Source organism: Klebsiella oxytoca (genome assembly GCF_009707385.1).
GTDB lineage: Bacteria > Pseudomonadota > Gammaproteobacteria > Enterobacterales > Enterobacteriaceae > Klebsiella > Klebsiella oxytoca_C.
In genome coordinates this window covers 1,380,083-1,436,837 of the sequence record NZ_CP046115.1, presented here as the reverse complement: position 1 = coordinate 1,436,837, position 56,755 = coordinate 1,380,083, and the positions used below count along the sequence as shown (strand labels likewise).

Below are 56,755 nucleotides of genomic sequence, written 5' to 3'. Positions count from 1 at the left end.
GGGCCAGATAAAACGGGCTGCTTGTCAGCGCATTAAGAGTTTGTGAGGAATAAAATGGCGACGCGATGTACTGGCATTAAAGAAATGTGCAAACTGACTGGCAAGAGTAAGCCGACTCTTTTGAGAATGTATGTGAGAGGGAGGAATTTCCGGCTCCAGAGCGCACACCCAGCGGGATTCTTCCTGGTTGGAGCGAAAGGGTTTACGAGGATTGGGTAGCGAAAGCAAAAAACTTAATACTTGACCCATTCAGGTCGCGTTTTTTTGTGTACTCAGGAGTAACTATTTGATTTTAATGGTACGCCCTACAGGGTTCGAACCTGTGACCTACGGCTTAGAAGGCCGTTGCTCTATCCAGCTGAGCTAAGGGCGCATTGAGAAGCGGGGACTTCATGATATGCAATCGCCGGAATTATACGGTCCACGCCTGATGAGTCAATGTATTTTGCCGCGAAACCGCAGTTGTCGGCGTAACCTGACGGGTTATGCGGCAAAAACCGTATAAAGTTTATCCAACCTTCTGTTTCTGCACGTTAACTTTTCTTCAGTCGCTATGCTCTTTTTTGCTCATCCCGCCGTACGACTAAACCCGTTTTTCAGCCACCGCGACGCCAAAGAAAGATAAAATCTTAAACGAAGACTGACAGCGGGGCTGGCTTCTGACAAAATATCGCCATCCCCCTTTCGTAAAGATACAGATGGAATCCTCTCTCTGATGGCAGCAAAAATTATTGACGGTAAAACGATTGCGCAGCAGGTACGCTCTGAGGTTGCGGAAAAAGTGAAGGCTCGCGTTGCAGCCGGATTTCGTGCTCCAGGGTTAGCCGTCGTGCTGGTCGGCAGCAACCCGGCATCGCAGATTTATGTCGGCAGCAAGCGCAAAGCGTGTGAAGAGGTAGGCTTCGTCTCCCGCTCGTACGATCTCCCGGAAACCACCAGCGAAGCAGAGCTGCTGGAACTTATCGATACGTTGAATGCCGATAGCGCCATTGATGGTATTCTGGTCCAGCTACCGCTGCCGGCGGGCATTGATAATGTCAAAGTCCTTGAACGCATTTCGCCGGACAAAGACGTAGACGGTTTCCACCCGTATAACGTTGGTCGCCTGTGCCAGCGCGCGCCGCGTCTACGCCCGTGCACCCCTCGCGGCATCGTCACCCTGCTCGAGCGTTACAACATTGATACCTACGGCCTGAACGCGGTGGTCATTGGCGCATCCAACATCGTCGGACGTCCGATGAGCATGGAGCTGCTGCTGGCAGGCTGCACCACCACCGTCACCCACCGTTTTACTAAAAACCTGCGTCATCACGTCGAAAACGCCGACCTGCTGATCGTCGCGGTGGGCAAACCGGGCTTTATTCCGGGCGAGTGGATTAAAGAAGGCGCCATCGTCATTGATGTCGGCATTAATCGCCTGGAAAACGGCAAAGTGGTTGGCGATGTGGTTTATGAAGACGCCGCCGCGCGCGCGTCTTATATCACGCCGGTTCCCGGCGGCGTCGGCCCGATGACCGTTGCTACCCTTATTCAGAACACGCTGCAGGCGTGCGAAGAGTATCACGATATCCAGGAGGCCTGAGATGGCGAATTTTTCTTTAGGCAAACATCCGCACGTTGAACTGTGTGACCTGCTGAAGCTGGAAGGCTGGAGCGAAAGCGGCGCGCAGGCGAAACTCGCCATTGCCGATGGTCTGGTCAAAGTCGACGGCGCGGTAGAAACCCGCAAACGCTGTAAAATCGTCGCTGGTCAAACGGTCAGCTTCGAAGGTCAGAGCGTTACTGTTACCGAGTAAAAGTACAGGCGCCGTCTCCCGGCGCCTGAAATTTCTCCTCGCCCGACAAATAGCATTTCGTTGACCATTATTGTCAGCGCAAGCACGTTAGTCGTTGGCAGAAATGCCGCAATCTTCTGAATCGCCGCCGCATAGTCAACCCGCCAGGTAACCAGCGCCACCTTCCGCATACGCCTTCTCCCCTCAGATGTTTAGCTTCACGCCAGGGCGGTAATCCATCCATTTGCCCAAAATCAGAATCTGAAGGGCGTGCCTTTACATAACGCACAGGGGATAATGCCAATCATTTTTCGGGATCACGTCATATGCCAACTATCATTACCCACGCCGCCGTGCCTTTATGCCTTGGTGCCGGACTGGGGCTTCGTATTATCCCACCGCGTCTGTTATTGACAGGCGTCGCGCTTGCCATGTTGCCGGACGCAGACGTGCTCTCTTTTAAGCTCGGCGTCGCCTACGGTAACGTCTTTGGTCATCGTGGTTTTACCCATTCACTGCTGTTTGCGTTTATTATCCCGCTGCTTTGCGTATTATTGGCGGGACGATGGTTTCGCGTCGGGCTGGTACGCAGCTGGCTATTTCTGACAACCTCTCTGCTGTCGCATAGCCTGCTGGACTCGATTACCACCGGCGGGAAAGGCGTAGGCTGGCTGTGGCCGTGGCTGGACGAGCGCTTCTTTGCGCCCTGGCAGATGATTAAAGTCGCCCCCTTTGCTTTATCGCGATACGCAACGCCATACGGCTATCAGGTCATTATTTCGGAGCTACAGTGGGTCTGGCTGCCAGGAGTCGTAATGGGTCTATGCCTCTGGATCTACAGAAGCACTGTACAGAATACAAAGGATTGAATATGCGTAGATTTATACTTACCGCCACGCTGGCGCTGTTCACATTTTCTCCCATCTCTTATGGCGACGAATTATCCGCCAGCGGCTGGTATGCCGCCTCTTCTGCGGCCGTCAGTATCGGCAGCTCTGCGCTGGTCAGCGGGATTATCCTCTCCCCTGTGCTTCTCCCGGTTTCACTGGTTATGACTTCAGTCGAAAAAGATAAAAAGAAGAACACGGCGTTGCTGAAGGCGCAGGATGCCGGCAAAAAAGAGGTGCAGCTGAAGCTCCCGCTAAAAGCCGCTGAAGATGGCAATCTCAAAGCGGGCGATAAAATCACCCTCGAAAAAGCACCTGAGGGAACGGGAGCTTATCTCAAAAAAGAGGGAAAAGTTCTGGCCCATATGGTTAATCAGGAGGATTCCGCCCTCTCCAGCAACCAGCCTTTATCGGCAAAATGAAACGATTAATACTCGCCTTATGGCTCAGCGTCGTTTCACTGAGCGCTAAAGCTAATAGCACGGACTGCACCATCGATGCCCCCTCGCCAGAAACTATCTCGGCGACGATGCATCAGGCACAGCAGCTCAGGCAGGTATTGAACAGCCAACCAGAATCCGTCGTCGTTCTCGTGCGCCAGGGCCAGGATATGTCCAGCAGAAACTTAACCTGGTCACACGCCGGTTATGCCATGCACCAGCCGGATGATAGCTGGCGGGTTTATCATAATTTAAACACCTGCGGCAGCGCCGAATCATCGCTTTATGTGCAGGGTTTGTATGAATTTCTGGCGGACGATCTGAAAAGCCCGCAGATTGTGATTCTGCGCCCGCGAGCGGGGCTTGTCGCGGCGCTACAGGCGCTTTTAAACAGCCCCATTAAGCTTAATCTGTTCCATAGCCCCCGCTACAATCTGATCGCGTGGCCCTTTTCCGGCCCCTATCAGAACTCAAACGGCTGGCTGCTGGAGGTTTTCGCCCGCGCCAACGATGGCAATATCTGGTCGCGTGACGACGCCCGCCGCTGGCTTGAACTTCAGGATTATCAACCTTCTGTCGTCAGCGCCAGCGCTATCGAACGATTAGGGGCGAAACTGTTTGCTCCCAACGTTTTCACCGACGATCAGCCAAAAAATCTGTTACGAGAGGGCAAGGTTGGGCTCAACAGCGGGGACAGCGTGATTCGTTTTCTTGCCCGCTACAGTCGGGCAATATCCGAGTGTGATCATTTGAATTTAGGTGATGCCGTTTGCGTCTGGCAGCCATAATGAAAGGGCTAGCTCTCCTCGTCTTCATCGGGCTGTCGTGAACCTGCGGCGGCATAGACGCTTAACAGGAAAATAAAAAACGCGCTCGCCAGCGAAGCTGCCAGGGCAACACACCACTTACGGTATTGGCTAGCAATATCACGACAGGCAATGGCGTTCTGCGGCGCATCAGCCATCACTATCACACAGACGGTTTTATCCCGCGGTGGTTCCGTGGCGTAGACCTGGGGAAAGCTTCCCAAATCCAGCGCGGTCAAATCACGAATAACATACGATTTATCGTTGAAACGATAGCGGACGCTGGCGACCCAGCCCGGAGAGACACGTCCGCCGCCGGTACCGTGAACATCAATGATATCGGCAGAAAGATACTGCCCATTGCGTTCAAACTCGCTCACACTCCACAGGCGGTACAAACACCAGATAGCCGACAACAATGCCAGCATGATAAGGCATTTTTTCACAACGACATCCCTGTAATACGCGGCGCCCCGGGCCGCCGCGTCTGATTACTTCCGGCGCCAGGTGGTACCCTGCGGGCCATCTTCCAGCACGATGCCCATCTCGTTGAGACGGTCACGCGCGGCATCCGCCGCCGCCCAGTCTTTCGCTTTACGCGCGTCCAGACGCTGCTGGATCAAGGACTCGATTTCAGCCACTTCTCCGTCGTCCGCCTGCGCGCCGCTTTGCAGGAAAGCGTCCGGCTCCTGCTCCAGCAGGCCCAGTACCGATGAGAGCTTACGCATATGCGCCGCCATCGCGTTGGCTGCCGCAGCGTCTTCGCCCTTCAGGCGGTTAACCTCGCGGGCCATATCGAACAGCACCGAGTAAGCTTCCGGGGTGTTGAAATCATCGTCCATCGCTTCAATAAAGCGCGCCTCAAAAGCCTCGCCACCGGCTGGTTCCGCGGTCTTATCGGTTCCGCGCAGCGCAGTGTACAGACGCTCCAGGGCTGAGCGCGCCTGTTTGAGGTTCTCTTCGCTGTAGTTAAGCTGGCTACGATAGTGGCCAGACATCAGGAAGTAGCGAATGGTCTCCGCGTCATAGAACTTCAGTACGTCGCGTACGGTAAAGAAGTTGCCCAGCGATTTGGACATCTTCTCGCGGTCAACCATCACCATCCCGGAGTGCATCCAGTAATTCACGTACTCGCCGTCGTGGGCACAGGTGGATTGAGCAATTTCGTTTTCATGGTGCGGGAACATCAGATCCGAACCGCCGCCGTGAATATCGAAATGGTTGCCCAGCTGCTTGCAGTTCATGGCTGAACACTCAATGTGCCAGCCCGGACGGCCAGCCCCCCACGGAGACGGCCAGCTTGGCTCCCCCTCTTTCGACATCTTCCACAGCACAAAGTCCATCGGGTTACGCTTCACGTCTACGACATCAACGCGAGCGCCAGCCTGCAGCTGATCGAGATCCTGGCGCGACAGCTGGCCATAATTAGGGTCTGTCGGCACATCAAACATAACGTCGCCGTTGTCGGCAACATACGCGTGGCCTTTGGCGATCAGCTGTTCGGTAATCTCAATGATTTCCGCAATATGGTGAGTGGCTCGCGGCTCCATATCCGGGCGCAGAATGTTCAGCGCGTCGAAATCTTTGTGCATCTCGGCAATCATACGATCCACCAGCGCAACAAAGCTTTCACCGTTTTCATTGGCACGTTTGATGATTTTGTCGTCAATATCGGTGATATTGCGCACGTATTTCAGCTTATAGCCGAGAAAACGCAGGTAGCGAGAAACCACGTCGAAGGAGACGAAGGTACGGCCATGGCCAATATGACAGAGGTCGTAAACGGTAATACCACACACGTACATGCCAACTTCCCCGGCATGGATAGGTTTAAACTCTTCTTTTTGGCGCGTCAGTGTATTAAAAATTTTTAACATCGAAGATTCCGTGTAGACGTGTGTGGATATAAGTCGCGTATTCTAACCTTAATTCAACCCCGAAGCAGCACACATTGCAAGGTGATCCAACCCCGCGGTTATGCTATAACACCCCCCTAATATCTCACCCGACTCCGGGTGCGGGCACCACAATCATCGGAACAGGATGCAAAAATGGTTACTTTCCACACCAATCATGGCGATATCGTAATCAAGACGTTTGACGACAAAGCGCCGGAAACAGTTAAAAACTTCCTGGACTACTGTCGTGAAGGCTTCTACAACAACACTATTTTCCACCGTGTTATCAACGGCTTTATGATACAGGGCGGCGGTTTTGAACCGGGCATGAATCAGAAAACCACCAAGTCGCCAATTCAGAACGAAGCAAACAACGGTCTGAAAAACACCCGCGGTACCCTGGCGATGGCCCGTACTCAGGCGCCTCACTCCGCCACCGCACAGTTCTTCATCAACGTCGCCGATAACGACTTCCTCAACTTTTCCGGCGAAAGCCTGCAGGGTTGGGGCTACTGCGTATTCGCAGAAGTCGTAGAAGGTATGGACGTGGTTGATAAAATTAAAGCGGTATCCACCGGCCGCAGCGGCATGCACCAGGATGTGCCGAAAGAAGATGTTGTGATCAAAAGCGTCACCGTCAGCGAATAATTCGTGGCGACACTTTTTATTGCAGATTTACATCTGCAAACGGAAGAACCGGCGATTACCGCCGGTTTTCTGCGTTTTTTACAGGGTGAAGCCCGCAAGGCGGACGCCCTGTATATCCTCGGCGATCTGTTTGAAGCCTGGATTGGTGATGACGATCCGAACCCGCTGCATCAGCAAATTGCCGCTGCGCTCAAAGCATTAGCCGAATCCGGCGTCCCCTGCTACTTCATCCACGGTAACCGCGATTTTCTCGTCGGTAAGCGCTTTGCCCGCGAAAGCGCGATGACCCTGCTGCCGGAAGAAAAACTTCTCGACCTTTACGGACGCAAGGTGCTGATTATGCACGGCGATACCCTTTGCACCGACGACGCGGGTTACCTGGCGTTTCGCGCGAAGGTTCACACCCCCTGGATCCAGCGCCTGTTTCTGGCCCTGCCGCTGTTTATCCGCCGCCGTATCGCCGCCAAAATGCGTGCCGACAGTAAAGCCGCTAACAGCAGTAAATCGATGGAAATTATGGATGTGAATCCTCAGGCGGTAGTTGACGTCATGGAGAAGCATCGCGTCCAGTGGTTGATTCACGGACACACTCACCGTCCTGCCGTTCATCAACTGGAAGCTAACGGCAAAACCGCTTATCGCGTGGTTCTCGGCGCATGGCATAGCGAAGGCTCCATGGTCAAAGTCACGCCGGAAGAGGTGGAGCTGATTCATTTTCCTTTCTGATGACCTGCAAGCACTATTCTGAAAAACACCTTCCGGCTGCAGAAACACTGTATTTACTCTCTCCTGCCAGGTTAATTTTCCGCCAAATCACTCTCAAGGAATGAGCATGCAAAAATGGAGTCAGTCCCTGATTTGGGGCATGGTTATCGCCGTCATCGGCCCGATTACCGCCAGCTATTTTGGTCTGGTGCTTATCTACTTCGGCTCGCTGTCCATAATGGGGCTAGCGGTTTTATTATGGGGAATCTATTTTTACGCGATTTATCTGCTCTGTACGCGGCCGCATGATGAGCGCTTTGTGCAAATATACATGCTGGTGATGAGCATCCTTATGCTGCCCTGGGGACTGGTGCTGGTTTTCACCTTTTTTGCCAGCGCGACCGCAGCCCATAATCAGCGCGTTTCATCAAATGACGAAGAGACAAAAGACGGCTAACCATGCGCACGCAACCGTTTTCCTTGCCGGGAGTTCATGCTATTCTCTGTGCCCTCTAAAGCAGTGTGAAACACACCCACAGGAGTTTTAAGACGCATGTCTTCCCGCAATAATTCGGCGCGTATCGCCATCGTGATGGGGTCCAAAAGCGACTGGGCTACCATGCAGTTTACCGCAGAAATCCTTGATGCCCTGAACGTTCCGTACCATGTCGAAGTGGTCTCCGCACACCGTACGCCCGATAAACTGTTCAGCTTCGCCGAGAGCGCGGAAGAGAACGGTTTTCAGGTGATTATTGCCGGTGCTGGCGGCGCGGCGCATCTGCCGGGCATGATTGCGGCGAAAACGCTGGTGCCGGTTTTAGGCGTGCCGGTGCAAAGTGCGGCGCTGAGCGGCGTTGACAGCCTCTACTCCATCGTCCAGATGCCGCGCGGTATCCCGGTTGGTACGCTGGCCATCGGTAAAGCCGGTGCCGCCAACGCCGCCCTGCTGGCGGCGCAGATCCTCGCCCAGCACGATGCGGAACTGCACCAGCGCCTCAGCGCCTGGCGACAGGCGCAAACCGATGAAGTGCTGGATAATCCCGATCCGCGGGGTGCGGCATGAAACAGGTTTGCGTTCTCGGTAACGGCCAGCTAGGCCGAATGCTGCGTCAGGCCGGCGAGCCGCTGGGCATAGCGGTCTGGCCGGTCGGTCTGGAAGCCGACCCGCAAGCGGTGCCGGTACAGCAAAGCGTGATCACCGCGGAGATTGAACGCTGGCCGGAAACCGCGCTGACCCGCGAGCTGGCGCGTCATGCCGCTTTCGTCAACCGCGACGTTTTCCCGATTATCGCTGACCGACTGACGCAAAAGCAGCTGTTCGATAAACTGGCACTCGCCACCGCGCCGTGGCAGCTTCTGGCAGATAAAAGCGAGTGGCCAGCGGTATTCGCCCGCCTCGGCGAGCTGGCGATCGTTAAGCGTCGCGTCGGCGGCTACGATGGTCGCGGCCAGTGGCGTTTGCGGGAAAATGAAACCGCGCAGCTGCCGGATGATAACTACGGCGAGTGTATCGTCGAGCAGGGGATTAACTTCTCCGGCGAAGTCTCGCTGGTCGGCGCACGCGCTCAGGATGGCACTACGGTCTTCTATCCGCTAACCCGCAATCTGCATCAGGACGGTATTTTACGCGCCAGCGTCGCTTTTCCGCAGGCCAATGCCCGCCAGCAGGCGCAGGCCGAGCAGATGCTGTCGGCAATTATGAGCGAACTTAACTACGTTGGCGTGATGGCGATGGAGTGCTTCGTTACCGCCGATGGATTGCTAATTAATGAACTGGCGCCGCGCGTGCACAACAGCGGCCACTGGACGCAGAACGGCGCGTCAATTAGCCAGTTTGAGCTGCATCTGCGGGCGATTACCGGCCTGCCGCTACCGCCGCCGGTGGTGAACAGCCCGTCGGTGATGATCAACCTTATCGGTACCGATCTCAACTATGACTGGTTGAAGCTGCCGCTGGTGCATCTGCACTGGTACGACAAAGAGGTGCGTCCGGGGCGTAAAGTCGGGCACCTGAACCTGACCGACAGCGATACCGACCGCCTGAGCGCGACGCTGGAAGCGTTGAAGCCGCTGCTGCCGGCGGAATACACCAGCGGTATCTTCTGGGCGCAGGCGCAGCTGGCGTAATCCTGCTTCCCGCAATCCCGGCTTGCGGCGCGCTGCGCCTTAGCCGGGCTACCAGACCCAATCATTCGCCCCGTAGCCATTCGACCAAATCCGCAAACCGCAAGACCCCGTAGCCCGGGCAAGGCGCTCTGCGCCGCCCCCGGGGAAAAAGCGCACGATATTTCAGAGTCTGCTTCGCCGCTTGATTTCACCTGTGCATCAGGGCTTAATGCAGGTTCCCGCCAGCCCGGCGAGGGTATCATCGATGCGCGACAGTGCGCCAATCCATGCTCGCTTGCCCCGGCGGCGCACGTAACCGCTTACCGCCGCGATTTTCGGTCCCATCGCGCCGTCGTCACGGGCAAAAGGCGCCAGCTCTTCCGGCGTCGCTTCGCGGATCGGTCGCTGCATCGGGGTACCCCAATGTTCATATACCGCATCCGCGTCGGTCAGGATCACCAGACCATCGGCATCAATCTGCTCAGCCAGCAACGCGGCGGCGAGGTCTTTATCAATCACCGCCTCCGCGCCGCGCCCGCATTCCAGCACTGGGATCCCGCCGCCACCGCAGCATATCACCGCGTGCCCCTCGCCCAGCAAGCGCTCAATCGACTCGCTCTCTTCAATCCTTACCGGCGCCGGCGAGGGAACCACCCGGCGCAGGTACTTGCCATCGCGCTTCATCGTCCAGCCGTACTCCGCCTCCAGCTGTACCTGTAGCTCCGGATCGTAAACCGGGCCAATAAACTTCTCCGGGGATGAAAAAGCCGGGTCGTTCGACGCCACCGCAATGCGCGTCATCACCGTCGATACCGGCGGCATCTGTGACTCCTGCGCCAGACGCTGGGCCAGCATATAGCCAATCATGCCCTGGCTCTCCGCCACCAGCACGTCCAGCGGATAAGGTTCAACGTCGCCGTAGGCCAGATTTTGCAGCGCCAGCAGCCCCACCTGCGGCCCGTTGCCGTGCACAATGGCCAACCGATACTTCTGCGCCAGACGCGCCAGCGCGGGAACCGCGCTATCGATATTGCGGTACTGATTTTCTACGGTCAGCGCTTCCCCGCGCTGCAATAAAGCGTTGCCGCCAAGGGCAACAACCAGCGTTTTCATAAAAAGTCCTTAAATAAGATGTTGCGCCAACCAGAATCCCAGAAGCGTGTCGGCGCCGGAGGTGTGCCCCATCGCCAGCAAAGCATCAACGGCGGGTTCAATACGTCGCCTGGTTTGAAGCGCCTGAACAAAATGCATAAGCGGCGAGGCGAAGCGCCCCTCGCTGGCATAGCGTAGATAGTTGACGCTCACCTGCGTCGTGGCGGCGTGCAGATCGCCGGAAGCGCGAAAGAAAGTTTGCCCGCCGTGGCGGGACATTTGCCCCGCACACCACGCCGCCAGCATCATGCCGATCAGCATGTCGTCCAGGCTCGGCGTCAGGCCCGGCCCCTTACCCAGCCACAGCCGCCAGTCGACAGCGCTGCCGGCCAGCGCGGAGGCAAAACAGTGGCGAAGCTGCCGCAGCTCGGAATGCTGTGGCAGCTCGATAGCCTGCGACAGCGGCCCGAATAGCCCGGTCTCCTCTGGGCGATTCACCAGCGCTATCGGCAGATAAGCGCCATCAGGCTGATAACGCAGCCGCAGGGAGCAGCGCCGGCACGGTGGCGACAGCAACAGGTCACCGATCTGAATACCGTTATCGCGCGCTCGCGGTAAAGCCCCCGCCCGCAGCGCCGCATGTAAGCGGATAAAATCGCGATGGCGTAATACCCATCCGCCGGGGCTAATCCCCTGCCCCCGATGATGAAGCGTCAGCAGCGCGCCGCCTTCAACATAGAGATTGATAGTGCGCTGCCAGAGGCCGCCGGTTCGCCAGGGTTGGCGATGATCCGGCGCATCAATGCTGCCTATCAGCGGATGAATCGTCTCCATCGCGCCTCCTCAGTTCACGCCCAGCTCGTCCGCCAGCGCTTCCAGCGCCAGTTCGAAACAGGCCAGCGGCGCTCTGACGGTCCCGGCGCCAATCTGGCCGATCCCCGCCTCTTTGTGAGCGATCCCAGTGTTGATCAGCGGAGTAATGCCGGTTTCAACCACCCGGCGAATATCCAGCCCCAGACAAGCCCCCTGGAAATCCCAGCCCGGAATTTGCAGCTGCATATTGCGCTCAAGGAAGATTTCCGCCATCTCTTCGGAAACGGATTTCGCCGCGTCCATTCCGCCCGCGCCGACAAAACGCGTCACGCCTGGGGCCGCGATCATCGCCGCGCCGCCAATACCGAAGGTTTCGGTAATCGCGCTATCGCCCATATCCGGGTTGGCCTGCTCTTGCGAGAAACCGGTGAAGAACAGCCCCTGCGGCGTATTGACCGGCGCGGTAAACCAGCGCTCGCCCAGCCCGCTGACGCGAATGCCGAACATGTCGCCGTTGCGGGTCATTGCGGTGACGATACTGCCCGCACGGATCTGCGCTCCGGCGTCCATCGCTGATTTACAATAAGCCATCGCCAGGTTGAGGAAGAACTGATCGGTGATGGCAAGAAAATCCATCACTTCGGCGATCTGCTGTTTGTCGTGATTGAGGCGCGCCAGATGCGGCGCCAGCGTGCGCATCAGCAGCGCGGAGGTGGCGATATTACGCTGGTGGAATTCATCGCCCATGGTAATGCCCTGCGCCATCATCGCGGTCAGGTCAATACCGCGCTCCATCTGCTTCAGCGCCGCGCTAAGAACCGGCATCAGCACATCGCGCATCCAGCGCAGGCGCTGCTGCACGTCTTCGCCGTAGGCGCCGAAACGCATCACCTTGCCAATCCCTTCATTCAGGTTGCAATACGCGCGGTTGCCTTCGGCGACGTTCTCCACCACCAGCATCGGCATGTTCGGCGAAGTAATCCCGCCCATAGGCCCTACGGCGTTAACGTGGTGGCAGGGAATAAAGGTAATGTCGCCGCCTTCCAGCATCGCATGGGCCGTTTTTTCATCCGCCGCCCAACCTTCGAACAGGCATGCGCCAATACAGGCCCCTTTCATGGGACCAGTCATCTCCTGCCAGCGCATCGGCGGCCCGGCGTGGAGCAACGTTTTATTCTGATTCAGCGCCGCAATTAAAGAACCCGCCGGCTTCACATCCAGCCAGTGCGGACGTGCATTACGAATTCGTTCTATTACTGCGTCGTTGGCCTGCGCCACTGATGTAAACATAGAGACCTCTTATTGCAAACGTTCTAATAAATGAGCCAGTTTCTTATTTCCCCCAGCGATCGGCGCCCACTGATAGTGAACAACCGGCGTTCCGGCGGACTGTAAATCAAGCGCGAAGCTGCGCAGGCCAGCGTTAATCACCGCCACGCCGTCCAGCAGGCTGGCGCGCGGGGCCAGTTCAGCCATTTGCGGTGGGTTAATCAGCGCTGCCGCCAGTAGAGTGGCTTCCGGGAGGCTGTCGACCACTATAATCCCCGCATCTTCCAGAGCGGCTATCTGGCGGGAACGGCACTGCGGGTCGGTTTCGGTGCCGGTTATCGTGGCGATAATATGCAGCGGATGGCTATCGCCCCTGAGCGCCCAGGCCTGCTGGCATGCCGTCACCAGCGACCCGGCAGGATCGGCGGTTGCGCCGTAGCCAATCACCACATCCAGCAGCAGTACGCCCACCTGAGTTTGTTCGCCCAGTTCGGCAATCAGCTGGTTGCGCAAGGAGGGATCGATCATCGGATGCGGGCGCCCTACGGTGTAAAAATCATCGCCGAGGTCGACGACCTGGTGACCCTGAGCGTTGAGCATCATGCCCTGCGGATGATGTTCATCGGGAGTGATGTTCAGGCGCTCAGCCAGCAGCCCGGCGGATTCCGCAGCCAGCGTGCCGCCGGTGTACAGGCCGCGAATCTGCGTTCCCGCTACCGCCGTGAGGGTTTGCTGTTGACGCGTAACCCGCGCCAGCAGGCAGGCCAGACGTCCGGCCTCATCAAGCGTGCGGGCGAACCAAACGTTTTCATCGCGTATGTTTTTTGGCGCATAGCCAAGAAATAGTGCCACCACTGGCTTGCAACTGCGTTTCATGGCGCTGATTATCTTCAGGCGCACCGCCTCGGCGGGCGGTTTGGAAACAAAGGCCAGCACCTGGCTCTGCTCGTCCTGTGTCAGCATTTCCAGCGCCGTTTGTGCGCTAATACCGCCCACTTCAGCGCTCAGGTCTCGTCCGCCGAGACCAATCGCATGGCTGATCCCTTCGCCGCCGAGGACAATTTGCGAGACCAGTTCCTGGATGCCGGTCCCGGATGCGCCAATCACACTGATATTGCCGTCTGGCGTAACGTTGGCGAATGCCAGCGGGGTACCGGCGATCATGGCGGTGCCGCAGTCCGGCCCCATCACCAGCAATCCTTTGTCACGGGCGCGGGTTTTCAGGGCGATTTCATCTTCCAGGATGACGTTGTCGGAGAAGATCATGACGTTTTTCTCGCTACTGAGCGCCTGGTGGGCAAGCTCGGCGGCGTACTCTCCGGCAACGGAAATTAAAGTCATATTGGCCTGCGGCAATTTTTGCGTCGCGCTTTGCCAGCGACGAACCACGCTGAGGCTCTGACTCTGCCCGCTCCCCTGCGCCAGTGCGGATAATGCTTCATCCAGACGGGCAATAATCATTTTCGTCACCGACGCATCCGCGCAATCGGTGCGAATCGCCACGCAAATATCATTTGGCGTGGCGGTGGTAAAATCGTCGTGCCAGAAACCGGTGGTTTCCAGCAGCGCTTTATTTGCCGGTGTGCCCATCATGACCGAAACATCATCGACATTTTCTGACTCACTCAGCTTACGTGAAATAATCATTAAACTGACTGAATCCTGAAAACAGCCCTTTTTAATAAAGGCATGGATCATAATAACTCCCCAATAATTGCACCCATTGCAATTGAATGAGCATGGTTAATCTGCAATCAGGCTAACGGGATAAAATTACTGTCGGCGTGACCTGAATCACATGGAAATTATTACAAAATGCTTTCAAATAAAGCTAAAGGAATTAGCCCAATTTTTTTAATGAATAGATTAACAAGCTCTCGTCTGATAAACCCACGGCGATTATCAAATAAAATCTAACTAACTATTTTTACCAATACAGATCACAATTTAAGTTTATTTTCCCCGTATTTTAATCGGCAGTCAGGCTCTACACCGTCGTTAAAAGGAAGACAGATGAAAGTCAGTCGGGAAACACTTCATCAGCTTATTGCCAATAAGCTGAACACAGCAGGGCTTACTCGTAATCACGCGGATATTATTGCCGATGTGCTGGTTTATGCCGATGCCAGGGGAATTCATTCGCACGGCGCGGTACGCGTTGAATATTATGCGGAGCGGATTTCAAAAGGCGGAACCAATCGTAACCCCACCTTTACCTTTGAAAAGAGCGGCCCCTGCAGCGGCATTTTGCATGCCGATAACGCCGCCGGTCAGGTCGCCGCCAAAGTGGGCATGGAACACGCAATTGAGATCGCTCGCGAAAACGGCGTGGCCGTGGTCGGCATTCGGCGTATGGGGCACAGCGGCGCAATCTCCTATTTTGTCCAGCAAGCGGCCCGCGCCGGGTTTATCGGGCTTTCGCTGTGCCAGTCAGACCCGATGGTGGTACCTTTTGGCGGCGCGGAAATCTATTACGGTACCAACCCGTTGGCCTTTGCCGCCCCCGGCGAGGGCGACGATATCATCACCTTCGATATGGCCACTACCGTGCAGGCCTGGGGGAAAATCCTCGACGCCCGCTCGCGCCGTGAAACCATCCCCGATAGCTGGGCGGTGGATAAAAACGGCGCGCCGACCAGCGACCCGCTTGCCGTCCACGCTCTGCTGCCGGCAGCCGGTCCGAAAGGCTACGGCCTGATGATGATGATCGACGTGCTCTCCGGCATTTTGCTCAATCTTCCCTTTGGTCGCCAGGTCAGCTCAATGTACGACAACCTGAGCCAGGGACGCGATCTGGGGCAGCTGCATATCGTTATCAACCCGGAGTTTTTCTCCTCCAGCGCGTTATTCCGCCAGCATATCAGCGACACCATGCGCGAATTAAACGCCATTACGCCAGCCCCTGGGTTTAACCAGGTTTATTACCCTGGGCAGAATCTGGATATCAATGAGAAAAACAGCGCCGTCGACGGTATCGAGATCGTTGATGAGATTTACGACTATCTGGTTTCGGACGCTTTATACAACCGCTCTTATGAGACCAATTCCCCTTTTGCTCAATAAATTAAGATACAGGAGTTGCGTATGGCTAATTATTTTCGACAGGCAATTGAAGAGACATTGCCCTGGCTTTCCTCCTTCGGTGCGGACCCTACCGGAGGTATAACCCGCCTGCTCTATTCGCCGGAATGGCTACAGGCGCAGCAGGCGTTCAAACAAAAGATGAGCGAAAGTGGCCTGCAAACGCGCTTTGATGAAGTCGGTAATCTTTATGGCCGACTGCCCGGCACGCGCTTTCCTGACGAGGTTATCCTCAGCGGTTCGCATATTGATAGCGTCGTCAACGGCGGCAATCTTGACGGCCAGTTCGGCGCGCTGGCGGCGTGGCTGGCGGTTCGCTGGCTCAAAGAGACCTACGGCGATCCGCTGCGTACCGTCGAAGTGCTGGCGTTAGCCGAGGAAGAAGGTAGCCGCTTCCCTTACGTGTTCTGGGGCAGCAAAAATATCGTCGGCATCGCTAATCCGGCGGACGTGCGGGAGATTAAGGACGCCAAAGGCGTGGCGTTTGTCGACGCCATGAAACAGTGCGGCTTCAGCCTGCCCGCAGCGCCTTTGGCTCCGCGCCGGGATATTAAAGCCTTCGTTGAGCTGCATATCGAGCAGGGCCGCGTGCTGGAAACCAACAAGCAGTCCATTGGCGTGGTCAACGCCATCGTCGGTCAGCGCCGCTACACCATCACCCTTAACGGCGAGTCTAACCATGCGGGTACCACCCCAATGGGCTACCGCCGCGACACCGTTCACGCCTTTAGCCGCATCTGCTGCGAATCGATAGCCAAAGCGAAGGCTCACGGCGACCCGCTGGTGCTCACCTTCGGTAAAGTGGATCCGCAGCCGAATACCGTCAACGTGGTGCCGGGAAAAACGGTCTTTACTATGGACTGCCGCCACACCGATTCCTTTGAATTAACTGCGTTTACTGAAATGATTGAAGCCGATATGCGGCGGATCTGCCAGGAAATGGAGATTGGTATTGAGATTGACCTGTGGATGGATGAAGCCCCGGTACCGATGGATAAAACCCTGGTGGCCCGGCTCACCGCGCTTTGCCAAAAGGAGAAGGTGAATTTCCGCGTGATGCACAGCGGCGCGGGACACGACGCGCAGATTTTCGCCCCCTGCTTCCCGACCTGCATGATCTTTATGCCGAGTATTAAAGGTATTAGCCATAATCCGGCGGAGAGTACGCATATCGAAGATTTGGCGGAAGGCGTAAAAACGCTCGCATTAATGCTGCACCAACTAGCCTGGGCCGAATAAAGGAAAAGATAATGGGATATTTAAATAATGTAGTGGGTTATCGTGACGATTTACTGGCCAGCCGTTCCATAGTACGCCACGGTAATTACGCGCTGCTGACGCCGGACGGCCTGGTCAAAAATATTATTCCGGGATTTGATAATTGCGATGTAACCATTCTGTCGACGCCGAAATTAGGCGCGACTTTTGTTGATTATCTGGTAATGCTGCATGAAAACGGCGGCAATCAGAGCGGCTTCGGCGGCGACGGGATCGAGACTTTCCTGTACGTGATTGAGGGTGAAATCATCGCCCAGGCGGAAGGCAAAACCTTCCCGCTGACCAAAGGTGGCTACATCTATTGCCCGCCGGGCGAGAAGGTCATCTTCACCAATAGCCATTCAGGCGACAGCCAATTATTCCTTTATAAGCGCCGCTATGTTCCGGCAGAGGGCCACACGCCGTATCTGGTCACCGGCAACGTCAGCCAGCTCGAGCGTATTCATTATGAGGGGATGGAAGACGTTATTCTGATTGATTTCCTGCCAAAAGAGCTGGGCTTCGATATGAACATGCATATTCTCTCCTTCGAGCCAGGCGCCAGCCACGGCTATATCGAAACTCATGTGCAGGAACACGGAGCCTATATTCTTTCCGGCCAGGGCGTTTATAACCTCGACAACAACTGGGTTCCGGTGAAGAAAGGCGACTATATCTTTATGGGCGCTTATTCACTGCAGGCGGGATACGGCGTTGGGCGCGAAGCGTTTAGCTATATTTACTCGAAAGATTGTAACCGCGACGTTGAGATCTGATGTATACCCTAAATAATTCGAGTTGCAGGACAAAACGGTTAACCGTTTTGAACAGCGCTTGCGCTGGCCCCGTAAGGGGTGAGGCCGCAGGCCGAGTAAGGCGGCGACGCAGGGACAAATTCGTCGGGAACGAATTTGTCCAGCCGAAGGCTGGCCTTCGGTGAGAGGCAGGAGCCTCTCATTAATCCCCAGGAGCTTACTCAGGTAAGTGACTGGGGTGAACGAACGCAGCCAACGCACATGCAACTTGAAGTATGACGGATATATTGCCCGGCGGCGCTTCGCTTGCGCGGGCCTACGGGTAAATCTCGTCGCTTTCGTAGGCCGGGTAAGGCGTCAGCCGCCACCCGGCGAAATGCGGGCACAATAGCAAAGACGCATCTGTAGAGTTCACCTTTTTTGTTTAGCTATGTTGGATTTTGCCACGGTGAAAACCGTGGCATTTTTTATTCAGGCGGGGATGTTCTGACCTAATTTCATCGCACAGGCAATATTGCGCGCGCTGGCGAAAAGGTTCTGCTCTCCGCGCTCCAGTACTTCGTCCAGCGGCGCCAGCGCAGGGAGAATGCTGAATACCGCATCAATACCATGCTGATGCACCGCTTCCACGCCGTCGCCCAGCACACCGGCGATACCGATAACCGGTATACCGTACTTTTTGGCGATTCGCGCCACGCCAATCGGCGCTTTACCGCCGACGGTTTGTGAATCAATCCGCCCTTCGCCGGTGATCACCAGATCCGCATCGCGCAGCGCTTCCTCCAGATGCACCGCCTCAATCACGATATCAATACCCGGCTTCAGCGCCGCGTTAAGGAATACGCAGGCTGCTACGCCCATACCGCCCGCCGCGCCGCCGCCGACAATCGCCGTCACGTCCTGACCGGTTGTCGCCAGCAGTACCTGAGCATAGTTTTGTAAGCCGCGCTCCAGGATGGCGACCATTTCCATGCAGGCCCCTTTTTGCGGCCCAAATACCGCCGCCGCGCCGCGCTCGCCGAGCAGCGGGTTATCAACATCGCAGGCCACGTCAATCCGGCACTCTTTCAGACGCGGATCGAGTTCACGCAAATCAATGCTGGCCAGCCGCTCTAACGCTCCGCCGCCAAGGCCGACGCTCTCGCCACGCTCATCAAGAAAACGCGCCCCCAGCGCCTGGGCCATGCCCATTCCACCGTCCACCGTGGCGCTACCGCCAATGCCGAGAATGATATGGCGAACGCCCGCGTCCAGCGAGTGGCGAATCAGTTCGCCAGTCCCGTAACTGGTGGCCCGCAGAGGGTTACGCTCCCCGGCGGGAACCAGCATCAGCCCGCTGGCCGCTGCCATTTCAATAAACGCGGTTTTGCCATCGCCGCTCAGGCCATAGAAGGCGCCAACAAAGTCCCCCATCGGCCCCATTACCGGCAGCATCACCATCTTGCCCTCGGTAGCCTCAACCATCGCCTCAACCGTTCCCTCGCCGCCGTCGGCTATCGGCAGACAAATGCACTCCGCCTGCGGGAAAATAGAGACAAAGCCCGCTTTAATTGCCTGGGCGCAGCGGCTGGCGCTCACGCTTTCTTTAAAAGAGTCCGGTGCAATAATAATTTTCATTGTTTATCCTTTTTACTGTCATTACTTAATACGATCCCAGGGAATGAGATTTTCCATGACCACCGCCAGCAACACGCTGATTAATAAGCCGTTGCCCAGGAGTGGTTGAATTGTCAGAGGTATCGTCTGGAGATAGAACGGTGGTAGCCCCATTAAAAAGATGCCGACAAATAGCGGCAGCGCCAATCGATAGATATTTCGTGCAGTGAAGGTTATTTGTTTACTAAAAGATAAGCTGGAATATAACAACGGGAGATAAGAGACTAGCATGACCGCGCTGCTAATCGGCAGTGGTAACGTGGTAAAAAAATGGGTTAATGGCGTAAATAATCCAACCAGTAGACAGCACAGGCAGCCGATAATAAACGGCTGGCGCGAGGTTTCTCCGGTTTGGGTTAATAAGCCTATCGACGAAACAAAAGGAGAAAACGGCACCACGCTGAGCGGAACCGTTATTAATGTCATTAATCCGGAGATAATAAAGCTGCGTCGATAGCGGGTATTGCTGACTCCCTGTTCGGGGTAAAAAACGTCGGTGCCGCAAATCGCGCCGTAAGTATTCGTAATATTCACCACCCCCGCCAGTAGCGCCGTCAAAATAATGCCCGAACGTAATTCACCGCCGTAACCAAGCGGGAACCACTGCCAGTGAATCGGCCCGGACGCCGCCGTGGCGGGCGGGGTGCGAAACAGCAGATACCAACCAGTCCATCCCGCAAGGGTTCCTATCAGCAGGGCGTAACGGGCGACACCGTCCGGGAGAAAAATAATCATCCCCAGCACCAGCAGCATCACCGCCAGTGCCAGGCTAAACGGCGCCAGCTGAATGCCCACGTTGGCCTGGGTCGAACTGAAAGGCAGCCCGAGCATGCCTTTAAAAAAGATAGTGGTGAGCTGCGCGCCGAGCAGCAGCATGAAAAACACCATCACCGTTGGGCTGAAGAGCTTCGCCAGGCGGTGACCGATGCCGCTCGCGCCTATGATGATGGTTAATATCGCCGACAGAAATATGCCGATCGCGAGGCTGGTCGCGATGCTATTGAACGGGGTGCCACGCGCGGCTTCGCCGACGGTAACGGTGAGGATTGTGCTCCACCAGAGTCCCGTCGGCCCTTCCATAATCGCGCGGCGGTGTCCCAGCAGCGCCTGCGCCAGGCAGGCCAGTCCGGTGGTGATAAAACCGTACTGGGTGAGCGTGATAAGCGCGCTGGCGGGCAGCTGAAAAGCGGACTGTAGTGTCGGCGGTACCACAACGGTGTTGCAGAAGATAAAGAAGAACCATTGAAATCCCGCCAGGGTGTTTCGTTTATTTAGCGGAAATACCACCATGATGAAATCCTGAAACAGCGCCTGCCGTAAAACAGGCGCTAAATATGGAATTGACCGAGGGATTTTCCCGGAGGCGGCGCGATGCGCCTGTCCGGGCTACAAAACCCGAGTTCGGCATCAGGCTCGTAGCCCGGATAAGGCGGTTACGCCGCAATCCGGGAATTCATCGATTTCCGGTTACTGCTGATGCTTAAGGATAAATTTCCCTTTCGGCGCATGCGGGAAACCCTGCTCAATGTCATAAATCACATCGCCGCGCAGGATGGTTTTGGTGATGCGCGCGCCAATCTTACGGCCAATGTAAGGGCTGACTTTGTGGCGATATTCGAGATCTTCAGCCTGTAAAACGTAGCTGCTGTTCGGCTGAATAAATACCAGGTCGGCGTCTTTGCCGGGGGCGATGCGGCCTTTATGCTTAAGTCCAAAAATATCGGCGGCGTTGGTCGCCATCAGACGGGCAAACTGCGGCAGGGACATACCGCGCTTTTGCACCGCTTCATCGAACATCACGTCCATGCAGCTTTGCAGACCGGCAATCCCACCCCAGGCCTGCATAATATTGCCCGCCTTCATTTCCGGCGGACACGGCGAGTGGTCGGACACCAGACAGTCAATTTCACCGTTGAACAGTTTTTCCCACATTCCTTTCTGGTTCTCTGCATCGCGAATCGGCGGGGAGCACTTAGCCAGAGTTCCGATCTCCTCAAACTGATCGGTATCAAGCACAAAATAATGCGGGCAGGATTCACATGTAACATCCTGACCTTCATGACGGGCACGGGTCACTTCGGCAACCCCTTCCGGGCTGCTGACGTGGCACACGTGCAGGCGACAACCGGCCACTTTCGCCAGATACAGAATGCGGCGAATCGCTTCCACTTCAGTAAACACCGGACGAGAGGCGACGTAATCATGGGCGGTCACGCGGCCTTCCCTTTTCGCCTCTTCGCCCAGCTCGTCGCAGATCAGCGCGTTTTCGCAGTGCACCAGCACGGTCTGCTTCATCTCAGCCAGCTTCTGTACGCCTTTGAAGAACTGCCAGTCGTTGACGTCACGGAAATCGTTGTCGATACCACGATCGCCGCAGGTGGCGACGAAGCATTTGAAGCCGACGACGCCTACTTCATCCAGCTCGTGCAGACGGTCCAGGTTATAGGAGACCAGGCCACCAAGCTGTGCGGCGTCGATGGTCAGTTTGCCTTTCGCAGCGTCGAATTTCAGCTCAATGGTCTCACGGTCGGTTGTAGCAGGGAGCTGGTTCAGCGGCATTTCAATCATCGTGGTGATACCGCCTTTCGCCGCCGCGCGAGTGCCGGTTTCGTAACCTTCCCAATGGGTACGGCCCGGCTCAGAGATATGCGTATGCGCATCGACCATTCCTGGCGAAACGATCAGGCCCGAAGCATCTATCACCCGCTTCGCTTCGCCCAGGTTCTCACCAATCGCGGCGATTTTGCCGTCGGTCACCGCGATATCCACCACCCGAGATTCGTTTTCCAGAATAACGGTGCCGTTTTTAATAATTAAATCAAAAGACATAGAAAACTCCTTGTATGTGTACAGATAAATAACCCGCCATACTTCTGTTGGTAGCCACATGGGCTGTACCAGGAATGGCTTTGGCAATTGATGTTTCATCCATGAAATAAATCTTCCTCGTAATAATAAAATCAGCTAACAGCATTCGGACGCGGCAGATTATTTGGCTGAGTCCGTTTCTTCAGTAAGGCGTAGGCGGCAAAAGCAACAATGACGCCAACAAACCATGAGACGCGAGAGAAAGGTTCCAGCAGCGGAATAAACTTGCCGCCAAGCGATAAAATAACCGCTACAATCGTTACAACGAATGCCGTGACGTTAAAGCCATTATCGAAATATTTATAATCACCTACCGCGGTATATAGTTCATCAAGATTAATTTGCCCACGCATAACGATAAAATAGTGTGCCATCATGACACCAATAACCGGACCAAGCATGCCACCGATAATATCGAGAAAGAGATATATACTGTCCTGATTCTCCATTAATTTCCACGGACAAATCAGCAGACTAATAATACTGGCAATCAGCACGCCGTTTTTATATGTCAGTTTAGTGGGGGCAATCGCTGCGATTTGATAACCTGCTGGAATAATATTACCAGTAGCGTTAGTCGAAATCGTGGTCATCAATATCACCAGTACTGCAAAGAATGAGGCAAACAGGCTGTCCCATTTCTGTACGATATCCAGAACGTTCCAGGTATCCATGCCGTAATGGATACTGGCGCCCGCAATAATGCACACCCCGGCGACCGCAAACAGAATATAAGCCACCACTAAGCCAAGCGTTTGACCAAGGGCCTGCTCGCGAAACGAGCGCGCGTTCTGAGTAAAGTCCGAGGCGCTTACCGCCGGCGCCGCCCATACGGCAACCACCGCATTGATAACGACCAGAAACAAGAAGCCGGTATGCTCCGCTTTAGCGACTCCGGTCGGCAGGTAGTCAAGGATCGGACCGATTCCCACCAGCGAGATGGCCCAGATAGCCATGCCACCGAACACAATATAGATACAGGGGTTGAGGATTGCGGTGAACTTATTAAGCACTTTTCCACCGCCAAAACCAATTCCAACGTTAATTAACCAGAAAACCAGAAAAGCGATCAGCCCCGGCAATGACAGTCCCAGCAGCTTAAAATCGCCGCCAAGGGTCAGAAACGATGGCCACAGTTTTCCCAATAAAATCAGGAAGGCTAGCGATCCGGCATAGCATTGCAAGCCAAACCACATGATCGCCGCAATACCGCCTCTGAGTAGGCCGGGTAATAGCGCCCCGCGCACACCATAAGAGGCTCTTAATATCATGGCGAAGGGCACGCCGTATTTACTTCCGGCGGCACCGTTAAACACCATAACCAGTGCAATAATAAAAGCACTCAATATTATTGCCATCATTATACTAAACGTTGATAGTCCGAGAATAAAAAAACCGCCAACCATCACATAATTAGGTACGTTGTGTACGGATCCCATCCATAAAGTAAAATAGTTAAATGTTTTCCAGTTACGCTGTGATTCTACTTTTGGTAATAGATCGTCGCTATAACCTCTGGCTTTGTACAGGTCTTGAGCTTGTTCCATAATTCCCTCTTAATACGCATCGGATTACGCTTACAGGTTTAGCTATGCGGAACAAAAAATTATTATTATTTATTTTTATTATACTGGGATTGTCTTAGGCCGTATTTTGTTCTTACGCAAAGTAATGAGCGCAAACAGTATCGTCCCGGTAATAACTAACCCGGCAGACATCACAAAACTAATTTCTTTTGATCCGGTTAGATCGGAAATAAAACCGGTAAGCGTCGGTGCAACCACCGCCGAACTCATGCCAAAGAAATTAAATAAACTGAAGGCGCGGCCAAGTGTCTTCGCTGATGCCTGCTCGGAGACGAAAGAAATAAGAATCGGGTCGACGGCCATTTTTCCGAGCAGTCCATATAGCACCAGGCTAATCATCAGCATGGTGGTATTCGGCGAGAGGACAGTAAACATCAACATTGCCGCTGCAACAATCTCCAACCCAAGTATAACTTTGACTTTACTGTCACGAAATTTATCCGAAAGATGGCTAAAGAACAGCGCGCCTGGAACCCCGACCACCGCCACCAGCGCCGAAGCGAAACCAATAGCTCCCCCGTCAAACCCGCGTTCGGTCTGTAGGTATGAAGGCAGCCAGGTGACAATCAGATAATAGCCGTAACAGGTGCAGAAATAGAGGAAGTACACGCTGCACAGCAGCGGTGAAAACAGCGGTGCTGATTTCTCTTCTACGAGCGGAGTTGATTCCGCTGCGCTATTTTTACTCTCCGCCGCGACGGGTTCTTTCAGTTTGCGGCGAATCACCAGGGTGAATACACAAAGCATCACCACCAGGATCGCAGCCACGATATACAGTACGTTTTGCCAGGCCATATGCATGCTTTTGACCAGGATACTTGAACCAATCAGGCCAATTCCCATCCCGATCGCTGAGCCGCTGTTGATAATGGCGTTAGCCAGCGCCCGGCGCTCCTGGGGCACGTTAGCCGAAGAAAGCGAGTAGGCGGAGCTAAAGAAGGAAGCGCAGCCGGCGCCGGCCAGTAGCGAGCCAATATAAATCAGCGTCAGATTTCCCGCATTAGCGATACTCAGCGTACCGATAATAAATAGTGAGAAACCGCACATTAGCATAATTTTCTGGCCCAGCTTATCGACCAGTATACCGCAGGGGATCTGCATACCGCAGTAGGCAAGAAAATAGAAGCTGGCAATTGCGCCAATTTCAGCATTGCTGACGTTGCCTAAGGAAGCCTGTATTTCAGGATAAATAGGTGTTAATACAGTACGATAAATCCATATTGCCACCCAGCCCAGACTCATTACCACGACTATTTTTTTCCAATAGTCGATACCTGTTTTATTAATAGTATCCATAAACTCACCATCGAGATTTAAAAAATGCTGCCCGAGTCGGCAGCATCTTTCATTAAGATATTTTATGATTCGCCATTAATTCGAGCGCCAGAACTAAAGACGAATGATCTAATTCACTACCACCATTGGCAACGCATGTATTAAAAAGCTCCTGGCAGGTTGCCGTATTAGGTAAATTAAGCGCCAGCGCTTTCGCACTCTGCAGGGCCAGATTAAGATCCTTCTGGTGTAGAGAAATTTTAAAACCGGGATTGAACGTCCGGTTTAACATTCTTTCGCCATGCACCTCCAGAATCCGTGAAGAAGCGAAGCCGCCCATCAGCGCCTGACGTACGCGAGCGGGATCCGCACCGGCTTTAGAGGCAAAGACTAACGCTTCAGAGACCGCTTCAATATTCAGCGCCACAATAATCTGATTGGCAACTTTACAGGTCTGCCCGTCGCCATTACCACCAACGAGGGTGATGTTTTTACCCAGAATATCAAACAGCGGCTTCACGCGATTAAATACGCTTTCTTCACCGCCGACCATAATCGAGAGCGTACCTTCGCGTGCGCCGATTTCGCCGCCGGATACCGGTGCATCCAGATAGTTCGCCCCCAAATCCCGTACCTGCTGTGCAAAACGTTTGGTTTCAATCGGTGAGATGGAACTCATATCAACGATGGTTTTTCCCTTCAGAGCCGCTTTGGCGCAACCGTGCTTGCCAAACAGGACTTCGGCAACCTGCGGGGTATCCGGGACCATGATAAAAATAATCTCCGACTGCTCCGCGACCTGCTCAGCTGTGGCCAGATGCTGTGCTCCCTGCTTGAGCAGTTCCTCAGCAACCGGGCCGATGGTAGTAACGTGCAGAGCATGCCCTGCTTTGGCCAGACGGAGCGCCATCGGGGTGCCCATAATACCCAGACCAATAAATCCCAGTTTCATAATCGTCCTCTCATAATTTCTGTTTCGCTTTACCTGGGCAATAGTTATCCCTTCCACTTATTGGAATAATAAATACTGTCCAAAGATAAATTAAAAATTAACGGTAGCGATTAAACCATGTCAGTCCCGCTTCGGTAGTCGTCAGAGGTTTATATTCACAGCCGACCCAGCCGTCATAACTTGATTTATCGATAAATTTAAAAAGATAATCATAATTAATTTCACCGGTTCCCGGCTCACCGCGATTCGGGTTATCGGCAATCTGTAAATGACCAATACGATTGGCGTAAGTTTGCATCGTATGGGTTAACTCCCCTTCCATGCGCTGCATATGGTAAATATCGTACTGGATTTTCAAATTATCACTGCCCACATCATCAAGCAGCGCCAGCGCCTGATGGGTGGTGTTCAGATAAAAACCCGGCATATCGAAATAATTGATCGGCTCAACCAGCAGCAGAATACCTTCCTGGGCCAACGCGGCGGCGGCAAAACGTAAATTCGCTACCAGCGTTGCTCGAATATGCTCTTCACGATAGCCCACCGGCGTTTTACCGACCAGGCAATTAATTTTACGATTGCCTAACGCTTTGGCGTAACGGATCGCGGCGTCAACGCCTTCACGAAACTCTTCTTCGCGACCGGGAATACAGGCTATGCCGCGCTCCCCTGCAGCCCAGTCGCCGGCGGGTAAATTATGTAAAGTATGCTCCAGCCGGTTGTCGTTCAGCTTTTGTTTTAATATCTCGGGCGCATAGTCGTACGGGAACATAAATTCAACGGCGCGAAAACCGCAGGCCGCCGCTTTCTCAAAACGATCCAGAAAATCATATTCCTGAAATAACATCGAAAGGTTGGCAGAAAAGCGCAACATAGGTTCACCTCATTTATTCATATTTCATAAAGCAGGTTTCGGTTGGCGCATCGATAGCGCTATCGGCAACGTCTTCGAACTCCATTACGTTATCCAGCTCGCTGCCCATCGAGATATTGGTAACGCGCTCAAGGATCACCTCCACCACCACCGGAACGCGATACTCTTTTATCCACGCTTTCGCCTGCTCAAACGCTGGCGCAATATCCTCAGGTTTGAAGACGCGAATCGCTTTACAGCCGAGACCTTCAGCGACCTTCACATGATCGACGCCATAGCCGTTCACTTCGCTTGAGTTAATATTTTCGAACGCCAGCTGGACGCAGTAATCCATATCGAACGCGCGCTGCGACTGGCGTATTAAGCCCAGATAGGCGTTGTTTACCAGCACGTGGACGTAAGGAATATTGAACTGCGCGCCCACCGCCAGCTCTTCAATCAGAAACTGGAAGTCGAAGTCGCCGGAAATCGCCACCACATTACGTTCCGGGTCAGCAGCGCAAACGCCCAGCGCAGCAGGAAGGGTCCAGCCCAGCGGCCCGGCCTGACCGCAGTTAATCCAGTGGCGGTCTTTAAACACGTGCAGCATTTGCGCGGCGGCAATTTGCGACAGGCCGATGGTGGTGACGTAGCAAACATCGCGACCAAAGGCTTTGTTCATCTCTTCATAGACGCGCTGCGGTTTAACCGGCACGTTATCGAAGTGGGTCTTACGCAGCAGCGTGCGCTTGCGCTCCTGACACTCGGCCACCCAGCTCTCACGGCGCGGCAGGCGTCCCTCTTTTTGCATCTGCTGCGCTATCTCCACCAGCTGAGTCAGCGCCGCTTTCGCATCGGAAACGATGCCCAGGTCTGGGGACAGCACGCGGCCAATCTGCGTAGGTTCAATGTCGATATGAATAATCTTGCGGCCTGCGGTGTACTTCTCTACCGAACCGGTATGGCGATTAGCGAAGCGATTACCGATACCGAACACAAGGTCGGAGGCGAGCAGCGTAGCGTTGCCGTAGCGATGGGCGGTTTGTAAACCTACCATCCCGGCCATCAGTTCGTGGTCGTCAGGGATACAGCCCCAGCCCATTAACGTCGGGATTACCGGAACATGGGTAATTTCAGCAAACTGCTGCAACAGCGCCGCAGCATCGGCGTTAATTACCCCACCGCCGGCAACAATTACCGGGCGCTCAGCCATCAGCAGCATCGACAACGCCTTTTCAATTTGCGGACGAGTGGCGGCAGGCTTATAAGCTGGAAGCGGTGAGTAAAGCTCAGGATCAAACTCAATTTCCGCCACCTGAACATCATAAGGCAGGTCAATCAGTACCGGGCCCGGTCTGCCGGAGCGCATCAGATGGAAAGCCTTTTGCAGAACGCCCGGCACCAGCGCCGCTTCGCGTACCGTCACCGCCATCTTAGTAACAGGCTTAGCGATGGACTCAATATCTACCGCCTGGAAATCTTCTTTATGCAAGCGGGCGCGCGGCGCCTGGCCGGTGATACACAGAATAGGAATAGAATCTGCAGAGGCAGAGTACAGGGCGGTGATCATATCCGTTCCCGCAGGGCCGGATGTCCCCAGACATACGCCAATATTCCCGGCAGTCGCACGGGTATAACCCTCTGCCATATGAGACGCACCTTCCACGTGACGGGCCAGGATATGACGGATCCCGCCGTGCTTGCGCATCGCGGAATAAAAGGGGTTAATCGCCGCACCTGGCACGCCAAATGCGGTATTAATCCCTTCTTTTTCCAGTACATACATTGCTGCGTCAACGGCTCTCATTTTTGCCATTTTCAACTACCTCACTATATTGGAAAATTTTTCCAAAATTAAATAAAGCTAAAAAAGTCCCGCTCCGCGGAGCGGGTTGATTCAGCTATCAATCAGCCTGGGGTTTAAGTCCCAGCGCGGTACTGATATTTCTGGCCGTCTCCCTTACCAGCTCTCCCTGGCTGACAAAACGATCCGGCGTCAGGCGGGATGCAGGTCCGGAAATCGAAATTGCCGCCACTACGGACCCCACATCATCGTAAACCGCTGAAGCAATACAGTTTAATCCTGTCACGTGCTCCTCCTGGTCAATGCTGTAACCGCAGGCTCGCGCCTCATCCAGATTTCGCTGCAGGTCAGGCAAATCCACGATCGTCGTCGGCGTAAACCGCTGTAGCCCGGTCTTCACAATCACATCCACCAACTCTTCCGACGACAGCGGATAGAGCAAAGCTTTCCCGGCTCCAGACGCGTGCAGCGGCAGTCGGCTTCCGAGCGGCGCGCACATTCGCACCATCGATTTGCACTCCTGCTGGCCAATCAGCACCGCCTCGTTGCCGTTGCGAATCGCCACGTTGACCGTTTCCCCAGACATCAACATTAGCCGCCGCATAAAGGGTCCTCCGACGGATAAAACATCCCGATTATGGATGTACGCCGAGCCAATATTGAACGCGCCAAGCCCAATGTGCCACCAGCCCAACTGCGCGTCCTGATACACAAAATCTGCGCCTTCCAGCACCTTCAGCAGGCGAAAGGTGGTCGATAACGGTAAGTCCAGATTCAGGGAAATATCGCTGACCGACGAGCTGCCGCCGCTCTTTTCAAGGTATTGCAGTATCGCTATCCCTCTCTCCAGCGCCTGTGCGCCTTTTTGCGCGGTAGGCTCTTGCTGGCCAGGCCTTCCACGCCTTCTAACTTCTGTCATACCTCGATTATCTCCGGCTCAAAACCTGAGCATAAATAGTGTGTAAGCGCCCACATGTTATGCAAGATAATCGATAGCGTCACGTGTAACCTCACGCAAATCTCAACTCCACGGTCGGGATCTCCACGACATCGCAGTTGTCTTTTCCACCGCGATCAACGGTTAAAAAATCGGTTTCGGTCTGCCAGGCAAACAGCGGGTGATGCCAGACGTTACGATGGTAGTTCACCCCCTGACGGCCATTAGAGATAAACGCCCGCAGCGTATTCATATCCGGTTCATCGCCGCCCGCCGCGACCACCACCACGAAGGCTTCGCCGTTCATCGGCACGAACGCCTGGGTACCCAGCGGGTGACGTTCAAGCTCGGTGACCACAATCGGCAGCACCGCTGGCTGGGCGCGGTTAATACTGATAAGCGTGCGGTCCTGCTGTAAAGTTTCCACCTTGGCCAGATCGTGGAAACGCTGTACTTTGCCATCATTGATATGGAAAAAATCCTGACCTTCCGTTTCGATAACGTCCCCATAGGAGCGGAATGCTTCACGCGTCAGGGGCAATACTTCAAGCTTCATTGCATATTCCTTAGTCATTTAAAACTGTTCCCTTTCTCATACCTCGGGGGTGATAGATGTCTCGTTCCATCCAGAGCCATCTGAAAGTGACACCACTATAAATTGGAATAATTTTCCAAAACCTGATTTAAACCACATAATTTAAATGGTTATTATGAAAAAATACTTAAAAATCATGGGTGAATTATTAAATTGTGGGGAAAATGGTGATGCTAGATCCTGAAACACTACGCACTTTTGTCAGCGTCGCGGAGACCGGCAGCTTCTCCAGAGCAGCAGAAAAACTCTATAAAACAACCGCTACCATTAGCTATCGCATCAAATTACTGGAAGATAACACCGGCGTCGCGCTCTTTTCCCGTACGACGCGCAGCGTCCTGTTGACTCCCGCCGGGATGCACCTACTGGCGCAGGCCAGAGAGTGGCTGGGCTGGATTGACAGTATGCCCGGAGAGCTGCGGCAGATAAATGACGGGGTGGAACGTCAGGTCAATATTGTAGTGAATAACCTGATGTATCACCCTCAGGCCATTGCGCGGCTGCTGGCCTGGCTCACTCAGCGCTATCCCTTTACGCAATTTCATTTTTCACGACAGATCTATATGGGCGTCTGGGATACGCTTCTGCACGATGACTTCTCTCTGGCGATAGGCGTCACCGGCACCGAACCGTTAGCGGAAAATATTGTGGTCGAGCCGCTGGGCGAAGTGACCTGGCTATTTGTGATGTCGCCGCATCACCCCCTAAGCCAGCAGGCCGATCAGCTAACGGAAGCCCAGCTGCGTCGCTACCCTGCGGTCAACATTGAAGACAGCGCGCAGCGACTGACAAAGCGCGTCGCTTGGCGCCTGCCCGGACAGAAAGAGATTGTGGTTCCTGATATTGAAACCAAAGTCGCGGCGCATATCGCCGGCGTCGGCATCGGCTTTTTACCCGAGCCGCTGTGTCAGCCGCTTATCGCCTGCGGTAAACTGATCGCCAGGCAGATCCCGGTCATGCGCCCGCCATCGCCTCTCAGCCTGGCCTGGCGCAAAGATCATCATGGAAAAGCGGTGCAGGATATCGCCTCGCTGTTCAGACATTCAGCCCCGGAAATTCAAGGTTTTTTGACGCTATTTAGCGATACACCGTGAAAAATCGATCCAGCATGCCGCCCACCGCGTACAATAGGAAAATAATCGCGTCAAGCGACGCGTCTGGATTGCTTAACGGTTTAAATGATGGAACTAGTATCACAGAATATTCGGCAGATTCTCGCCAGCGATACGCCGCTGATTGACGTGCGCGCCCCGATCGAGTTCAGGCAAAGCGCAATGCCTGCCGCAATCAACCTGCCGCTAATGAATGATGAAGAACGCGCCGCCGTCGGCACCTGCTATAAACGCCAGGGTCCGGAAGCCGCTCTCACTCTGGGCCACCAGCTGGTCAGCGGTGAGATTCGCGCCAGCCGCCTCGCCGCCTGGAAAGATGCCTGCGCACGTTATCCCGAAGGCTACCTGTGCTGCGCCCGCGGCGGGCAGCGTTCGCATATCGTTCAGCAGTGGTTGCAGGAAGCGGGCGTGGATTACCCGCTGATTCACGGCGGCTATAAAGCGCTGCGTCAGGCGGCCATTCAGCTCACGGAAGAACTGGTGCAGCGCCCGATCGTGCTCATCGGAGGCTGTACCGGAAACGGTAAAACCCAGCTGGTTTGCGCCCGGCCAGACGGTATCGATCTTGAAGGACTCGCCCATCATCGCGGCTCCTCGTTTGGCCGTACCCTGCAGGAACAGTATCAGCAGGCAACGTTTGAAAATCACCTGGTGGTGGCGATGCTCAAAAAGTCAGAGCAGCATGCCCGTTGGGTGCTCGAAGATGAGGGACATATGATCGGCGCGAATCATCTGCCGGAATGTATGCGCCTTCGTATGGCCCAGTCGCCGCTGGCAGTCGTAGAAGATCCATTTGAGATCCGTCTTGAACGGCTGCGTGAAGAGTATTTTACGCGAATGCATCGCGATTTCATTGCGGCCTATGGCGAAGAACAAGGCTGGCAGGCATATAGCGAGTATTTGCATCATGGCCTGTTTGCCATCCGCCGCCGTTTGGGATTACAGCGTTTCGCCCAGCTCACCGCCCGGCTTGATGAGGCGCTTGTTGAGCAACAGCGCACCGCCGACACCGAGGCGCATTTCGGCTGGCTGGTTCCCCTGCTGAACGAATATTACGACCCGATGTACCGTTATCAGCTGGGGAAAAAAGCGGAGAAGATTGTTTTTCGCGGCAGCTGGCAGGAAGTCGCCGCCTGGCTGGCGCGGTAATTGTATTCCAGAAGCCCCGGCTTGCGGCGTAAGCGCCTTAGCCGGGCTACCGGTCGGCGTGATTTGTAGCCCCGGTGCGCGCAGCGCGACCGGGGAGTTTTGACCGCTTAGAAGTCGTAGCGCAGACGCACCAGGTTCATATCGCCCAGGTTGTCGGTGCTGGAGGTGAAGACGTGTTCGTAATCAACGCGGAAACCATAATCCAGCTGGAAGCTCACGCCGACGCCGTTATCAATTCGCTGGTAGTTACGACCATTCACGTACTGCAGACGGTCGCCCATGAAGTACGGCTGAATAGATTTCACCGCATACTGACCAATCGGGAATTTATAACCGGCAAAGTACTCAATACCCCAGGCATCGCCAGCGAAGTAGTTATGAACATCGGTTTTCTTCGTGGTCAGGAAGTTCTGGTACCAGCCGCCGCCTAAGGAGAAAGTCCAGTTATCCGGCGTCCAGCTCAGCGCGGTACCGACGATATTCTGGTCGTAAGATTTACTGTCTGAGCTGGACGGATTACGCATATCGGCACGGGTATAGTTCCACGCGGTGCCCCAGGTCAGATCCTTCATGATGTGATAATCCGCACCAATCGAGCCGCCACCTTTACGCTTGTAGCGCAGACCGTTGCCCGGCAGGTATTCGCTGTCTTCGAACAGATAAGAAGCATAAAGATCGACATCACCAACGGTTTTCTTATATTTCAGCATACTACGTGAACGATAGGAGCCATCGTAATCACCGTTGATACCGTTGCCCGGGGCCTGGCCTATCATGTCGTAATCCCAGATATCGGTTTTCACCCCGACAACATCGTAATAAACGCTGTTCTGCTGACCATAGGTTAACGTCCCCCAGGTATCGCTTTTCAGACCGGTATAGAGCATGCGACGGGTGGTGTTGTTCGCACCTTCGGCATAGTGGTTATCCCAGTCAAAGAGCGCCGGAATATTGACGCCCAGCTCGTAGTAGCTAATCCAGCTAATATCATCAAACAGATAGTAGTCGGCAGCAAAGCGAAAACGGGTACCGCCGTCAAAACCGTTACGTTTGTAGGAGCCTTTATCGCCGTCACCGGACATCATGTTGAACTGAGGACGAATACTCCCGCCAACGGTGAAGTTTAGACGGCTTAACGGGTCGCCCGCCTGCGGATCTTGTTTTAAAAGCGTGATTTCTGCCTGGGATGCGAAAGAAGTTAACGCCAGGGCTGCGCCGATCGTTATCGCCAGCGCTTTTATTTTATGTGCCATACCTTTTCCTTGATTAATAAGCCACCTTATATTTTCCTGTGGAATATTAACTTCGATTGAGTATGCCGTGTTGTCGGTTTTTTAATGTTTCGTGCGGTTAAAAATCAGTGACTTATCATTTTGTGCCGTTAAGATATCAACGGTTATAATTTCATCGCTCTGACATTAAACTGGAGTATCACCGCCCAAGCATTATCCATGGAGGAATTATGTCGAAAAAACTACTACAGCTGCACTTTACCTTTAACGGTCCCTTCGGCAGCGAAATGTCGCGCCAGCTCGTGGAGCTGGCCGAGTCAATCAATCAGGAACCGGGGTTTATCTGGAAAGTCTGGACTGAGAACGAAAAGAACCAGGAAGCGGGTGGAATCTATCTTTTCGAGAATGAAGAAACAGCGCAGGCCTACCTCAACAAGCACACTGCACGCCTGAAGTCTCTGGGTGTGGATGAAGTGATCTGCAAAGTTTTCGACGTGAACGAGCCGCTCACTACGCTGAACCACGGCCATTTGTAATAGCAACTCGCATCCGTAGCCCGAAAAACCCCCGGATTGCGGCTAACGCCTTATCCGGGCTACTTCCCCGCAGAGAGCTGTGAAACGGTAGCCCAGCTAAGCGCAGCGCGAGCCGTGTGCCCCCCGGGTTGCAGCTAACGCCTTACCCGGGCTACTTCCCCGCAGAGAGCTGTGAAACGATAACCCGGCTAAGCGCAGCGCGAGTCGTGTGCCCCCCCGGGTTGCGGCTAACGCCTTATCCGGGCTACTTCCCCGCAGAGAGTGGTGAAACGGTAGCCCGGCTAAGCGCAGCGCGAGCCGGGTGAAAACCCCGGGTCCGGGCTACATAACTGAATCTATACCTGACTAAACTGGCGGAACAGCGCCTTCCCTTTCAGCAGACGCAGCCCCAGCCAGCCGCCGCACAGCGACAGCAGTATCGCCCCGCTAAGCGGCAGCATCAGCCACAGTCGCCAGTCCGCAGACCACGGGAAATCAAAGATTTTAGTTTGCAACAGCGCCAGCGCCACCTCTGCGCCGATCGCCGCCACCACGCCGGAAACCACGCCCAGCAGAGCGAACTCCGCCCACAGCGTGGTGCGCAGCAGAGACTTTCCTGCTCCCAGCGTTCGCCAGACCACCAGTTCCTGATAGCGCTGACGCATCCCGACCTGCACCTGCGCCAGCAGCAGTAAAACGCCGCAGGCGGTGACCAGAATCACCATCACCTCAAGCGCGCGGCTTACCTGGGTCAGCACCTGGCCTATCTGCTGCAAAATCGCACCAATATCCAGCAGGCTGACGGTCGGAAATTCACGATTGAGCTGCGTTAGCATCGTGTTGCCGTTATCCCAGCGAAAGCTGGTGAGCCAGCTTTGCGGCTGCCCGTCTAGCGCTCCCTGCGGGAAGATAAAGAAGAAGTTCGGCCGCAGGCTCTCCCAGTCGACTTTACGTACGCTGGACACCCTGGCGCTAAAGTCCTGAGTATCCCCGGTAAAGGTCACGCTATCGCCGAGCCTCACGCCCAGACGCTGCGCCAGCCCCTCTTCAATTGACACCTCACCCGTTTTTGGCGGCCAGCTTCCGGCCACCAGCGGGTTATGATCCGGACGCTCGCTGCTCCAGGTGAGGTTAAGCTCCCGGTTCAGGGCTTCATCTTTATTGCCCTCCGTTGCCTGGCCGTTAATTTGCGTCAGGCGCGCGCGCACGATGGGATAGAACTCGGTGGCTCGGGTCTGATGTTCGGCGAGGAAGGTTTTCACCGGCACCACCTGCTCCGGCGCGATGTTGAGCAGAAAATAGTTAGGACTTTCCGGCGGCAGCTGTTGCTGCCAGCGGTCAAGCAGATCGCCACGCAGTACCAGCAGCAGGGCCAACAGCATAAACGGCAGCGAAAAGGCTGCCAGCTGGCTCAGGGTCGACCACGGCTGACGCAGCAGACGATTCACCGCCAGGCGCAGCGGCAGCGCTTTTAACGTCACACGCTTCAGTAACCACAGAACGCACCATCCCGCCAGACCGCACAGCAGCGCCAGCACCACGGTTCCTGCCAGCACCGCCCACAATAAAGGGCTACCGCCCATCAGCAGCGCCAACAGCCCTATAACCACCGCGCATACCAGCGGAAGGTAGAACTTCAGCGGCCATACGTTCGCGACGACATCCTGACGCAGCACCCGCAGCGGCAGCGTCGCCAGCAGCAGACGATAGGGACGCAGCCCGACCAGCAGAGAGATCACCAGCACCGCGCCGATTGCCCATAGCCACGGCCAGCCGCTCGCCGCGGGAAGCGCCGCCGGGAGCACCGGCTTAAGCATCACCAGCAGAATACTCTCCAGCCCGACGCCCATCGCTCCGCCTGCAATCACCGCCAGCGTCAGCAGCATCAGCCACTGGCCGACAATCAGCTTACGCAGCTGCGCCCGCCCGGCACCGAGCGTTTTAAGGATCGCCACCAGATCGTAACGACTGCGGCAGTAGTGGCTCATCGCCACCGCTACCGCGGCGACCGCCAGCAATAGCGTTAACAGCGCCGACAGCAGCAAAAACTGCTGCGAGCGTTCCAGCGATTTGCCCAGCGCGCTGCCGTCCTGCTCCAGGCCTATCCAGCGATGTTCTGGACCCAGCTTCGGCAGCAGCCACTTCTCATAGTCCGCCAGCTGCTGCGGAGTTCCGGCAAACTTATAGCGCCAGGAGACGCGGCTGCCGGGCTGTACCGCACCGGTTTTCGCCACGTCAGCGGTATTCATCATTAACCGCGGCGCCATCTGGAAGGGGTTAAAACCGGCATCCGGCTCCTGAATCACCTCTCCGGCAATACGCAGAGTGGCATCGCCCACGTCGATGCTATCGCCGGTTTTCAGATTCAGCAGCGCCATCAGTCGCGGCGCCAGCAGCACGGTGCCGGCGTGCGGCTTAAGCCCCGGCGGCTGGGTTTGCAGTTGACCATACAGCGGATAGGTATCGTCAACCGCTTTCACGTCCGCCAGCTGCGGCGTATCGCCGGAAAAGGTCATGGTGGCGAAGCCCAGCTGTTCGCCGACGGTTAAGCCAAGACGGCGCGCTTCGTCAATCCATGCGCCAGGGACTTCGCGCGAGCTGCGCAGCGTACGGTCTCCGGCCATAAATTCCCGGCTTTGCTGGCTAAGGCCTTTCTCCATACGATCGCTTATCGAGCCCAGCGCCAGCACGCAGGCCACCGCCAGGCTCAACGCCAGCCAGACGATCAGCAGCGACGGCGAGCGCCATTCGCGCCAGAACCAGCGGGCAATCATGCCTCCTCCCGCAGCTGGCCATCAACCAGACGCAGCCGTCGGTCGCAGCGCGCCGCCAGCAGCGGATCGTGGGTTACCAGGATCAGCGTGGTGCCGTGCTCGCGGTTAAGCGAAAACAGCAGATCGGCAATTTTATCTCCGGTATGACGATCGAGGTTACCGGTCGGTTCATCGGCGAACAGCAGCTCCGGGCGGCCGTTAAACGCGCGCGCCAGCGCGACCCGCTGCTGCTCGCCGCCGGAAAGCTGCACCGGCAGGTGGTGCAGGCGTTTGCCCAGCCCCAGCTGCTCCAGCAGTGCGCGGGCGCTGCCGCGGCTCTGGCTGTCGCTTTCGCCGCGCAGCAGCGCCGGAAGCTCAACGTTTTCCAGCGCATTGAGGGTTGGTATCAGCATAAAAGATTGAAAAACAAAGCCGATGTGCTTAGCCCGCAGCTTCGCCCGCGCCTCCTCGTCCATCTGATGTAGCGGCTGCCCGAGCAGAGATACTTCCCCACTGCTGCCGTCATCCAGCCCGGCGAGAATTGCCAGCAGCGTCGATTTACCCGAACCCGACTCGCCAATCAGGGCAATGGTCTGCCCTTGTTTGACAACCAGCTCAACTCCGGTAAGGATGGAAAGCTGATGCTCACCCTGACCGACGGATTTCTTAAGATGATGAACTTCAAGTATGTTTTCCGCTGGCATTTGCCTTTCCTGTTTCTGGTACTGTTTACCTGCCGCGCGATGGCGGCCGACACGCTGTTGGTTCTCGGCGACAGTCTGAGCGCCGGGTATCGAATGACGGGCAATACCGCCTGGCCTGCGCTGCTTAACGATAAGTGGCAGGCAACAACGCCGGTAGTTAACGCCAGCATCAGCGGCGACACCTCGCAGCAGGGGCTGGCAAGGCTTCCGGCGCTGCTTCAGCAGCATCAGCCGCGCTGGGTGCTGGTTGAGCTGGGTGGCAACGACGGGCTGCGCGGTTTCCCGCCGCAGCAGACGGAACAAACCCTGCGAACCATTATTGAGAGTATCAAAGCGGCGAACGCCCAGCCTCTGCTGATGCAAATTCGCCTGCCTGCCAACTATGGCCGTCGTTATAATGAAGCCTTTAGCGCAATTTATCCGGCACTAGCCAAAGAGTTTGATATTCCTCTGCTGCCCTTTTTTATGGAAGAGGTTTATCTGAAACCACAGTGGATGCAGGACGATGGAATTCACCCTAATCGCGACGCCCAGCCGTTTATCGCCGACTGGATGGCGACGCGTTTGGCACCCTTAGTTAATCATGACTCCTGATATCCGGGAGTCATTTGCAGGTAAAGTTATGCAAAAATCGGTTTTAGTTACAGGAAGTTCCAGCGGTATTGGTCTTGAAAGCGCGCTTGATTTAAAGCGCCAGGGCTTTAACGTGCTGGCCGCCTGCCGCAAAGCGGAAGATGTCGCGCGGATGCAGGAGCTGGGGCTGACCGGTGTTTTACTGGACCTTGACGATCCGCAGAGCGTTGAACGCGCCGCCGCCGAGGTGATTGCGCTGACCGACAACCGCCTGTATGGCCTGTTTAATAACGCAGGCTACGGCGTCTACGGCCCGCTGCCGACCATCAGTCGCCAGCAGATGGAGCAACAGTTTTCCGCCAACTTTTTCGGTGCCCATCAGCTAACAATGCTGTTGCTTCCGGCCATGGAGCCGCACGGCGAAGGGCGTATCGTGATGACCTCATCGGTGATGGGGATTATCTCCAGCCCGGGCCGCGGCGCCTATGCCGCCAGTAAATACGCGCTGGAGGCCTGGTCCGACGCGCTACGCATGGAGCTACGCCACAGCGGTATTAAGGTCAGCCTGATTGAGCCTGGCCCAATCCGCACCCGGTTTACCAATAACGTCAACCAGACCCAGGCCGACAAACCGGTGGAAAATCCCGGCATCGCCGCCCGTTTTACCTTAGGGCCGGAAGCGGTGGTGGAAAAAGTGCGCCATGCTTTTGTCAGCGACAAACCGAAATTGCGCTATCCGGTAACCGTGGTGACGCATGCGGTAGCCCTGCTGAAATGCCTGCTGCCGGCTCGTGCGATGGACAAAATTATCCAGGGCTAAGTTGAAGCGCCTGGCGCTGCCCCCATATATCCATATACATAAAATCATTCAAGATGCATCAAGGCGGCAAGTCCGGGAATCCCCGGGAGCTTACTCAAGTAAGTGCCTGGGGTGAGAAGACGTAGCCAACAAAGAGGCAGTTTGAAGGATGACGAGTATCAGTATCGACTAAAGAGACCCGCTCATGTCCGCACAGAATATTGTCAATATTACCGAAGCTAACCTGCACCAGACGTTGCAGCAATCCACAACAACGCCGGTGCTGTTCTATTTCTGGTCCGCACGCAGCCAACATTGCGAGCAGTTGACGCCGGTGCTGGAGAGCCTGGCCGCGCAGTATAATGGTCTGTTTATCCTCGCTAAAGTTGACTGCGATGCCGAGCAGATGCTGGCTTCACAGTTCGGGCTGCGCGCTATTCCTACGGTTTATCTGTTCCAGAACGGTCAGCCGGTGGACGGCTTTGAAGGCCCGCAGCCGGAAGAAGCGGTTCGCGCGCTGCTGGATAAATTTCTGCCGCGCGAAGAAGAGCTGAAAGCGCAGCAGGCGCAGACGCTGATGCAGGAAGAAAAATATGCTGAAGCGCTGCCGCTGCTAAAAGACGCCTGGCAGCTGTCAAACCAGGAGAGCCAGATTGGCCTGCTGCTGGCGGAAACGCTGATTGCTCTGCACCGTTCTGATGAAGCGGAAACCGTGCTGCAGACCGTGCCGTTGCAGGATCAGGATACCCGTTATCAGGGGCTGGTGGCGCAGATCGAGCTGCTGAAAAAAGCTGCCGACACACCGGAAATTCAGCAGCTGCAGCAGCAGGTAGAGCAAAATCCGGAAGACGCGGCGCTGGCCTCCCAGCTGGCACTGCAGCTGCATCAGGTTGGGCGTAACGAAGAGGCGCTGGCGCTGCTGTTCAGCCATTTGCAAAAAGATTTAGGCGCCGGAAACGGCGAAGTGCGCAAGATGCTTCAGGAGATCCTCTCCGCGCTCGGCACCGGCGACGCGCTGGCCGCGAAGTATCGCCGTCAGCTCTATTCTCTGCTTTATTAATCGCAAAAAACCCGGCTCGCGCTGCGCTTAGCCGGGCTACTGGTTCACCCCGGTAGTCCGGACAGGCGCGTTCAGCGCCGTCTCCGGGGAAAGCTTACGAACGCTTTTTCAAATGCGTGACTACCAGCTGATGGCGAGCGTTAAAGAACTTCAGATAAGTCAGATACCCGGCAATAATGGTTGACAGGCTGGCGGTCGACAGCAGCATGAAGGTGACCATAATCTGATACTTAATCGCTTTTACCGGATCAATTCCGGCGAAAATCAGCCCCGACATCATTCCCGGCAGGCTCACCAGCCCGACCGTTTTCGCCGAATCCACCGTCGGGATCAGCGCGGCGCGGATGCTGTCGCGAATGAGGCCTGCGGAAGCCATCTTGGGCGTCGCTCCAAGGCTCAATTTCTCCTGGATCTGCTGCTGTTCGCTGTTAAAACGCTGCCCCATATTGTTGTAGCACAGTCCTACCGCCACCATCGCGTTGCCGGCTACCATCCCGGCAATCGGGATCACCTGCATCGGCACAAAGGCAATTGAACCGGAAAAAACCAGCACCGCCAGCGTTAACCCGGCGCCGGTGGTAATGGCGATAAACGAGGAGACAAAAGCTTTATCGATATATTTGCTGCGCTTTTTCGCATTCCACGCCGCGTTAAAACAGATAAACAACACCATCAGCAGCGTCAACACCGCATGATTAACGTTGAAGATATATTTCAATACGTAGCCGACGATAACCAGCTGCACAATCGCCCGGCAAATACTCCAGATAATATCTTTTTCCAGCGCCAGCTTTTCCCGATAGCTCACCACAATCGCCACCAGTACCAGCACCATGGATAACGCCAGCGACTCGTTGGTAATATTATGCCCGTTCATTTTTCACCTCCTGCGCTTTCCCGCCTGCAGGCTGGAGCGTAATCACTTCATCCGCATGAGCAATTTCATTTTGATCGTGAGTTACCCACAGAACGGCCATGTTTTTTTCGCTGGCATAGCGATGAATAATCTCGTTCACATTGTTTTTATTGCTCTCGTCCAGCGCGCTGGTAATTTCATCCAGCAGCAGGATCTGCGGTAAAAATTGCAGATTGCGAATCAACGAAACGCGCTGCTTTTCCCCACCCGAAAGCTCATTGATGGACTTTTCCAGCGTATTTTCCGCCAGCCCGAAGCGCTGCAAATCGGCGACCAGCGCTTTAGGATCCGGCTGTTGATTACGGATCTGCCATGGAAAAACCAGATTGTCATACACCGAATCGCCGAACAGCACCGGGGTTTGCGCACAGTACGAAACCTGCTGACGATAGCTCTCCGGCGACAACGTATTAATGTCTTTCCCTGCGAAGAAAATCGCCCCTGAGGTTGGGCTAAGAAGTGAAGCAATAATTTTTAATAAGGTGCTTTTCCCACAGCCGGAAGGGCCGGTAATGAGCTTAAACTCCCCTGCCCTGAGCTGAAAATTAATCTCATTAAGGATAATCACATCGTCAGCCTGGAACCCCACGTTCTCAAGCCGCAAAATAGCGTTACTTTCGGTCATTATTATTCCCAGTTTTTCAACAACACATCTAGTTTACTCCAGTTTCCTTTCGCCATGATGCGCAGAAAGATATACTCAGGTTAAACGCGCGGCACTTTTCGCGCCTCAACAGGCAACAAGACAGGAGGTTTTTGATGCTGATTTTTATCCCCATCCTTATTTTCGTCGCGCTGGTTATCGTCGGCGCGTCGGTAAAAATCGTCCCCCAGGGCTACCAGTGGACGGTAGAACGCTTTGGGCGTTATACGCAAACGCTGCAGCCGGGTATGAGCCTGGTGGTGCCGTTTATGGATCGTGTCGGGCGCAAAATCAATATGATGGAGCAGGTGCTCGATATTCCTTCGCAGGAAGTTATTTCGCGCGATAACGCCAACGTCACCATTGATGCCGTGTGCTTTATTCAGGTCATTGACGCGCCGAAAGCTGCCTATGAGGTCAGCAACCTTGAGCTGGCGATTATCAACCTGACCATGACCAATATTCGTACCGTGCTCGGCTCCATGGAGCTGGACGAAATGCTCTCCCAGCGTGACAGCATCAATACCCGCCTGCTGCATATCGTCGATGAAGCGACTAACCCGTGGGGCATCAAAATTACCCGCGTCGAGATCCGCGACGTACGCCCGCCCGCGGAACTGATCGCCTCAATGAACGCCCAGATGAAAGCTGAACGAACCAAGCGTGCCTATATACTTGAAGCTGAAGGGGTGCGTCAGGCGGAAATTCTCAAAGCCGAAGGCGAGAAACAGTCGCAAATCCTCAAGGCCGAAGGCGAACGTCAGTCGGCGTTTTTACAGGCAGAAGCCCGCGAACGTTCTGCGGAAGCAGAGGCGCGCGCCACGCAAATGGTGTCATCCGCTATCGCTTCCGGCGATATTCAGGCCATCAACTACTTTGTGGCGCAGAAATATACCGACGCGCTGCAGCAAATTGGCGCGGCGAACAACAGTAAAGTGGTGCTGATGCCGCTGGATGCCAGCAGCCTGATGGGATCCATTGCCGGGATCAGCGAACTGATTAAAGAAGGCGCCGGCGACCGGAAAAAATCATGATCGCGTTAATTCTCGCCCATCCGCATATTTTCTGGCTCAGCCTCGGCGGGCTACTGCTGGCGGCGGAAATGCTCGGCGGCAATGGATATCTGCTGTGGAGCGGTATCGCTGGCGTAGTCACCGGGTTATTAACCTGGCTGCTGCCGTTTAGCTGGGAGTGGCAGGGTACCCTGTTCGCCGTGCTAACCCTGCTGGCGGCCTGGCTGTGGTCGCGCTGGCTGCGTAATCGGGTGAAACGCCAGAAGCCGGCGGACGCTCAGCTTAATCAGCGCGGCCAACAGCTGCTTGGCCGCCGTTTTACGCTGGAAACGGCCCTGGTTAACGGCCGCGGACACGTCCGCGTGGGCGACAGTTCATGGCCGGTCATTGCCGATGACGACCTCGCGGCGGGCAGCAAGGTTGAAGTGGTCGCCATCGAAGGCATAACCCTACATATAAGAGTCGTATTACGATAATCACGCCACAGGACACCCGTCATGGTCAGGAAGACAACGTTTACCCTTTCGCTCTGCGCCCTGCTCGCGGCAGCCACTCAGGCATATGCTTCTTCTGATATCGAAGATTGCTCGTGGAGCGACGAGCTATGCCTGTTAAAAGGCGACCCAATCCTCACCCCTGAAAACGATTCTCGCGATAATCTGCTGCGCCTGCTGAGCGAAGCGAAATCTTTCGCCCTTCCCGTTCAGGCCATTCCCGCTGATGTCAGCCGTACCCGCGATGTTTACTTCGCTTATCATCCTGAGTGGGATAGCGCGCCGCCGCCTCCCGAGCCGCCTGCGCAAAGCAAAGATGAAACCTTTACCCGACAAATGGCGGCGCTGAATATCGATCTCGCACAGGTGATGCCAGCCGACTCGGCTGAACGGCTGGGAACATCCGACTATGAACTGGAAAACCGCTTTGTCAGCAACACCCTGGCCGCCGTCAGTCAGTTCAACGCCGCCCTGCTGGCCGCCCCCTCTGTCACCCCGCAGCAGCGTCATGACCTGGCGCTGGCGCGGCTGAAACTGTTTTATGGCGCCAATATCACCGCAGTCGCTGATATCCTCAATAGCTTCCCGGCAGATGCGGACGCCGACTTATTCGCTTATTACCTTTCCGGCATCGCCCACTTCTATGGAGGCAATTACAGCGCCGCGACCCAGGCTTTCACCCTGTTGCTGGAAAGTCGGCAGCCCTGGCTGACCGAGACCGCGCAATATATGCTGATGCGCACGGCGCTCAACAAGAGTAGCCAGAACAGCGTTGGGCAGTACGGCGATTTTGATATCGCGCGCATCAATCGTGATGATGCCGCACAAGCGGAAAAAGAAGCACAAGTCTATTTGCAACGCTGGCCCGAAGGGCTTTACGCCGACTCCGCGCGCAACATGTTGCGCCGCATTAACTGGTATCTGCAGGCGTGGCCGCAGCTGGCCGGACTCTATGAGCAGGCCTTCCGGCAGGCTGCCGACGCCGGGGAACTGCGTAGGCTGGTAAGTGAATATGATAATGTCTTCGGCATGCCGTTCTATGAGCAGCCCGTTCTGGCAGCGTTCCCGGACGCACCGCAGGTCAGCTATGTCGAACTTCTCCGCGCCCTGCGCCTGAACGCTGACAAGAAGCCGACCTTAACCCAGGCGCAGCTTGACGCCAGCAAAGCGGCGTTTGAGAAGAGCGGAAATCTGCCGCTGTGGCGCGACCTACAGCTGCAGCTGTGGAGCGCGACGGGCAACAATGCCGCCATCCTGCAGGCTGTCACGCCGGCGAAAACGCTGCCGGCGAAGGATATTCTCGCCTTCAGCGAACAGGTCCTCTACGGCGAAGCGCTGATGGGACAAAAGCAGTGGCCCGCGGCGCGCGATTTTTGGCAGCAGCTGCTACGGCTTAGCCAAAACCCCGAGCAACAGCAGTATATCCAGGCAAAACTGGCGGCAACGCTGGTCTACAGCGGTAACCCGGCGGCTATTTTTGCCGCCGATAGCCCGGTAACCAATCTACGCTTTCGCTCCCGAGTGCTGAAAACCCAGGCCTCGCCTGAACTGCTACGCCAGCAGGCTGCCCAGGGTCCCAACAATGAAGAACGTACTATCGCTCTGCATACGCTGCTGGTGCGGGATCTCACGGAAAGTCGTTTCAGCGACTGGCTGAACGACAAAAAGCTCGCCACCGCCATTACCCAGCCGGTAATCAGCGAGGCCTTTAACGACGTCAACCTTAGCAGCTTCGACTGGAACGGCGAGGCGACCGAAGACGGTTATGCCTGCCGCAGCCTGGATGACACCGTCACCATGCTCAGTAAAAACGCCGACGATGCCCATGCGCTTAACTGCCTGGGCGAGTTCTTTCGCACCACGCAGACGCATGTTGATCTGTGGAAAGACCAGTCCGGCAACGATAGGCTCGAGGCCGCCATCAACCGCCAGCAGCCTCTGGGACAGTACGATCGCCAGAGCTATTACCAGCAGATTATCACCTCGCCGAAAGCGGAGCCGGAAGATAAAAGCTATGCGCTCTATCGGGCGATTCTCTGTTATGCCCCCTCCGGTAGCAACGAATGCGGCGGCGAAGATGTCGAAAAACTGCAGCGTAAGGGCTGGTTCACGCAGTTGAAAACGCAGTATCCGGGAAGCCCGTGGGCACAAAAACTCAAATATTACTGGTAATCGCGCTGCTGTCCGGGCCGGCGCTGGCGGCGGAGCGCGTTGATGCTCGCCAGCATTCTGCCTTCTGGCTGTGGTCCGGGGTGAAAGCCAGCAACGATCTGCAGAGCGCGCAGACGGTGTATCTGCATCAGGGCGAGGTGCTGACGCGTGCGGGCGAGGTAATATTCCAGCGCCTCGGCCTGCCGGTCAGCCGCCTGACGTTTCCCACAATCTGGCTTACCGTCCGGTTTACCACACTTGATGTGCCGCAGACGATTGTGCCGCGGATCGTACGCCTGATGCAGCGCTGGCGGGCGGCTGGCAATCAGGTGGTGGGTCTGCAGGTTGATTTTGACGCAGCCACACATCAGCTCGCCGACTACGCCCGATTTTTGCAACAGCTACGCCAGCAGCTGCCGCCTGAGTTCGCCCTGGGGGTAACGGGCCTGCTGGACTGGGCCAAAACCGGCGATATCGCCACACTGAACGCGCTTGCGGTTGATGAACTGGTGGTGCAAAGCTATCAAGGACGCCACACGGTGGCGAATTATCAGGACTATCTCCCCGCGCTCAGCCGGCTGCGTATCCCGTTCAAACTCGGGCTGGTACAAAACGGCAGTCGCAATCGGCAGGCGGAAATGCAGTTGAATGACTCCCCCTACTACCGCGGCACGGTGGTCTTTATGCTCAACCCGGCGCGGCGTTAAGCCTGCGCCTTACGGTGACAGCAGCCCGAGAGATTATCGATTATCGGGCAATCCGCGCTGTCATCGCCCGGGCAGGAATCCGCCAGCGCCAGCAGCTGCGAACGCATGCTTTGTAATTCGGCGATATGGCGTTCAATTTCCGCCACTTTTTCCAGCGTCCGGCGTTTCACGTCGGCGCTGTGCCGCGACGGATCGTTGAACAGGAATATCAGCTCGCGACACTCTTCCAGATTAAACCCTACCTGACGCGCCTGGCGCAGCAGGGTCAGTTCATCCAGATGCTGCTGGCTGTAGGTACGGTAGCCATTTTCACTACGCAGCGGCGGCGTCACCAGCCCCTTCTCCTCGTAAAAACGAATTGTTTTACTGGTTAAGCCGGTTTTTTTCGCCACATCGCTAATATTCATGTTTCCCCCTTGACCTTCCCCTTGCTGGAAGGTTTAACCTTGCTAATACTCGATGAAAGAGTGTGTTCGGTCAATCATTAGCCGGAAATTATTCAGGAGTTATTTATGTCTAACACTATCGACCTCGCGCTTGATGGCCTCTCATGCGGCCACTGCGTTAAACGGGTAAAAGAGAGTCTGGAACAACGTCCCGACGTTGAGCAGGCGGAAGTGACCATCACCGAAGCCCACGTAACGGGCAGCGCCAGCGCGGAAGCGCTGATTGAGACCATTAAACAGGCCGGATACGGCGCGGAGCTCAGCCACCCAAAGGCTAAACCGCTGGCAGAATCATCAATCCCGTCGGAAGCACTGACAGCGGCCACTTCTGAGCTTCCGGCAGCCCATGACCAGGATGACAGCCAGCAGCTGTTAATCAACGGCATGAGCTGCGCCAGCTGTGTTTCCCGGGTACAAAACGCGCTTGCGGCGGTACCGGGGGTCTCGCAGGCGCGGGTCAACCTGGCGGAACGCACTGCGCTGGTTATGGGCAGCGCGTCCGCCGCAGAATTAGTCCAGGCGGTAGAGAAAGCAGGCTACGGCGCAGAGGCCATTGAAGACGATCTTAAACGCCGTGAGCGCCAGCAGGAAACCGCCGTTGCCACCATGAAACGCTTCCGCTGGCAGGCTATCGTCGCCCTGCTGGTCGGGATCCCGGTGATGGGCTGGGGGATGATCGGCGACAATATGATGGTCAGCGATGACAATCGTTCGCTATGGCTGGTTATCGGCTTTATCACTTTGGCGGTAATGGTATTTGCTGGCGGACACTTCTACCGCAGCGCGTGGAAAAGCCTGAAAAACGGCACCGCGACCATGGACACGCTGGTGGCGCTGGGTACCGGCGTCGCCTGGCTTTATTCGATGAGCGTCAACCTGTGGCCGCAGTGGTTCCCGATGGAAGCCCGCCACCTCTATTATGAAGCCAGCGCAATGATTATTGGCCTGATTAACCTCGGTCATATGCTGGAAGCCCGCGCGCGCCAGCGTTCTTCCAAAGCGCTGGAAAAACTGCTCGATTTAACTCCGCCGACGGCGAAGGTGGTCACCGACGAAGGCGAAAAAGATGTTCCGCTAGCTGAGGTGCAGGCAGGAATGACCCTGCGCCTGACCACCGGCGATCGCGTTCCGGTCGATGGCGTGATTAGCCAGGGCGAGGCCTGGTTTGATGAGGCAATGCTCACCGGTGAACCGGTACCGCAGCAAAAAGGCAACGGCGACACCGTTCACGCCGGGACCGTGGTGCAGGACGGCAGCGTGCTGTTTACCGCCAGCGCCGTCGGCAGCCAGACAACCCTGGCGCGCATCATCCGTATGGTGCGCCAGGCACAAAGCAGCAAACCGGAAATTGGCCAACTGGCAGATAAAATCTCCGCCGTGTTCGTCCCGGCGGTGGTAGCGATTGCGCTGTTCAGCGCCGCGATCTGGTACTTTTTCGGCCCGGCGCCGCAAATCGTTTATACCCTGGTGATCGCCACCACGGTGCTGATTATCGCCTGTCCGTGCGCCCTGGGACTAGCAACGCCGATGTCAATTATCTCCGGCGTCGGCCGGGCGGCGGAGTACGGCGTGTTGGTTCGCGATGCCGACGCGCTGCAGCGTGCCAGTACGCTCGATACGCTGGTATTTGATAAAACCGGTACCCTGACCGAGGGGAAGCCGCAGGTAGTGGCGATAAAAACCTTTGCCGCTCTGGATGAAACTGCCGTTCTGCGTCTGGCGGCATCACTGGGGCAAGGCTCCAGCCACCCGCTGGCGCGGGCAATCCTTGATAAAGCCGCTAACGACCGGCTGCCGACGATAAGTCACTTCCGCACCCTGCGCGGGCTGGGCGTCAGCGGTGAAGCCGAAGGCCACCGTCTGCTGCTCGGCAACCAGGCGCTGCTTAACGAGAACAATGTTGCGACAGCTGAAATTGAAAGCGAAATGGCCGCCCAGGCATCAAAAGGCGCGACGCCGGTACTGCTGGCGGTAGATGGTCAGGCGGCGGCGCTGTTCGCCATTCGCGATCCGCTGCGGGAAGATAGCGTAGCAGCGTTAGCCAGGCTGCATCGTCAGGGCTATCGTCTGGTCATGCTGACCGGGGATAACCCGACCACCGCCAACGCTATCGCTAAAGAGGCGGGCATTGATGAGGTGATTGCCGGGGTTCTGCCGGACGGTAAAGCCGACGCCATTAAGCGTCTGCAAAGCCAGGGGCATCAAGTGGCGATGGTCGGCGACGGTATCAACGATGCGCCTGCGCTGGCGCAGGCCGATGTGGGAATTGCCATGGGCGGCGGCAGCGATGTTGCCATTGAGACAGCGGCTATCACCCTGATGCGCCACAGCCTTAACGGCGTTGCCGATGCGCTGGAAATCTCGAAGGCGACGCTGCGCAATATGAAGCAGAACCTGCTGGGCGCGTTTGTTTATAACTCGCTGGGCATTCCGATTGCCGCCGGGATTCTGTGGCCGCTGACCGGAACGCTGCTTAACCCGGTGGTAGCGGGCGCCGCAATGGCGTTATCTTCGATTACCGTCGTCAGCAACGCCAACCGTCTGCTGCGCTTTAAGCCGAAAGAGTAGATGTTGTATCCCATACGCGCTAGCATGAAGCCTTCACTTCATGGAGCACGTATGGGCCTGTTAAACCGAATAAAAACGCTGTGGCAAGCCGCCGTCGGCTCGTCTTATTCCTGGCCCGCGCTGGATATAGCCCTCCCCGGCGAGCGTTATCTGCATCTGGTCGGCAGTATTCATATGGGCACCCGCGATATGTCTCCGCCGCCCGCCAGGCTATTAAAAAAGATCCGTCAGGCCGATGCGCTGATCGTTGAGGCGGATATTACCGGCAACGAAACACCGTTCAGTAATCTCCCCTCTTATCCGCCGCTGGTGGAACGCCTGAGTACATCCCTGCTTACTGAGCTGGAAGAGCGTGCTGGGGAAATGGGCCTGTCTATCGCGCTGTTCGATAGTCAACCGCTATGGCAGGTGGCGATGGTATTGCAGGCCACTCAGGCGCAACAGCTGGGGCTCAGGGCGGATTACGGTATTGATTATCAGCTGCTGATGGCAGCGCGGGCGAGCAATATTCGGGTGATGGAGCTGGAGGGCGCAGACAGCCAGATTGCCCTGCTACGGGATCTGCCCGACGGCGGTATGGCGCTGCTGGAGGATACGTTGACCCACTGGCGTACGAATGCGCGTCTGCTGCAGGTGATGATCGGCTGGTGGCTGGAGCAGCCTCCGTCAAAAGGTGCAACCGCTCTGCCCACCACTTTTAGCCAGTCGCTGTATGATGTGCTGATGCACCAGCGCAACCTCGCCTGGCGAGAAGCGCTGTTGGCGCTGCCGCCTGGGCGCTACGTGGTTGCCGTAGGGGCGCTACATTTATACGGGGAAGGAAACCTGCCGGACATGCTGAAGTAAAAAAATGGCCAATATTGCTATTGGCCCGTCAAAGAGGAATTTCATCATTATTATTATTCCGGAGTTCGCGCCCCGGATCGTCTGATTGTCGCTCAAAGTGACCATCACTGCCAATACTATTGCGCAAGATGATACTATTTTTTAGACAACCGTCGGGCGTATGCTTATGTCACATAAAATCGGTTGGTAAGAAGGATAACGATGACTCCCGCCGTAAAATTACTCGAAAAAAACAAAATCACGTTTAAGATCCACAGCTACGATCACGATCCGAATGAAACCAATTTTGGCGATGAGGTAGTGCGGAAACTGGGCTTAAACGCAGACCAGGTCTATAAAACGCTGCTGGTCGCCGTGAACGGCGACATGAAGCATCTGGCGGTTGCGGTCACTCCGGTTGCGACTCAGCTGGATTTGAAAAAGGTGGCTAAGGCCTTAGGCGCGAAGAAGGTGGATATGGCCGACCCAATGGTCGCACAGCGGGTCACCGGTTATCTGGTAGGCGGTATCAGCCCTCTCGGGCAGAAAAAACGCCTGCCAACGGTGATTGACGCTCCGGCCCAGGATTTTGCCACCATTTATATTTCCGGCGGTAAACGCGGGCTCGATATTGAGCTGGCGGCCAGCGATCTGGCGAAGCTCCTTGAGGCAAAATTCGCCAATATCGCGCGGCGCGATTAATGCCCGGGTATTCATCAGAGAACAATCCCGGAGGCGGCGCTTAACGCGCCTTATCCGGGCTACAAAACCCCAAAACGCTCAGACCCGTAGCCCCGGTAAGCATCAGCGCCACCGGGGAAGAGCTCAAACGTTACTGCCAGCTAACCTCGCCTTTTGGTTCAAAGGCTGCCGTATCCAGCGGTGAGTTTTTCTGGATATACTCTTTCAGCACTTCGGCATCGATAAAACCGGTATTCACATAGCCGGGTTTGGTATCAATATGCGGATAGCCGTCGCCGCCGCTGGCGTTAAAGCTCAGCGTCGCCATCCGGTACGTTTTCGCCGGGTCAATCGGTTCGCCTTTGATAGTCAAATCATTAAGCTTGCCGTCTCTGGCGACAAAACCAACGTTGGCAAACTGCGGATAGGCGCCAGAATCCGGTTTCATCTGCGCCACGGCGGTCAGATACTCCGCCACTTCCTTGCCGCTCATATCGACATACACCAGCACGTTGCCGAAGGGTTGCACCTTCATCACATCTTTGTATGTGATATCACCCGCTTCAATTGAGTCACGAACCCCGCCGCCGCTCATCACCGCAAAATCGGCATTGCTACGCGCCATCTGTGCCGCCAGCAGCAGGCGACCCAGATTGGTCTGCACAAAACGCACTTTGCTGCGGTCGCCCTCCAGATGCCCGTTCACGCTGCCGATTTTCACCTGCAGCTGCGCTTTGCCTTTATTCTGGAACGGCGTCAGCAGGGAGAGCATCTGCGGATTCTCAGCGATTTGCGGCGTGTAGAGCACGCGCTCGCTATCGCCGTTGTCCCAGGTAACCTTTTTCTTCAGGTTGACCGGGATCAGCTGGTAATGCACCAGCTTCATTTCACCGTTACGGAATTCAAAATCGGCGCGGCCAACATATTTCCCCCACTCATGAGCCTGCACGATCCAGATTCCGTTCTGTTTGTCCGGCGCACACGGGCTGCCCGGGACGTAATCTACCTGTTTTTTATTCTCAGACGCCATGCATACCGGATCCTGAGAGTGGCCGCCGACGATCATCGCCAGCGAACCTGTGGGCAGGCTGCGCGCCATCTCAACGTCGCCGGGCGCATTAGAACCGTGCGCGCCGTTGTCATAATGGCCCATATGGGTAGTCGCCAGAATCACATCGGGCTTTTCATTCTGCTGCAGTTCCTGAATAACCAGTTTGGCCTCTTCCGCCGGTTTACGGAACTCGATGTCCGTAAAGTACTCAGGATTGCCAATTTTAGCCGTATCGTCGGTAGTCAGGCCGATGACCGCAATATTCAGCCCGCCGCGTTTAAACAGCGCCCACGGCTTAAACAGACGCTCACCGGTGCTTTTCTGGTAGATATTGGCGGAGAGGAACGGGAACTTAGCCCATTTTTCCTGCTGACGCAGCACGCTCAGCGGATTATCAAATTCATGATTGCCAACCGCCATCGCATCGTAGCCAATCAGATTCATGCCGCGAAAATCTGGTTCAGCGTCCTGCAAATCGGATTCAGGCACGCCGGTATTAATATCGCCGCCCGATAACAGCAGTACGCTACCGCCTTCTGCTGCCACCTCTTTGCGAATTCCGTCCACCAGCGTTTTTTGTGCTGACAGTCCATATTCGCCATAGTCGCTGCGCCAGAAATGGCCATGATGATCGTTGGTGTGCAGGATGGTGATTTTATAGGTTTTGTCCTGCTCATAAGCCTGTGCTGACAGGCTCCCCAGCGATAACGCCATGAATAACGCCAGCGCAACGCCTCGCTTAATAAAGTGCATATTTCTCTCCCTGACGAAGTAACAAGTGCCGAAAGTATAGCGAGTTGGTGAATTAGACAACTATGTTTTCAGAATTGCGACTTCCTTCAAACCTTAGCGACAGGTATGTTAGACAGATAATAATTCCACCTGCATCCTCTATAAAAAAAACTTAAGTGAACCTATGGCAATGAATCAGACCGCACAACCCTTATCCGGCCCTGCTGCTGCGCCGCAAAAAGCACGCACTTCGTTTCGCATTCTCGGGGCCATCAGCCTCTCTCATTTGCTAAACGATATGATCCAATCGCTAATTCTGGCTATCTACCCGCTTCTGCAGGCTGAGTTCTCTCTGACCTTTGTGCAGATCGGTATGATTACCCTCACCTTCCAGCTGGCCTCATCGCTACTCCAGCCGGTTGTCGGCTATCTGACCGACAAACACCCGATGCCGTGGTCGCTACCGATAGGCATGTGTTTTACCCTCAGCGGTCTGGTGCTGCTGGCGATCTCGGGAAGCTTTGGCATGGTTCTGCTGGCGGCCGCGTTGGTCGGTACCGGCTCTTCGGTATTTCACCCGGAATCTTCACGCGTGGCGCGTATGGCTTCCGGCGGACGCCATGGCCTGGCGCAGTCGATATTCCAGGTGGGCGGCAACTTTGGTAGCTCATTAGGCCCGCTGCTTGCAGCGCTGATTATCGCGCCGTATGGCAAAGGTAACGTTGGCTGGTTCGTCCTGGCGGCGCTGCTGGCTATCGTCGTGCTGGCGCAAATCAGCCGCTGGTATGCCGCCCAGCACCGCATGAATAAAGGTAAACCAAAAGCGGTGATTGTTAACCCGCTGCCGAAAAACAAAGTCATTCTGGCGGTAAGCATCCTGCTACTGCTGATTTTCTCGAAATATTTCTATATGGCGAGCATCAGCAGCTATTACACCTTTTATCTGATGCAAAAATTTGGATTATCGGTACAGAACGCGCAGTTTCACCTGTTTGCTTTCCTTTTTGCCGTAGCGGCAGGAACGGTGATTGGCGGGCCTGTTGGCGACAAGATTGGGCGTAAATATGTAATTTGGGGCTCTATCCTTGGCGTAGCGCCTTTTACCCTTGTTTTACCGTATGCATCACTGGAGTGGACCGGCATTTTGACGGTGATTATTGGTTTTATTCTCGCTTCGGCCTTTTCCGCTATTCTTGTATACGCGCAGGAGCTATTGCCGGGGCGGATTGGCATGGTTTCTGGTTTGTTCTTCGGTTTCGCCTTTGGAATGGGCGGCCTTGGAGCCGCGGTGCTTGGGCTCTTAGCCGACCATACCAGTATCGAACTGGTCTATAAAATCTGCGCCTTCCTGCCCCTTATCGGCTTTCTGACAATATTTCTACCTAATAACCACCAAAAATCATGATTATCCGGCAGCCAAAGTGTAACTTTGGCTGCTACAATCCCTTATGCCATCGGCATTATCCCGCATAACCTGCTACCATTTTACGGTACGTGCTTTTTTTCACGTCAATTCCATTTTTCTGCAAAATTCAACAATTATTCACAAACAAAATCGCGGAATTTGTCATAAACTATTATTCGGTTTTTTGGTTTTATACCTCCGAACATTCAAGTTGCAGGACAAAACGCCTGGCCGTTTGAACGGCGCCCCGAAGAGAGGCCCAGGGTGCTTACTGACGTAAGCGCCTGAGATAAGCGTGCCATCATCCACGCCCATGCAAATTGAAGTACGACGGGTATATGCCGAAAATGGATCGGCTCACCACTGCAAGGAGACGGAATGCACCACGCAACACCGCTAATTACCACCATTGTCGGCGGCCTTGTGCTCGCCTTTATTCTCGGCATGATTGCCAATAAGCTACGTATTTCTCCTTTGGTGGGATATTTATTAGCGGGCGTGCTGGCCGGACCTTTTACTCCCGGTTTCGTTGCTGATACCAAGCTGGCGCCGGAACTGGCCGAGCTTGGCGTGATCCTGCTGATGTTCGGCGTGGGTTTGCATTTCTCCTTAAAAGATTTGATGGCGGTAAAGGCTATCGCCATCCCGGGCGCTATCGCCCAGATAGCCGTAGCGACGCTGCTGGGTATGGCGCTCTCCGCCATGCTGGGCTGGTCGTTAATGACCGGTATCGTTTTTGGCCTGTGTCTTTCTACCGCCAGTACCGTGGTGCTGCTGCGCGCGCTGGAAGAACGGCAGCTTATTGACAGCCAGCGAGGGCAAATCGCCATCGGCTGGCTGATTGTAGAAGATCTGGTGATGGTGCTGACGCTGGTGTTGCTGCCTGCGGTGGCTGGCATGACCGAGAAAGGCGACGTTGGTCTGGCTTCTCTGGCCCTCGATATGGGCATTACCATTGGTAAAGTCGTCGCCTTTATCGCCATTATGATGCTGGTAGGGCGTCGTCTGGTGCCGTGGATTATGTCACGCAGCGCGGCAACCGGCTCACGCGAACTGTTTACGCTGTCGGTTCTGGCGTTGGCGCTCGGTATCGCCTTCGGTGCGGTTGAGCTGTTTGACGTTTCCTTCGCTCTCGGCGCCTTCTTCGCCGGTATGGTGCTCAATGAATCCGAGCTCAGCCATCGCGCGGCGCACGATACCCTGCCGCTGCGCGACGCGTTCGCCGTCCTGTTTTTTGTCTCGGTGGGAATGCTGTTTGACCCGATGATCCTGATCGAGCAGCCGCTGGCGGTACTGGGGACGCTGGCGATCATCATCTTTGGTAAATCGGCCGCCGCTTTCTTCCTGGTGCGGATGTTTGGCCACTCGCCGCGCACCGCGCTGACGATTGCCGCCAGTCTGGCGCAAATCGGTGAATTCGCCTTTATTCTCGCCGGGCTGGGAATGGCGCTCGATCTGCTGCCGCAGGCCGGGCAAAACCTGGTGCTTGCCGGAGCTATAATCTCCATCATGCTCAATCCGGTCCTGTTTACCCTGCTGGAAAAATACCTCGATAAAACTGAAACGCTGGACGAACAGACTCTGGAAGAAGTGCTTGAAGAAGAGAAACAGATCCCGGTTGATATCTGCAATCATGCGCTACTGGTCGGTTTCGGTCGCGTCGGCAGCCTGCTCGGTGAAAAACTGATGGCGCAAGGCGTGCCGCTGGTAGTTATCGAAACATCGCGTACCCGGGTTGATGAACTGCGCGCTCGAGGTATTCGCGCGGTATTAGGTAACGCCGCCAATGAAGAGATTATGAATCTGGCGCATCTGGACTGTGCCCGCTGGCTGCTGCTGACCATCCCTAACGGTTACGAGGCTGGGGAAATCGTGGCTTCGGCGCGCGAGAAGTGCCCGAATATCGAGATCATCGCGCGCGCCCATTACGATGATGAAGTGGAATATATCGTTGAACGCGGCGCGAATCAGGTGGTGATGGGTGAACGAGAAATCGCTCGCGCGATGCTAAAGCTGCTTGAAACGCCGCCCGCTGGCGAGCTGATTACCGGCTGATACTTCCGGCCCCGAATCACCGGGGCCGGCTTTACTTAACGATCCCAGTAGGCCTCTTCCAGGCTATCTTCACGCTCCGGCAGGCCGCGGGTCAGACGCGGCGAATGCTGGTTCAGCACCTGATAGCTCACGCGGTTAGCGTATTTACATACCTGAGCCAGCGACGAATAGGTCAGCCACTTACACTTATGCTTGCTGGAGTTCGGCACGTTATTGCGGTGGTAATTATTGGCGGTGATGTCGTGCAGTAGCGCCGCCAGCGCGCCGTCGCCCGCGCCGTTAGTATTCATGATTTTCTCCGGCCCGCCCATATACGGGGCGATATGCGAATAGATACGCAGCGGATTTTCGCAATCCTGATGGCGCATTGCGCGGCTGAATTCATACTGGTTAAACTCGGAAATCGCCCCCGGCAGCAGCGGATGCTGGGTTTTGCGCTTAGCCTCTTCCTCAGTAAAACTCGCCATATAAAGCCCGGCAGGCCCGGCGGTGCACAGCACCAGGTCAACCCACTCCAGCGCCTTATCCGAAGCCAGCAGCGGGTCTGACAGTCCGGTCAGCGCTTCCGCTTCCTCTTCGTTCATCGCCAGAATGGAAACGTGCTCCTTGAGAAACGCCTGCCACCACTGAGGATTATCGGCGATGACGTATTTAGTCCCCAGCGTCAGAACCACCGGTACGTCGTGCTTTTTCGCATATTCAATCGCTTTCATCGTCGCATCCGGCATGGGTTCGCCGGGCTTGCAGCGTACGAGGTACGAGGTCAGCACCAGTGCGGAAGCCCCGGCAATGACGCTTTCCGGAATGCTTTCCGGGCGTAGTTTGTTCATGTGGCCGGGACTGATGGCAAAGGTGCGCTCGCCGGAATCGCCAATCAGGGTAAAACAGCGTCCAATTGCGCCATCCACCCCTTGCAGATAGTTCAGGTCGGTACGGCTGGAGGTATTACACAGGTAACGATAGGCGTAGCCGCCAATTTCAATATTACTGCACATAACGCCAAGCAGGACGGAACGGTCGTCCGCCAGTACCGAGTAGTTGTGCATCGTGTTGCCAATCGTCCCACCGGCAAACTGATGGGTAATCAGATCCTTACGTACCAGTTCCTGGTAC

53 protein-coding genes and 1 tRNA gene (1 of these 54 only partly in view) are annotated in these 56,755 nt (G+C 55.5%); 28 read left to right on the top strand and 26 right to left on the bottom strand.

Annotation, left to right across the window (positions count from 1 at the left end; all coding sequences use genetic code 11):
* Positions 1–296: 296 nt before the first annotated feature.
* Positions 297–373, bottom strand: a tRNA-Arg gene (locus GJ746_RS06695).
* 342 nt (positions 374–715) lie between these two features.
* Between GJ746_RS06695 and folD the strand changes: the two genes are divergently transcribed.
* Positions 716–1,582 carry a bifunctional methylenetetrahydrofolate dehydrogenase/methenyltetrahydrofolate cyclohydrolase FolD gene (gene folD / locus GJ746_RS06690; protein ID WP_154679485.1) on the top strand — a complete coding sequence of 289 codons (867 nt, stop codon included), beginning with the start codon at positions 716–718 and terminating at the stop codon, positions 1,580–1,582.
* Between the two features lies 1 nt (position 1,583).
* Entirely contained in the window at positions 1,584–1,796 is a 213-nt protein-coding gene (gene ybcJ / locus GJ746_RS06685; RefSeq protein ID WP_154679484.1) for a ribosome-associated protein YbcJ, read from the top strand.
* Here the strand turns inward: ybcJ and GJ746_RS06680 are convergent.
* Complete coding sequence (locus GJ746_RS06680; RefSeq protein WP_154679483.1) at positions 1,772–1,966, bottom strand: hypothetical protein; 195 nt, start codon at positions 1,964–1,966, stop codon at positions 1,772–1,774. The genes ybcJ and GJ746_RS06680 overlap by 25 nt on opposite strands.
* 135 nt (positions 1,967–2,101) lie before the next feature.
* Between GJ746_RS06680 and GJ746_RS06675 the strand changes: the two genes are divergently transcribed.
* From GJ746_RS06675 to GJ746_RS06665, 3 genes are read left to right on the top strand one after another with little or no spacing between them, the layout of a single operon-like run.
* Entirely contained in the window at positions 2,102–2,644 is a 543-nt protein-coding gene (locus GJ746_RS06675; protein WP_154679482.1) for a metal-dependent hydrolase, read from the top strand.
* A 2-nt stretch (positions 2,645–2,646) separates the two neighbouring features.
* Positions 2,647–3,084 (top strand): STM0539 family protein, encoded by a 438-nt coding sequence (locus GJ746_RS06670; protein ID WP_154679481.1) that lies wholly within the window; start codon positions 2,647–2,649, stop codon positions 3,082–3,084.
* Complete coding sequence (locus GJ746_RS06665) at positions 3,081–3,890, top strand: DUF2145 domain-containing protein (protein WP_154679480.1); 810 nt, start codon at positions 3,081–3,083, stop codon at positions 3,888–3,890. Before GJ746_RS06670 ends, GJ746_RS06665 begins: the two co-directional genes overlap by 4 nt.
* A gap of 8 nt (positions 3,891–3,898) precedes the next feature.
* Here the strand turns inward: GJ746_RS06665 and GJ746_RS06660 are convergent, their stop codons facing one another.
* Together GJ746_RS06660 and cysS are read right to left on the bottom strand one after the other, a co-directional pair.
* A complete protein-coding gene (locus tag GJ746_RS06660) occupies positions 3,899–4,354 on the bottom strand; it encodes a hypothetical protein (protein WP_154679479.1) in 456 nt (151 codons plus the stop codon).
* Positions 4,355–4,399: 45 nt separating this feature from the next.
* Complete coding sequence (gene cysS, locus GJ746_RS06655) at positions 4,400–5,785, bottom strand: cysteine--tRNA ligase (protein ID WP_154679478.1); 1,386 nt, start codon at positions 5,783–5,785, stop codon at positions 4,400–4,402.
* A gap of 174 nt (positions 5,786–5,959) precedes the next feature.
* On the opposite strand from cysS, the gene ppiB reads away from it, so the two are divergent.
* From ppiB to purK, 5 genes are all read left to right on the top strand, one after another.
* Positions 5,960–6,454, top strand: a complete 495-nt coding sequence (gene ppiB / locus GJ746_RS06650; RefSeq protein WP_154679477.1) for a peptidylprolyl isomerase B — start codon at positions 5,960–5,962, stop codon at positions 6,452–6,454.
* A gap of 3 nt (positions 6,455–6,457) precedes the next feature.
* A complete protein-coding gene (gene lpxH / locus GJ746_RS06645; protein ID WP_154679476.1) occupies positions 6,458–7,180 on the top strand; it encodes a UDP-2,3-diacylglucosamine diphosphatase in 723 nt (240 codons plus the stop codon).
* 100 nt (positions 7,181–7,280) lie between these two features.
* On the top strand, positions 7,281–7,616 hold the full coding sequence (locus tag GJ746_RS06640; RefSeq protein WP_413773427.1) for a hypothetical protein: 336 nt from the start codon (positions 7,281–7,283) through the stop codon (positions 7,614–7,616).
* Between the two features lie 96 nt (positions 7,617–7,712).
* Complete coding sequence (gene purE / locus GJ746_RS06635; RefSeq protein WP_154679474.1) at positions 7,713–8,222, top strand: 5-(carboxyamino)imidazole ribonucleotide mutase; 510 nt, start codon at positions 7,713–7,715, stop codon at positions 8,220–8,222.
* The gene (gene purK / locus GJ746_RS06630; protein ID WP_154679473.1) at positions 8,219–9,286 is read left to right on the top strand and encodes a 5-(carboxyamino)imidazole ribonucleotide synthase; all 1,068 of its coding nucleotides are present in this window, start codon (positions 8,219–8,221) and stop codon (positions 9,284–9,286) included. The genes purE and purK overlap by 4 nt, the downstream gene beginning before the upstream one ends.
* 198 nt (positions 9,287–9,484) lie before the next feature.
* Here the strand turns inward: purK and GJ746_RS06625 are convergent, their stop codons facing one another.
* From GJ746_RS06625 to GJ746_RS06610, 4 genes are read right to left on the bottom strand one after another with little or no spacing between them, the layout of a single operon-like run.
* Positions 9,485–10,378, bottom strand: a complete 894-nt coding sequence (locus GJ746_RS06625; RefSeq protein WP_154679472.1) for a carbamate kinase — start codon at positions 10,376–10,378, stop codon at positions 9,485–9,487.
* A 9-nt stretch (positions 10,379–10,387) separates the two neighbouring features.
* A complete protein-coding gene (locus GJ746_RS06620) occupies positions 10,388–11,191 on the bottom strand; it encodes a DUF2877 domain-containing protein (protein WP_154679471.1) in 804 nt (267 codons plus the stop codon).
* A 9-nt stretch (positions 11,192–11,200) separates the two neighbouring features.
* The gene (locus GJ746_RS06615; protein ID WP_154679470.1) at positions 11,201–12,460 is read right to left on the bottom strand and encodes a DUF1116 domain-containing protein; all 1,260 of its coding nucleotides are present in this window, start codon (positions 12,458–12,460) and stop codon (positions 11,201–11,203) included.
* 9 nt (positions 12,461–12,469) lie between these two features.
* Positions 12,470–14,137 (bottom strand): acyl-CoA synthetase FdrA, encoded by a 1,668-nt coding sequence (locus GJ746_RS06610; RefSeq protein WP_154679469.1) that lies wholly within the window; start codon positions 14,135–14,137, stop codon positions 12,470–12,472.
* A 315-nt stretch (positions 14,138–14,452) separates the two neighbouring features.
* On the opposite strand from GJ746_RS06610, the gene allD reads away from it, so the two are divergent.
* The 3 genes from allD to allE are packed head-to-tail and all read left to right on the top strand — an operon-like array spanning position 14,453 to position 17,553.
* Positions 14,453–15,502: an ureidoglycolate dehydrogenase gene (allD, locus tag GJ746_RS06605; protein WP_154679468.1), complete on the top strand. Its 1,050-nt coding sequence runs from the start codon at positions 14,453–14,455 to the stop codon at positions 15,500–15,502.
* 21 nt (positions 15,503–15,523) lie between these two features.
* Positions 15,524–16,759 carry an allantoate deiminase gene (allC, locus tag GJ746_RS06600; protein ID WP_154679467.1) on the top strand — a complete coding sequence of 412 codons (1,236 nt, stop codon included), beginning with the start codon at positions 15,524–15,526 and terminating at the stop codon, positions 16,757–16,759.
* Between the two features lie 11 nt (positions 16,760–16,770).
* A complete protein-coding gene (gene allE / locus GJ746_RS06595; RefSeq protein WP_154679466.1) occupies positions 16,771–17,553 on the top strand; it encodes a (S)-ureidoglycine aminohydrolase in 783 nt (260 codons plus the stop codon).
* A gap of 450 nt (positions 17,554–18,003) precedes the next feature.
* Here the strand turns inward: allE and glxK are convergent, their stop codons facing one another.
* The 10 genes from glxK to allA all read right to left on the bottom strand — a co-directional run bounded on the left by glxK (position 18,004) and on the right by allA (position 30,019).
* A complete protein-coding gene (gene glxK, locus GJ746_RS06590; RefSeq protein WP_154679465.1) occupies positions 18,004–19,149 on the bottom strand; it encodes a glycerate 3-kinase in 1,146 nt (381 codons plus the stop codon).
* Between the two features lie 21 nt (positions 19,150–19,170).
* A complete protein-coding gene (locus GJ746_RS06585; protein ID WP_154679464.1) occupies positions 19,171–20,478 on the bottom strand; it encodes a uracil/xanthine transporter in 1,308 nt (435 codons plus the stop codon).
* A 177-nt stretch (positions 20,479–20,655) separates the two neighbouring features.
* Complete coding sequence (gene allB / locus GJ746_RS06580; RefSeq protein WP_154679463.1) at positions 20,656–22,017, bottom strand: allantoinase AllB; 1,362 nt, start codon at positions 22,015–22,017, stop codon at positions 20,656–20,658.
* 131 nt (positions 22,018–22,148) lie between these two features.
* Complete coding sequence (locus GJ746_RS06575) at positions 22,149–23,603, bottom strand: allantoin transporter (protein ID WP_154679462.1); 1,455 nt, start codon at positions 23,601–23,603, stop codon at positions 22,149–22,151.
* Between the two features lie 78 nt (positions 23,604–23,681).
* Complete coding sequence (locus tag GJ746_RS06570) at positions 23,682–24,938, bottom strand: MFS transporter (RefSeq protein ID WP_154679461.1); 1,257 nt, start codon at positions 24,936–24,938, stop codon at positions 23,682–23,684.
* Positions 24,939–24,990: 52 nt separating this feature from the next.
* On the bottom strand, positions 24,991–25,869 hold the full coding sequence (gene glxR, locus GJ746_RS06565) for a 2-hydroxy-3-oxopropionate reductase (RefSeq protein ID WP_154679460.1): 879 nt from the start codon (positions 25,867–25,869) through the stop codon (positions 24,991–24,993).
* Between the two features lie 97 nt (positions 25,870–25,966).
* Positions 25,967–26,743, bottom strand: coding sequence for a hydroxypyruvate isomerase (gene hyi, locus GJ746_RS06560; protein WP_154679459.1), 777 nt, complete (start codon positions 26,741–26,743; stop codon positions 25,967–25,969).
* A 13-nt stretch (positions 26,744–26,756) separates the two neighbouring features.
* Positions 26,757–28,538 carry a glyoxylate carboligase gene (gcl, locus tag GJ746_RS06555; RefSeq protein WP_154679458.1) on the bottom strand — a complete coding sequence of 594 codons (1,782 nt, stop codon included), beginning with the start codon at positions 28,536–28,538 and terminating at the stop codon, positions 26,757–26,759.
* A gap of 88 nt (positions 28,539–28,626) precedes the next feature.
* Complete coding sequence (gene allR, locus GJ746_RS06550) at positions 28,627–29,445, bottom strand: HTH-type transcriptional repressor AllR (RefSeq protein WP_154679457.1); 819 nt, start codon at positions 29,443–29,445, stop codon at positions 28,627–28,629.
* A 91-nt stretch (positions 29,446–29,536) separates the two neighbouring features.
* Positions 29,537–30,019 carry an ureidoglycolate lyase gene (allA, locus tag GJ746_RS06545; protein ID WP_154679456.1) on the bottom strand — a complete coding sequence of 161 codons (483 nt, stop codon included), beginning with the start codon at positions 30,017–30,019 and terminating at the stop codon, positions 29,537–29,539.
* 209 nt (positions 30,020–30,228) lie between these two features.
* Between allA and allS the strand changes: the two genes are divergently transcribed.
* A complete protein-coding gene (allS, locus tag GJ746_RS06540) occupies positions 30,229–31,152 on the top strand; it encodes an HTH-type transcriptional activator AllS (RefSeq protein WP_154679455.1) in 924 nt (307 codons plus the stop codon).
* Positions 31,153–31,239: 87 nt separating this feature from the next.
* Complete coding sequence (gene mnmH, locus GJ746_RS06535; protein WP_154682659.1) at positions 31,240–32,319, top strand: tRNA 2-selenouridine(34) synthase MnmH; 1,080 nt, start codon at positions 31,240–31,242, stop codon at positions 32,317–32,319.
* 107 nt (positions 32,320–32,426) lie between these two features.
* On the opposite strand, the gene GJ746_RS06530 is transcribed toward mnmH, so the two are convergent.
* Positions 32,427–33,572 carry a porin gene (locus GJ746_RS06530; protein ID WP_154679454.1) on the bottom strand — a complete coding sequence of 382 codons (1,146 nt, stop codon included), beginning with the start codon at positions 33,570–33,572 and terminating at the stop codon, positions 32,427–32,429.
* A gap of 209 nt (positions 33,573–33,781) precedes the next feature.
* On the opposite strand from GJ746_RS06530, the gene GJ746_RS06525 reads away from it, so the two are divergent.
* The gene (locus GJ746_RS06525; RefSeq protein ID WP_154679453.1) at positions 33,782–34,087 is read left to right on the top strand and encodes a monooxygenase; all 306 of its coding nucleotides are present in this window, start codon (positions 33,782–33,784) and stop codon (positions 34,085–34,087) included.
* A gap of 335 nt (positions 34,088–34,422) precedes the next feature.
* Here the strand turns inward: GJ746_RS06525 and ybbP are convergent, their stop codons facing one another.
* A complete protein-coding gene (gene ybbP / locus GJ746_RS06520; RefSeq protein WP_154679452.1) occupies positions 34,423–36,840 on the bottom strand; it encodes a putative ABC transporter permease subunit YbbP in 2,418 nt (805 codons plus the stop codon).
* Positions 36,837–37,523, bottom strand: coding sequence for a putative ABC transporter ATP-binding protein YbbA (gene ybbA, locus GJ746_RS06515; protein ID WP_049592119.1), 687 nt, complete (start codon positions 37,521–37,523; stop codon positions 36,837–36,839). The genes ybbP and ybbA overlap by 4 nt, the downstream gene beginning before the upstream one ends.
* Here ybbA and tesA point away from each other — a divergent pair.
* From tesA to GJ746_RS06500, 3 genes are all read left to right on the top strand, one after another.
* Positions 37,494–38,117 (top strand): multifunctional acyl-CoA thioesterase I/protease I/lysophospholipase L1, encoded by a 624-nt coding sequence (tesA, locus tag GJ746_RS06510; protein WP_195908843.1) that lies wholly within the window; start codon positions 37,494–37,496, stop codon positions 38,115–38,117. The two genes, ybbA and tesA, sit on opposite strands and share 30 nt — an antisense overlap.
* Entirely contained in the window at positions 38,107–38,916 is an 810-nt protein-coding gene (locus GJ746_RS06505; protein WP_195908805.1) for an SDR family oxidoreductase, read from the top strand. The genes tesA and GJ746_RS06505 overlap by 11 nt, the downstream gene beginning before the upstream one ends.
* 184 nt (positions 38,917–39,100) lie before the next feature.
* The gene (locus GJ746_RS06500) at positions 39,101–39,955 is read left to right on the top strand and encodes a co-chaperone YbbN (protein WP_154679449.1); all 855 of its coding nucleotides are present in this window, start codon (positions 39,101–39,103) and stop codon (positions 39,953–39,955) included.
* A 94-nt stretch (positions 39,956–40,049) separates the two neighbouring features.
* Here GJ746_RS06500 and fetB read toward each other — a convergent pair whose 3' ends face one another.
* On the bottom strand, positions 40,050–40,832 hold the full coding sequence (fetB, locus tag GJ746_RS06495; protein ID WP_154679448.1) for an iron efflux ABC transporter permease subunit FetB: 783 nt from the start codon (positions 40,830–40,832) through the stop codon (positions 40,050–40,052).
* Positions 40,819–41,496 (bottom strand): iron efflux ABC transporter ATP-binding subunit FetA, encoded by a 678-nt coding sequence (gene fetA / locus GJ746_RS06490; RefSeq protein WP_154679447.1) that lies wholly within the window; start codon positions 41,494–41,496, stop codon positions 40,819–40,821. Before fetA ends, fetB begins: the two co-directional genes overlap by 14 nt.
* Positions 41,497–41,630: 134 nt before the next feature.
* Here fetA and GJ746_RS06485 point away from each other — a divergent pair, with 134 nt between their 5' ends.
* From GJ746_RS06485 to GJ746_RS06470, 4 genes are read left to right on the top strand one after another with little or no spacing between them, the layout of a single operon-like run.
* Positions 41,631–42,548 carry an SPFH domain-containing protein gene (locus GJ746_RS06485; protein WP_154679446.1) on the top strand — a complete coding sequence of 306 codons (918 nt, stop codon included), beginning with the start codon at positions 41,631–41,633 and terminating at the stop codon, positions 42,546–42,548.
* The gene (locus GJ746_RS06480) at positions 42,545–43,003 is read left to right on the top strand and encodes an NfeD family protein (protein WP_154679445.1); all 459 of its coding nucleotides are present in this window, start codon (positions 42,545–42,547) and stop codon (positions 43,001–43,003) included. The genes GJ746_RS06485 and GJ746_RS06480 overlap by 4 nt, the downstream gene beginning before the upstream one ends.
* 21 nt (positions 43,004–43,024) lie before the next feature.
* Complete coding sequence (locus GJ746_RS06475; RefSeq protein WP_154679444.1) at positions 43,025–45,193, top strand: hypothetical protein; 2,169 nt, start codon at positions 43,025–43,027, stop codon at positions 45,191–45,193.
* On the top strand, positions 45,163–45,879 hold the full coding sequence (locus tag GJ746_RS06470; protein ID WP_154679443.1) for a DUF3142 domain-containing protein: 717 nt from the start codon (positions 45,163–45,165) through the stop codon (positions 45,877–45,879). Before GJ746_RS06475 ends, GJ746_RS06470 begins: the two co-directional genes overlap by 31 nt.
* On the opposite strand, the gene cueR is transcribed toward GJ746_RS06470, so the two are convergent.
* Positions 45,876–46,286 (bottom strand): Cu(I)-responsive transcriptional regulator, encoded by a 411-nt coding sequence (gene cueR / locus GJ746_RS06465; RefSeq protein WP_154679442.1) that lies wholly within the window; start codon positions 46,284–46,286, stop codon positions 45,876–45,878. The two genes, GJ746_RS06470 and cueR, sit on opposite strands and share 4 nt — an antisense overlap.
* Positions 46,287–46,391: 105 nt before the next feature.
* On the opposite strand from cueR, the gene copA reads away from it, so the two are divergent.
* From copA to ybaK, 3 genes are all read left to right on the top strand, one after another.
* A complete protein-coding gene (gene copA, locus GJ746_RS06460; RefSeq protein WP_154679441.1) occupies positions 46,392–48,893 on the top strand; it encodes a copper-exporting P-type ATPase CopA in 2,502 nt (833 codons plus the stop codon).
* Between the two features lie 51 nt (positions 48,894–48,944).
* Positions 48,945–49,739 (top strand): TraB/GumN family protein, encoded by a 795-nt coding sequence (locus GJ746_RS06455; protein WP_154679440.1) that lies wholly within the window; start codon positions 48,945–48,947, stop codon positions 49,737–49,739.
* A gap of 201 nt (positions 49,740–49,940) precedes the next feature.
* Positions 49,941–50,420: a Cys-tRNA(Pro)/Cys-tRNA(Cys) deacylase YbaK gene (ybaK, locus tag GJ746_RS06450; RefSeq protein WP_154679439.1), complete on the top strand. Its 480-nt coding sequence runs from the start codon at positions 49,941–49,943 to the stop codon at positions 50,418–50,420.
* Between the two features lie 130 nt (positions 50,421–50,550).
* Here the strand turns inward: ybaK and ushA are convergent, their stop codons facing one another.
* Positions 50,551–52,203, bottom strand: a complete 1,653-nt coding sequence (gene ushA / locus GJ746_RS06445; protein ID WP_154679438.1) for a bifunctional UDP-sugar hydrolase/5'-nucleotidase UshA — start codon at positions 52,201–52,203, stop codon at positions 50,551–50,553.
* Between the two features lie 163 nt (positions 52,204–52,366).
* Here ushA and GJ746_RS06440 point away from each other — a divergent pair, with 163 nt between their 5' ends.
* Together GJ746_RS06440 and ybaL are read left to right on the top strand one after the other, a co-directional pair.
* Positions 52,367–53,587, top strand: a complete 1,221-nt coding sequence (locus GJ746_RS06440) for an MFS transporter (RefSeq protein WP_154679437.1) — start codon at positions 52,367–52,369, stop codon at positions 53,585–53,587.
* 378 nt (positions 53,588–53,965) lie between these two features.
* Positions 53,966–55,642 carry a YbaL family putative K(+) efflux transporter gene (ybaL, locus tag GJ746_RS06435; protein ID WP_154679436.1) on the top strand — a complete coding sequence of 559 codons (1,677 nt, stop codon included), beginning with the start codon at positions 53,966–53,968 and terminating at the stop codon, positions 55,640–55,642.
* Positions 55,643–55,677: 35 nt separating this feature from the next.
* Here the strand turns inward: ybaL and GJ746_RS06430 are convergent, their stop codons facing one another.
* A protein-coding gene (locus GJ746_RS06430; protein ID WP_154679435.1) for an inosine/guanosine kinase crosses the window boundary here: on the bottom strand, positions 55,678–56,755 show its 3' portion. The gene runs 227 nt beyond the window's last position; the window shows 1,078 of its 1,305 coding nt (coding positions 228–1,305); its start codon lies off the right edge, out of view — the gene reads right to left on this strand; the stop codon is at positions 55,678–55,680.

Coding starts and splice junctions, on each gene's coding strand:
- folD (WP_154679485.1), top strand. CDS start 716: ATGGCAGCAAAAATTATTGACGGTAAAACGATTGCGCAGCAGGTACGC.
- ybcJ (WP_154679484.1), top strand. CDS start 1,584: ATGGCGAATTTTTCTTTAGGCAAACATCCGCACGTTGAACTGTGTGAC.
- GJ746_RS06680 (WP_154679483.1), bottom strand. CDS start 1,966: ATGCGGAAGGTGGCGCTGGTTACCTGGCGGGTTGACTATGCGGCGGCG.
- GJ746_RS06675 (WP_154679482.1), top strand. CDS start 2,102: ATGCCAACTATCATTACCCACGCCGCCGTGCCTTTATGCCTTGGTGCC.
- GJ746_RS06670 (WP_154679481.1), top strand. CDS start 2,647: ATGCGTAGATTTATACTTACCGCCACGCTGGCGCTGTTCACATTTTCT.
- GJ746_RS06665 (WP_154679480.1), top strand. CDS start 3,081: ATGAAACGATTAATACTCGCCTTATGGCTCAGCGTCGTTTCACTGAGC.
- cysS (WP_154679478.1), bottom strand. CDS start 5,785: ATGTTAAAAATTTTTAATACACTGACGCGCCAAAAAGAAGAGTTTAAA.
- ppiB (WP_154679477.1), top strand. CDS start 5,960: ATGGTTACTTTCCACACCAATCATGGCGATATCGTAATCAAGACGTTT.
- GJ746_RS06640 (WP_413773427.1), top strand. CDS start 7,281: ATGAGCATGCAAAAATGGAGTCAGTCCCTGATTTGGGGCATGGTTATC.
- purE (WP_154679474.1), top strand. CDS start 7,713: ATGTCTTCCCGCAATAATTCGGCGCGTATCGCCATCGTGATGGGGTCC.
- purK (WP_154679473.1), top strand. CDS start 8,219: ATGAAACAGGTTTGCGTTCTCGGTAACGGCCAGCTAGGCCGAATGCTG.
- GJ746_RS06625 (WP_154679472.1), bottom strand. CDS start 10,378: ATGAAAACGCTGGTTGTTGCCCTTGGCGGCAACGCTTTATTGCAGCGC.
- GJ746_RS06620 (WP_154679471.1), bottom strand. CDS start 11,191: ATGGAGACGATTCATCCGCTGATAGGCAGCATTGATGCGCCGGATCAT.
- GJ746_RS06615 (WP_154679470.1), bottom strand. CDS start 12,460: ATGTTTACATCAGTGGCGCAGGCCAACGACGCAGTAATAGAACGAATT.
- GJ746_RS06610 (WP_154679469.1), bottom strand. CDS start 14,137: ATGATCCATGCCTTTATTAAAAAGGGCTGTTTTCAGGATTCAGTCAGT.
- allD (WP_154679468.1), top strand. CDS start 14,453: ATGAAAGTCAGTCGGGAAACACTTCATCAGCTTATTGCCAATAAGCTG.
- allC (WP_154679467.1), top strand. CDS start 15,524: ATGGCTAATTATTTTCGACAGGCAATTGAAGAGACATTGCCCTGGCTT.
- allE (WP_154679466.1), top strand. CDS start 16,771: ATGGGATATTTAAATAATGTAGTGGGTTATCGTGACGATTTACTGGCC.
- glxK (WP_154679465.1), bottom strand. CDS start 19,149: ATGAAAATTATTATTGCACCGGACTCTTTTAAAGAAAGCGTGAGCGCC.
- GJ746_RS06585 (WP_154679464.1), bottom strand. CDS start 20,478: ATGGTGGTATTTCCGCTAAATAAACGAAACACCCTGGCGGGATTTCAA.
- allB (WP_154679463.1), bottom strand. CDS start 22,017: ATGTCTTTTGATTTAATTATTAAAAACGGCACCGTTATTCTGGAAAAC.
- GJ746_RS06575 (WP_154679462.1), bottom strand. CDS start 23,603: ATGGAACAAGCTCAAGACCTGTACAAAGCCAGAGGTTATAGCGACGAT.
- GJ746_RS06570 (WP_154679461.1), bottom strand. CDS start 24,938: ATGGATACTATTAATAAAACAGGTATCGACTATTGGAAAAAAATAGTC.
- glxR (WP_154679460.1), bottom strand. CDS start 25,869: ATGAAACTGGGATTTATTGGTCTGGGTATTATGGGCACCCCGATGGCG.
- hyi (WP_154679459.1), bottom strand. CDS start 26,743: ATGTTGCGCTTTTCTGCCAACCTTTCGATGTTATTTCAGGAATATGAT.
- gcl (WP_154679458.1), bottom strand. CDS start 28,538: ATGGCAAAAATGAGAGCCGTTGACGCAGCAATGTATGTACTGGAAAAA.
- allR (WP_154679457.1), bottom strand. CDS start 29,445: ATGACAGAAGTTAGAAGGCGTGGAAGGCCTGGCCAGCAAGAGCCTACC.
- allA (WP_154679456.1), bottom strand. CDS start 30,019: ATGAAGCTTGAAGTATTGCCCCTGACGCGTGAAGCATTCCGCTCCTAT.
- allS (WP_154679455.1), top strand. CDS start 30,229: ATGCTAGATCCTGAAACACTACGCACTTTTGTCAGCGTCGCGGAGACC.
- mnmH (WP_154682659.1), top strand. CDS start 31,240: ATGGAACTAGTATCACAGAATATTCGGCAGATTCTCGCCAGCGATACG.
- GJ746_RS06530 (WP_154679454.1), bottom strand. CDS start 33,572: ATGGCACATAAAATAAAAGCGCTGGCGATAACGATCGGCGCAGCCCTG.
- GJ746_RS06525 (WP_154679453.1), top strand. CDS start 33,782: ATGTCGAAAAAACTACTACAGCTGCACTTTACCTTTAACGGTCCCTTC.
- ybbP (WP_154679452.1), bottom strand. CDS start 36,840: ATGATTGCCCGCTGGTTCTGGCGCGAATGGCGCTCGCCGTCGCTGCTG.
- tesA (WP_195908843.1), top strand. CDS start 37,494: ATGAACTTCAAGTATGTTTTCCGCTGGCATTTGCCTTTCCTGTTTCTG.
- ybbA (WP_049592119.1), bottom strand. CDS start 37,523: ATGCCAGCGGAAAACATACTTGAAGTTCATCATCTTAAGAAATCCGTC.
- GJ746_RS06505 (WP_195908805.1), top strand. CDS start 38,107: ATGACTCCTGATATCCGGGAGTCATTTGCAGGTAAAGTTATGCAAAAA.
- GJ746_RS06500 (WP_154679449.1), top strand. CDS start 39,101: ATGTCCGCACAGAATATTGTCAATATTACCGAAGCTAACCTGCACCAG.
- fetB (WP_154679448.1), bottom strand. CDS start 40,832: ATGAACGGGCATAATATTACCAACGAGTCGCTGGCGTTATCCATGGTG.
- fetA (WP_154679447.1), bottom strand. CDS start 41,496: ATGACCGAAAGTAACGCTATTTTGCGGCTTGAGAACGTGGGGTTCCAG.
- GJ746_RS06485 (WP_154679446.1), top strand. CDS start 41,631: ATGCTGATTTTTATCCCCATCCTTATTTTCGTCGCGCTGGTTATCGTC.
- GJ746_RS06480 (WP_154679445.1), top strand. CDS start 42,545: ATGATCGCGTTAATTCTCGCCCATCCGCATATTTTCTGGCTCAGCCTC.
- GJ746_RS06475 (WP_154679444.1), top strand. CDS start 43,025: ATGGTCAGGAAGACAACGTTTACCCTTTCGCTCTGCGCCCTGCTCGCG.
- cueR (WP_154679442.1), bottom strand. CDS start 46,286: ATGAATATTAGCGATGTGGCGAAAAAAACCGGCTTAACCAGTAAAACA.
- copA (WP_154679441.1), top strand. CDS start 46,392: ATGTCTAACACTATCGACCTCGCGCTTGATGGCCTCTCATGCGGCCAC.
- GJ746_RS06455 (WP_154679440.1), top strand. CDS start 48,945: ATGGGCCTGTTAAACCGAATAAAAACGCTGTGGCAAGCCGCCGTCGGC.
- ybaK (WP_154679439.1), top strand. CDS start 49,941: ATGACTCCCGCCGTAAAATTACTCGAAAAAAACAAAATCACGTTTAAG.
- ushA (WP_154679438.1), bottom strand. CDS start 52,203: ATGCACTTTATTAAGCGAGGCGTTGCGCTGGCGTTATTCATGGCGTTA.
- GJ746_RS06440 (WP_154679437.1), top strand. CDS start 52,367: ATGGCAATGAATCAGACCGCACAACCCTTATCCGGCCCTGCTGCTGCG.
- ybaL (WP_154679436.1), top strand. CDS start 53,966: ATGCACCACGCAACACCGCTAATTACCACCATTGTCGGCGGCCTTGTG.